At 71.3% G+C, this 56031-nt stretch carries 54 protein-coding genes and 3 tRNA genes (1 of these 57 only partly in view); 28 read left to right on the top strand and 29 right to left on the bottom strand.

Translation table 11 applies throughout. The features are described from left to right. Positions 1–247, bottom strand: part of the annotated coding region (locus JWN97_RS13370) for a helicase HerA-like domain-containing protein (protein WP_297623320.1) (this coding region is incomplete at its 3' end). 972 nt of the annotated region lie to the left of the window's left edge; 247 of its 1219 annotated nt are in view. Positions 248–305: 58 nt separating this feature from the next. Here JWN97_RS13370 and JWN97_RS13365 point away from each other — a divergent pair. Continuing rightward, on the top strand, positions 306–605 hold the full coding sequence (locus JWN97_RS13365; RefSeq protein WP_297623324.1) for a type II toxin-antitoxin system VapB family antitoxin: 300 nt from the start codon (positions 306–308) through the stop codon (positions 603–605). After that, positions 602–1105 (top strand): LytR C-terminal domain-containing protein, encoded by a 504-nt coding sequence (locus JWN97_RS13360; RefSeq protein WP_297623318.1) that lies wholly within the window; start codon positions 602–604, stop codon positions 1103–1105. The genes JWN97_RS13365 and JWN97_RS13360 overlap by 4 nt, the downstream gene beginning before the upstream one ends. 4 nt (positions 1106–1109) lie before the next feature. Here JWN97_RS13360 and JWN97_RS13355 read toward each other — a convergent pair whose 3' ends face one another. Continuing rightward, positions 1110–2627 carry a potassium/proton antiporter gene (locus tag JWN97_RS13355; protein ID WP_297623316.1) on the bottom strand — a complete coding sequence of 506 codons (1518 nt, stop codon included), beginning with the start codon at positions 2625–2627 and terminating at the stop codon, positions 1110–1112. 216 nt (positions 2628–2843) lie between these two features. Here JWN97_RS13355 and JWN97_RS13350 point away from each other — a divergent pair, with 216 nt between their 5' ends. The 3 genes from JWN97_RS13350 to JWN97_RS13340 are packed head-to-tail and all read left to right on the top strand — an operon-like array spanning position 2844 to position 5551. Beyond that, entirely contained in the window at positions 2844–3281 is a 438-nt protein-coding gene (locus JWN97_RS13350; RefSeq protein WP_297623315.1) for a hypothetical protein, read from the top strand. A gap of 1 nt (position 3282) precedes the next feature. After that, entirely contained in the window at positions 3283–4233 is a 951-nt protein-coding gene (locus JWN97_RS13345) for a hypothetical protein (protein WP_297623313.1), read from the top strand. Beyond that, the gene (locus JWN97_RS13340; RefSeq protein ID WP_297623311.1) at positions 4226–5551 is read left to right on the top strand and encodes a hypothetical protein; all 1326 of its coding nucleotides are present in this window, start codon (positions 4226–4228) and stop codon (positions 5549–5551) included. The genes JWN97_RS13345 and JWN97_RS13340 overlap by 8 nt, the downstream gene beginning before the upstream one ends. Positions 5552–5554: 3 nt before the next feature. Here the strand turns inward: JWN97_RS13340 and JWN97_RS13335 are convergent, their stop codons facing one another. The 3 genes from JWN97_RS13335 to JWN97_RS13325 all read right to left on the bottom strand — a co-directional run bounded on the left by JWN97_RS13335 (position 5555) and on the right by JWN97_RS13325 (position 7999). Then, entirely contained in the window at positions 5555–6919 is a 1365-nt protein-coding gene (locus tag JWN97_RS13335; protein WP_297623309.1) for a VWA domain-containing protein, read from the bottom strand. Between the two features lie 3 nt (positions 6920–6922). Further along, on the bottom strand, positions 6923–7795 hold the full coding sequence (locus JWN97_RS13330; protein WP_297623307.1) for a MoxR family ATPase: 873 nt from the start codon (positions 7793–7795) through the stop codon (positions 6923–6925). A 119-nt stretch (positions 7796–7914) separates the two neighbouring features. Next, positions 7915–7999, bottom strand: a tRNA-Ser gene (locus tag JWN97_RS13325). A gap of 103 nt (positions 8000–8102) precedes the next feature. Between JWN97_RS13325 and JWN97_RS13320 the strand changes: the two genes are divergently transcribed. The 3 genes from JWN97_RS13320 to JWN97_RS13310 all read left to right on the top strand — a co-directional run bounded on the left by JWN97_RS13320 (position 8103) and on the right by JWN97_RS13310 (position 9006). Further along, positions 8103–8564 carry a hypothetical protein gene (locus tag JWN97_RS13320; RefSeq protein ID WP_297623305.1) on the top strand — a complete coding sequence of 154 codons (462 nt, stop codon included), beginning with the start codon at positions 8103–8105 and terminating at the stop codon, positions 8562–8564. Positions 8565–8626: 62 nt separating this feature from the next. Then, positions 8627–8717, top strand: a tRNA-Ser gene (locus JWN97_RS13315). Positions 8718–8877: 160 nt separating this feature from the next. Further along, on the top strand, positions 8878–9006 hold the full coding sequence (locus JWN97_RS13310) for a hypothetical protein (protein ID WP_297623303.1): 129 nt from the start codon (positions 8878–8880) through the stop codon (positions 9004–9006). Positions 9007–9178: 172 nt separating this feature from the next. Here the strand turns inward: JWN97_RS13310 and JWN97_RS13305 are convergent, their stop codons facing one another. From JWN97_RS13305 to JWN97_RS13280, 6 genes are all read right to left on the bottom strand, one after another. After that, a complete protein-coding gene (locus JWN97_RS13305) occupies positions 9179–10183 on the bottom strand; it encodes a LuxR family transcriptional regulator (RefSeq protein ID WP_297623301.1) in 1005 nt (334 codons plus the stop codon). A 132-nt stretch (positions 10184–10315) separates the two neighbouring features. Then, positions 10316–12163: a phosphoenolpyruvate carboxykinase (GTP) gene (locus JWN97_RS13300; RefSeq protein ID WP_297623299.1), complete on the bottom strand. Its 1848-nt coding sequence runs from the start codon at positions 12161–12163 to the stop codon at positions 10316–10318. Positions 12164–12342: 179 nt separating this feature from the next. Continuing rightward, positions 12343–12558 (bottom strand): hypothetical protein, encoded by a 216-nt coding sequence (locus JWN97_RS13295; protein ID WP_297623297.1) that lies wholly within the window; start codon positions 12556–12558, stop codon positions 12343–12345. 1 nt (position 12559) lies between these two features. Further along, positions 12560–13825: a glycosyltransferase family 2 protein gene (locus JWN97_RS13290; protein ID WP_297623295.1), complete on the bottom strand. Its 1266-nt coding sequence runs from the start codon at positions 13823–13825 to the stop codon at positions 12560–12562. Positions 13826–14034: 209 nt separating this feature from the next. Next, positions 14035–15519, bottom strand: a complete 1485-nt coding sequence (locus JWN97_RS13285; RefSeq protein WP_297623293.1) for an EAL domain-containing protein — start codon at positions 15517–15519, stop codon at positions 14035–14037. Positions 15520–15623: 104 nt separating this feature from the next. After that, a complete protein-coding gene (locus JWN97_RS13280) occupies positions 15624–17462 on the bottom strand; it encodes a phosphoenolpyruvate carboxykinase (GTP) (protein ID WP_297623291.1) in 1839 nt (612 codons plus the stop codon). A gap of 175 nt (positions 17463–17637) precedes the next feature. Here JWN97_RS13280 and JWN97_RS13275 point away from each other — a divergent pair. From JWN97_RS13275 to JWN97_RS13260, 4 genes are all read left to right on the top strand, one after another. After that, positions 17638–17710, top strand: a tRNA-Arg gene (locus JWN97_RS13275). A gap of 161 nt (positions 17711–17871) precedes the next feature. Then, positions 17872–18120: a helix-turn-helix domain-containing protein gene (locus JWN97_RS13270; RefSeq protein WP_297623289.1), complete on the top strand. Its 249-nt coding sequence runs from the start codon at positions 17872–17874 to the stop codon at positions 18118–18120. Continuing rightward, positions 18117–19355 carry a tyrosine-type recombinase/integrase gene (locus JWN97_RS13265; protein ID WP_297623287.1) on the top strand — a complete coding sequence of 413 codons (1239 nt, stop codon included), beginning with the start codon at positions 18117–18119 and terminating at the stop codon, positions 19353–19355. Before JWN97_RS13270 ends, JWN97_RS13265 begins: the two co-directional genes overlap by 4 nt. Positions 19356–21084: 1729 nt before the next feature. Next, a complete protein-coding gene (locus JWN97_RS13260; RefSeq protein WP_297623285.1) occupies positions 21085–21444 on the top strand; it encodes a DUF308 domain-containing protein in 360 nt (119 codons plus the stop codon). A gap of 126 nt (positions 21445–21570) precedes the next feature. On the opposite strand, the gene JWN97_RS13255 is transcribed toward JWN97_RS13260, so the two are convergent. Next, on the bottom strand, positions 21571–22137 hold the full coding sequence (locus JWN97_RS13255) for a Gfo/Idh/MocA family oxidoreductase (protein ID WP_297623322.1): 567 nt from the start codon (positions 22135–22137) through the stop codon (positions 21571–21573). A 100-nt stretch (positions 22138–22237) separates the two neighbouring features. Here JWN97_RS13255 and JWN97_RS13250 point away from each other — a divergent pair, with 100 nt between their 5' ends. Together JWN97_RS13250 and istB are read left to right on the top strand one after the other, a co-directional pair. Next, positions 22238–23278 carry an IS21 family transposase gene (locus JWN97_RS13250; protein ID WP_297623283.1) on the top strand — a complete coding sequence of 347 codons (1041 nt, stop codon included), beginning with the start codon at positions 22238–22240 and terminating at the stop codon, positions 23276–23278. Positions 23279–23443: 165 nt separating this feature from the next. Beyond that, on the top strand, positions 23444–24067 hold the full coding sequence (gene istB / locus JWN97_RS13245) for an IS21-like element helper ATPase IstB (RefSeq protein WP_297623281.1): 624 nt from the start codon (positions 23444–23446) through the stop codon (positions 24065–24067). Positions 24068–24443: 376 nt separating this feature from the next. Here istB and JWN97_RS13240 read toward each other — a convergent pair whose 3' ends face one another. Together JWN97_RS13240 and JWN97_RS13235 are read right to left on the bottom strand one after the other, a co-directional pair. Further along, positions 24444–26243, bottom strand: a complete 1800-nt coding sequence (locus tag JWN97_RS13240) for a histidine kinase (protein ID WP_297623279.1) — start codon at positions 26241–26243, stop codon at positions 24444–24446. Continuing rightward, the gene (locus tag JWN97_RS13235; RefSeq protein ID WP_297623277.1) at positions 26240–26887 is read right to left on the bottom strand and encodes a response regulator transcription factor; all 648 of its coding nucleotides are present in this window, start codon (positions 26885–26887) and stop codon (positions 26240–26242) included. The genes JWN97_RS13240 and JWN97_RS13235 overlap by 4 nt, the downstream gene beginning before the upstream one ends. A 172-nt stretch (positions 26888–27059) precedes the next feature. Between JWN97_RS13235 and JWN97_RS13230 the strand changes: the two genes are divergently transcribed. Both JWN97_RS13230 and JWN97_RS13225 read left to right on the top strand, forming a co-directional pair. Beyond that, complete coding sequence (locus JWN97_RS13230; protein ID WP_297623275.1) at positions 27060–27446, top strand: hypothetical protein; 387 nt, start codon at positions 27060–27062, stop codon at positions 27444–27446. Then, entirely contained in the window at positions 27443–27757 is a 315-nt protein-coding gene (locus JWN97_RS13225) for a hypothetical protein (protein WP_297623273.1), read from the top strand. Before JWN97_RS13230 ends, JWN97_RS13225 begins: the two co-directional genes overlap by 4 nt. A 463-nt stretch (positions 27758–28220) precedes the next feature. Here JWN97_RS13225 and JWN97_RS13220 read toward each other — a convergent pair whose 3' ends face one another. Together JWN97_RS13220 and JWN97_RS13215 are read right to left on the bottom strand one after the other, a co-directional pair. Then, on the bottom strand, positions 28221–28676 hold the full coding sequence (locus JWN97_RS13220) for a hypothetical protein (protein WP_297623271.1): 456 nt from the start codon (positions 28674–28676) through the stop codon (positions 28221–28223). Between the two features lie 328 nt (positions 28677–29004). Next, positions 29005–30210 (bottom strand): glycoside hydrolase family 16 protein, encoded by a 1206-nt coding sequence (locus tag JWN97_RS13215; protein ID WP_297623269.1) that lies wholly within the window; start codon positions 30208–30210, stop codon positions 29005–29007. A gap of 148 nt (positions 30211–30358) precedes the next feature. Between JWN97_RS13215 and JWN97_RS13210 the strand changes: the two genes are divergently transcribed. Continuing rightward, positions 30359–30898, top strand: coding sequence for a hemerythrin domain-containing protein (locus tag JWN97_RS13210; protein ID WP_297623267.1), 540 nt, complete (start codon positions 30359–30361; stop codon positions 30896–30898). Between the two features lie 84 nt (positions 30899–30982). After that, on the top strand, positions 30983–31282 hold the full coding sequence (locus JWN97_RS13205; protein ID WP_297623265.1) for a helix-turn-helix transcriptional regulator: 300 nt from the start codon (positions 30983–30985) through the stop codon (positions 31280–31282). A gap of 1 nt (position 31283) precedes the next feature. Here JWN97_RS13205 and JWN97_RS13200 read toward each other — a convergent pair whose 3' ends face one another. The 5 genes from JWN97_RS13200 to JWN97_RS13180 all read right to left on the bottom strand — a co-directional run bounded on the left by JWN97_RS13200 (position 31284) and on the right by JWN97_RS13180 (position 35814). Continuing rightward, positions 31284–31886 (bottom strand): ATP-dependent Clp protease proteolytic subunit, encoded by a 603-nt coding sequence (locus tag JWN97_RS13200; protein WP_297623263.1) that lies wholly within the window; start codon positions 31884–31886, stop codon positions 31284–31286. Continuing rightward, complete coding sequence (locus JWN97_RS13195; RefSeq protein WP_297623261.1) at positions 31883–32497, bottom strand: ATP-dependent Clp protease proteolytic subunit; 615 nt, start codon at positions 32495–32497, stop codon at positions 31883–31885. The genes JWN97_RS13200 and JWN97_RS13195 overlap by 4 nt, the downstream gene beginning before the upstream one ends. 76 nt (positions 32498–32573) lie before the next feature. Then, positions 32574–33593, bottom strand: a complete 1020-nt coding sequence (locus tag JWN97_RS13190) for a hypothetical protein (protein WP_297623259.1) — start codon at positions 33591–33593, stop codon at positions 32574–32576. A gap of 163 nt (positions 33594–33756) precedes the next feature. Continuing rightward, positions 33757–34767 (bottom strand): agmatinase, encoded by a 1011-nt coding sequence (gene speB / locus JWN97_RS13185; RefSeq protein WP_297623257.1) that lies wholly within the window; start codon positions 34765–34767, stop codon positions 33757–33759. A 9-nt stretch (positions 34768–34776) separates the two neighbouring features. Next, positions 34777–35814: an aldose epimerase family protein gene (locus JWN97_RS13180; protein WP_297623255.1), complete on the bottom strand. Its 1038-nt coding sequence runs from the start codon at positions 35812–35814 to the stop codon at positions 34777–34779. Between the two features lie 86 nt (positions 35815–35900). Here JWN97_RS13180 and xylB point away from each other — a divergent pair, with 86 nt between their 5' ends. The 3 genes from xylB to JWN97_RS13165 are packed head-to-tail and all read left to right on the top strand — an operon-like array spanning position 35901 to position 39681. After that, entirely contained in the window at positions 35901–37352 is a 1452-nt protein-coding gene (gene xylB / locus JWN97_RS13175; protein WP_297623253.1) for a xylulokinase, read from the top strand. Further along, entirely contained in the window at positions 37349–38515 is a 1167-nt protein-coding gene (gene xylA, locus JWN97_RS13170; protein ID WP_297623251.1) for a xylose isomerase, read from the top strand. The genes xylB and xylA overlap by 4 nt, the downstream gene beginning before the upstream one ends. Positions 38516–38517: 2 nt before the next feature. Further along, the gene (locus JWN97_RS13165; protein WP_297623249.1) at positions 38518–39681 is read left to right on the top strand and encodes an ROK family transcriptional regulator; all 1164 of its coding nucleotides are present in this window, start codon (positions 38518–38520) and stop codon (positions 39679–39681) included. Between the two features lie 18 nt (positions 39682–39699). Here JWN97_RS13165 and JWN97_RS13160 read toward each other — a convergent pair whose 3' ends face one another. The 4 genes from JWN97_RS13160 to JWN97_RS13145 form a co-directional block, all read right to left on the bottom strand. Continuing rightward, positions 39700–40929, bottom strand: a complete 1230-nt coding sequence (locus tag JWN97_RS13160; protein ID WP_297623247.1) for an ROK family protein — start codon at positions 40927–40929, stop codon at positions 39700–39702. A gap of 9 nt (positions 40930–40938) precedes the next feature. Continuing rightward, complete coding sequence (locus JWN97_RS13155) at positions 40939–42225, bottom strand: ABC transporter permease (protein ID WP_297623245.1); 1287 nt, start codon at positions 42223–42225, stop codon at positions 40939–40941. Between the two features lie 20 nt (positions 42226–42245). Then, on the bottom strand, positions 42246–43019 hold the full coding sequence (locus tag JWN97_RS13150) for an ATP-binding cassette domain-containing protein (protein WP_297623243.1): 774 nt from the start codon (positions 43017–43019) through the stop codon (positions 42246–42248). 104 nt (positions 43020–43123) lie between these two features. Further along, positions 43124–44227 (bottom strand): substrate-binding domain-containing protein, encoded by a 1104-nt coding sequence (locus tag JWN97_RS13145; protein ID WP_297623241.1) that lies wholly within the window; start codon positions 44225–44227, stop codon positions 43124–43126. A gap of 357 nt (positions 44228–44584) precedes the next feature. On the opposite strand from JWN97_RS13145, the gene JWN97_RS13140 reads away from it, so the two are divergent. Then, complete coding sequence (locus JWN97_RS13140) at positions 44585–45022, top strand: SRPBCC family protein (RefSeq protein ID WP_297623239.1); 438 nt, start codon at positions 44585–44587, stop codon at positions 45020–45022. 5 nt (positions 45023–45027) lie between these two features. Here the strand turns inward: JWN97_RS13140 and JWN97_RS13135 are convergent, their stop codons facing one another. Then, on the bottom strand, positions 45028–45489 hold the full coding sequence (locus tag JWN97_RS13135) for a DUF6328 family protein (RefSeq protein WP_297623236.1): 462 nt from the start codon (positions 45487–45489) through the stop codon (positions 45028–45030). A gap of 85 nt (positions 45490–45574) precedes the next feature. Here JWN97_RS13135 and JWN97_RS13130 point away from each other — a divergent pair, with 85 nt between their 5' ends. Further along, entirely contained in the window at positions 45575–45853 is a 279-nt protein-coding gene (locus JWN97_RS13130; RefSeq protein WP_297623234.1) for a Rho termination factor N-terminal domain-containing protein, read from the top strand. Positions 45854–45865: 12 nt separating this feature from the next. On the opposite strand, the gene JWN97_RS13125 is transcribed toward JWN97_RS13130, so the two are convergent. Next, the gene (locus JWN97_RS13125; RefSeq protein WP_297623232.1) at positions 45866–46123 is read right to left on the bottom strand and encodes a hypothetical protein; all 258 of its coding nucleotides are present in this window, start codon (positions 46121–46123) and stop codon (positions 45866–45868) included. 62 nt (positions 46124–46185) lie between these two features. Here JWN97_RS13125 and JWN97_RS13120 point away from each other — a divergent pair, with 62 nt between their 5' ends. Continuing rightward, positions 46186–46569 (top strand): hypothetical protein, encoded by a 384-nt coding sequence (locus tag JWN97_RS13120; RefSeq protein WP_297623230.1) that lies wholly within the window; start codon positions 46186–46188, stop codon positions 46567–46569. 110 nt (positions 46570–46679) lie between these two features. Beyond that, positions 46680–46853 carry a CsbD family protein gene (locus JWN97_RS13115; RefSeq protein ID WP_297623228.1) on the top strand — a complete coding sequence of 58 codons (174 nt, stop codon included), beginning with the start codon at positions 46680–46682 and terminating at the stop codon, positions 46851–46853. On the opposite strand, the gene JWN97_RS13110 is transcribed toward JWN97_RS13115, so the two are convergent. Together JWN97_RS13110 and JWN97_RS13105 are read right to left on the bottom strand one after the other, a co-directional pair. Further along, positions 46843–48015: a hypothetical protein gene (locus JWN97_RS13110; RefSeq protein WP_297623226.1), complete on the bottom strand. Its 1173-nt coding sequence runs from the start codon at positions 48013–48015 to the stop codon at positions 46843–46845. The genes JWN97_RS13115 and JWN97_RS13110 overlap by 11 nt on opposite strands. After that, a complete protein-coding gene (locus JWN97_RS13105) occupies positions 48012–48158 on the bottom strand; it encodes a hypothetical protein (protein WP_297623224.1) in 147 nt (48 codons plus the stop codon). The genes JWN97_RS13110 and JWN97_RS13105 overlap by 4 nt, the downstream gene beginning before the upstream one ends. Positions 48159–48170: 12 nt before the next feature. On the opposite strand from JWN97_RS13105, the gene recC reads away from it, so the two are divergent. The 3 genes from recC to JWN97_RS13090 form a co-directional block, all read left to right on the top strand. After that, the gene (gene recC / locus JWN97_RS13100; RefSeq protein WP_297623222.1) at positions 48171–51527 is read left to right on the top strand and encodes an exodeoxyribonuclease V subunit gamma; all 3357 of its coding nucleotides are present in this window, start codon (positions 48171–48173) and stop codon (positions 51525–51527) included. Between the two features lie 2 nt (positions 51528–51529). After that, on the top strand, positions 51530–54913 hold the full coding sequence (locus tag JWN97_RS13095; RefSeq protein WP_297623220.1) for a UvrD-helicase domain-containing protein: 3384 nt from the start codon (positions 51530–51532) through the stop codon (positions 54911–54913). Then, a partial coding sequence (locus JWN97_RS13090; RefSeq protein ID WP_297623218.1) for an AAA family ATPase occupies positions 54910–56031 on the top strand: 1122 nt, incomplete at its 3' end. The genes JWN97_RS13095 and JWN97_RS13090, both read left to right, overlap by 4 nt.

The following is a 56031-nucleotide window of genomic DNA, read 5'->3' as shown; positions in this document are numbered from 1 at the left end:
CGAGACCGTGGCGGTTGAGCATGCCGAGCGGGATCTTGATGTGCACGTCGCTGAGGTCGTCGGCGTCGAGCATGAGGCCGCCGAGCTCGAGGGCGGCACCCTCGAACCGGTAGCCCGGCGCCACCGCCTCGGAGATCGGGTCGCTGGGAGCGGGGGTCTCGGCCGGCGCAGGCGCCTCGGAGGGAGCAGACGCCTCGACGGGGGCGGCCTCGGCTGGCGTCGGCACGGCCTCAGGGGTCTCGGTCATGCCCGCGAGCCTAGTCAGCGCGAGGGGGCACGACGAGGGCGTCGTTATGATCACCGGCGTGATCTTCAAGCGGGTGGGCGTCGGCCGGCCCTACCCCGACCACGGCCTGACCTCGCGCGCCTGGGCCGACCTGCCCCCGCGCCAGGTCCGGCTCGACGAGCTGGTGACCACCAAGGACACCCTCCGCCTCGACACGCTGCTCGACGAGGACTCGACGTTCTACGGCGACCTGTTCGCCCACGTGGTGCAGTGGCGCGGCGACCTCTACCTCGAGGACGGCCTGCACCGGGCGCTGCGCGCGGCCCTGCAGCAGCGCAGCGTCCTGCACGCCCGCGTCCACCAGGCAGCCGACCAGTGAGCGGGGCGCTGAAGTCCGCGCTGACTCTGGCGGTCCTCGGACTGCTCGTCGCCGTCGCCGCGGTCTGGGGCTGGGCGGCGCTGACCGAGCCGTTCCCCGAGGACGCGCCGGTGGCGATCTGCGAGGACGCCGCCGTGAGCGCCGGCACGGAGGTGCGGCGCGACCAGGTCGTGGTCAGCGTCTTCAACGGCAGTGGTCGCAGCGGCCTCGCAGGCTCGACGAGCGCCCAGCTGGCCGAGCGCGGCTTCGTCGCCGGCGACGTCGGCGACTCCCCGCAGCCGGCCGCGACCACCCAGATCTGGGCGTCCGACCCGACCAACCCGGCGGTCGACCTGGTCAAGCAACAGTTCAAGAAGGCCAGGGTCGTCCCCGGCGACGCGATCGGTGTGGGCGTGGTCGTGGTGGTGGGCGAGAGGTTCAAGGCGCTGCGGTCCCAGCAGGTCGAGTCGGTGCTCGCGCAGGCGGACGCGACCTTCTGCAAGGCCACCGGCTCCGAGTGACGCGCTAGTCGCGCTCCCGCTTCGAGGGGTCGCCGAGCCACTGCGCGAGGCGCCCGTTCTCCGACACCTGGCGCAGGCGGACCTCGGTGGCCTCGCGGAGCTTGCGCGGCGTGACCACGAGGAGGTCGTCGCCCGCGCGCAGGACCGTACGCCGCTCCGGCACCAGCGACGAGCCGCCCCGGATCACCAGTGAGACCGACGCCCCCTGGGGCAACCGCAGCTCCCCGACCTCGACGCCGTGCATCTTGGACGTGGGCGCGATGGTCACCTGGAGCAGGTCGGCGGCGACCCGGTCGAGGGGCGCGGCCTCGACGTCGAGCCCGCGCGGCTCGGAACGGCGCGAGACCCCCAGCAGCCGGGCGACCCACGGCAGGGTCGGGCCGGTGAGCAGCGTGTAGACCACGACCATCACGAAGACGATGTCGAAGAGCTCGTCGGCGCCGTCGACCCCTTCGGAGAGAGGGATGGTGGCGAGCACGATCGGCACGGCTCCGCGCAGGCCGGCCCACGAGATGAAGGCCAGCTCGCGCAGTGCCATCGGCTGCACGATGCTGCTGGCCAGCACGGACAGGGGTCGGGCGACGACGGTCAGCACGAGGCCCGTCACCAGGGCCTGGACGACGGTGTGCAGGTCGATCCGGCCGGGTGAGAGCAGCAGGCCGAGCATGACGAACAGCCCGATCTGCGCGAGCCACGCGACGCCCTCCGCGAACGAGCGGGTGGCCACCCGGTGGGGCAGCTCGCTGTTGCCGAGGATGAGCGCGGCGACGTAGATGGCGGCGAACCCCGAGGCGTGGAGCGCCGAGGCGAGACCGTACGCCGTGAACGCCAGGCACAGGACCGCGAGCGGGTAGAGGCCGGAGGACGGCAGGGCCGCCCGGCGCATGATCCACGCCCCCACCACGCCGCAGGCGACGCCCACGAGCCCGCCGGCGATCAGCTCGAAGACGATCGTGCCGGCCACCTCCAGCACGCCGGCGCCGGCGACGGCACCGGTGGAGATGATGCCGACCAGGACGACGGTGGGCGCGTCGTTGAGACCGGACTCGGCCTCGAGCGCACCGGTCAGCCTCTTGGGCAGCGGCACGACCCGCAGCACCGAGAACACCGCCGCCGCGTCCGTGGGTGAGCAGATCGCTCCCAGCAGGATCGCCAGCTCCCACGGCAGGCCCAGCAGGAAGTGGGCACCGAGGGCCACGACGGCCACCGAGACGGCCACCCCGAGCGTCGCCAGTGACAACCCCAGCCTGATGCTGGGTCGCATCTGCCGCCAGTCGGTGGTCAGACCACCCTCGGCCAGGATGATCGCCAGCGCGCCGAAGCCGAGGGCGTGCGCCAGCTGGGCGTCGTCGAAGGGGATCGCGAAGGGGCCGCCCTCGCCGAGCAGGACGCCGATGAGCAGGTAGATCAGCAGCGAGGGGAGGCCCACGCCCGCCGAGACCCGGACGGCCAGGATCGCCGCGAGCGTCACGACCGCACCCACCAGCACGAACAGGTCGAGCTGGTGGACGTCGAAGGTCATGCAGTCCTCATGCTCGTGGCCGGAGCGGGCTGGTCGGGGCACTGATCCTAACGGTCGCCGCGCCCCCGGGAGGGCGTCGTACCAGCCTGCGGGGCGTGCGACACCTGCCCCGGACGGGCCCCCGGCGCACCGGGCTGGTGGGACACTCGGGGGCGGGGAAACGTTTGGGCAACCGGGCCCCCGGGTAGGCGTCCTCCGACGAAAGGGTGTGATCCGATGTACGGCGACACAGCCGCGGGACGCAAGCGCGTCGCCCAGCTCCGCGAGCAGGGCGGCGACATCCGTGCCCTCGCGGCCCGGCTGGTGTCCCAGGCCGAGGCCGCCCCGTGGCACGGCAAGGCCGCCGACGCCATGCGCGAGCGCATCAAGGAGCGCGCCAACCACCTGCGCGCCGCCGCCGCGCACCACGAGACCGCCGCCGACTCGCTGGCCAGGCACCTCGCCGAGGTCGACAGCCTCAAGGAGGCCATCGACACCCGCTCCCACAAGGCCACCTCGCTCGTCGAGGACGCCCGCACCCGCGCGAGCCAGGCCGGTGCCGAGGAGGGCGAGGCCCCGGTCGAGGCCGACGCCACCGAGACAGCGCTGCTCGCCTTCGATCCACCCCCGGCCGGTCACAAGGACTGGCTGACCGTCACCCTCCCGGGCCTCTGACATGGTCACCATCGACCTGACCACCCCGCCCACGCCTCCGGCGAGCTTCCTCGACGGCATGGCCCGGCGGCTCGCGCTGACCCTGCCCGAGCTGCGTGTCGTGGCCGAGCTGGCCGGGGGTGCACCGCTCCCCTTCGACCTCGAGTCGACCGAGGGCGCGCCGTCCGCGTCGGGCTCCCTCTCGGGTCGGCTCGGGCAGAGCCGCGGATCCGTCGAGGACTCCGCCTACACCGATGCCCTCGGCACCCTCCACGACCCCTACGACACCCTCCGCCGCCGCGGACTGGTGGGCGACGACGGTGCCGACGCCGGCCTCGTCGGCGCCGTCGGCCTGCTGGCCACGCCCCGCCTGGCGCTCGACATCGACGTCGCGGCCGGGGCCGCCCAGGTCAAGGCCTGGCACCGCCAGGACGGGGGCGCGGTCGCGAGCCTGTCGACCTGCGACGGCATCGTCTTCGAGCTGGCCTGGTTCCCGGTCGAGCAGTGGACCACCGAGCTGGCCCGGGTCACCGCGGTCCCCGAGGACCTGGCCCTGTCCACGTCCCACGTCCCGGCGCTGCTCGACGTGCCCTACGCCCTCGCCGACGCGGTCGGGGAGGCCCTGCGCTCGGGTCGTTCCGACCTGGTCCCGGTCCTGATGGGCCAGGGCGACGGCGCGGTCCTCGCCGACGGCGAGGAGATCGGCACCGCCGAGGCTGCGGCCGCCCTCTCCGCCGTCCACACCGAGAGCCGGGGACGGCTGCGCATCCTGGCCGCGGAGGTGTCCGAGCGGGCCACCGCCTCGGTCGGCGTGGTGTCGTGGGTGCTGCTCCGGGACGGCTGGCACTCCCTCACCCCGCGTCACGACGACGGAGCCCGTGTCGCGGTCGCCCGCGTCGACCCCGACGACCTCGCGACCGAGCTGGCCCCGGTCCTGGCCCAGGTCAGCCTCAGGGAGACCGCAGATGAGTGACCTCGACATCCCCCGCACCCACGGCGCCGACTCCCCCGAGTCGTCGGCATCCGTGGCCGCCGACAAGTACGACCAGATGCTGGCGCTGGCCGACCTCTTCGACGCCTCCGGCAACGAGATGCGCACCCGCGCGCGCCTCGGTGCCGAGATCCTGGGCGACGACGACGTCGTCGACTCCGGTGAGCTCTCGAAGGCCACCTGGGCCCAGGCCGAGGAGGACATCCGCGCCGCCACGACGGGCAAGCACGGGCTGCTGACGCGATCGGTCGAGCTCGACGCCGACGCCCTCGTCGTACGTGCCACGGTGCTGACCTACCGCTGGATCGACGAGCTCCAGCAGGCGGCCTACAAGACCCTGGGCTCGATCGCCGGCCGCGCCATCGGCTACCTCGCCCCCGAGGTCGCGCTCGGTGGTGCCATCGTCAGCGCCGGCCTGATCGAGACCGACGCCCTGGACCGCGACGGCGTCACCGCCTACCTCAACGAGCTCGCCGAGAACAACCCCGACCTGATGGACCACCTGTCCGGTGGCGGCGGGCTGCTCGACGGCCTGCACATGCGCTCCCTGCTCACCGCCGGCGTCCTCGCCTCCGACCAGGGCGCCCACGCGGCGCGCGGCGGCCTCCGGGCGATCGGCATCGACCCGTTCCCCACCGACGCCGTGTCGGCGTTCCGCGACTCGGCCGGCTCCTTCGTGGAGGTCGACGAGGCCGAGACCACGGCGGAGGCCAGCGCGGGCCAGGCCCCTCGCTCGCTCGAGGAGCTGATGGCCAACCTCGTCGCCGAGGACCGCCGGATCAGCGTCCAGCGGGTCGGCACCGGCCGCTACATCGCCTACCTGCCCGGCACCCTCGGCCCGGACTCCGGTCGGCTCCGGCTCGTCGGCGCCGACCCGACGAGCTATGCCGCCCAGGTCGTCCGCGCGATCGAGAAGGTCGTGACCGAGGACGACGCGCGCGTCATGCTGGTGGGATCGGCGGCCGGCGGCACCGTGGCCGCCGAGATCGCCGCCTCCGCCGGCTCGCCCCGCTTCGTGGTCGACCAGGTGGTCACGGCCGGCGCCCCGGCGGCGCAGGTCCCCCGGATCCCCGACGCCACCCGCGTGCTGTCGCTGGAGGACCGCAGTGACCCGGTGGCCCTGCTCGGCTCGCTGATCAACGCCACGATCGCCAACCGGCTCACCGTGGTCTTCGACAGCAGCACCGCCGACGGCGCCCACATGTACGTCGCGGGGGCCAAGGCCGCCGACACCGCCGAGCACCCCGAGCTGCGGGCGGAGATCACCCGGCTGCAGGACCTCGGCTACCTCGCGGGCTAGCTCCTAGACGATCTCGTGCACGAACTCGCCCAGCTGGGCGAGGTTGCGGCACTCCACCATCGGCACGATCTCGCCGTAGCGGTCCGCGGCGCTGTCGCCGGTGCCCCAGTGGCGCGGGTGCTCGGGGTTGAGCCACCACGCGTGCCGGGCCCGGCCGGCCAGGTCGGTGAGGACGGGCAGGGCGAGGTCGCTGTAGTTGGAGCGACCGTCGCCGAGGACCAGCAGCGACGACTTCGGCCCGATCGCGTCGCCGTGCTCGTCCGCGAAGCGGGTCAGGGCGCGGCCGTAGTTGGTGCGGCCCCACAGCGCGGCCTGCGAGATGCTCGTCGCCAGCGACTCCATCACCTCGACCACGTCGGCGCCCGGTCGGAACCGGTCGCTCACCTCGACCACGTCGTCGACGAACGTGAAGGCCCGGACGCCGCTGAAGGCCTCGCGCAGGGCATAGACGAGCAGCAGCGTGAACTGCGCGAAGTTGGCCACCGACCCGCTCACGTCGCACAGCACGACGAGGTCGCTGCGGTGCGGTCGCTTGGGCCGGTGGTGGGTCGTCAGCGGCACCCCGCCGGTCGAGATCGAGGCGCGCACCGTGCGGCGTACGTCGAGGGGCCCTCGCCGGCGGGCGTGCTGCTCCTTGGTGAGCCGCGCCGCCAGCCTTCGCGCCAGCGGGTAGATCTCGCGCCGCATCTCCTCCAGGTCGCTGCGCCGGGCGGCGGTGAAGTCGAGCCGGTCGATGGTCGGGCGGACCGTCACGTCGGCCACGTGCTGAGGTCCCTTCTCCTCCGCGATCCGGCGCCGCGCGTCGCCCTCGACGAGGCGGGTGAAGTCGCCGATCCGCCGACCCGCCGCGCGCTGCGCCTGCTCGTCGTCGAGCCCCTGACCGAGCAGCCCCTGCACGAGCCGGTCCATCAGCTCCGCGGGTGAGACCCGCTGGAGGGACGTGTACGCCGACCAGCTCGACAGGCCGGGCCCCCGACCGGGCATCGCGCCGAAGCGCGCCACCGCCACGACTGCGAGGTCCTGCAGCGCCTGCTGGTCGCCGGAGGCCAGCGCCTCGGCCAGGGCCTCGCGGAACCGCTCCAGCTCCGGCCCGGTGTCGGGCACGCCGTCGGTGGCCTCGACGTCCTCGCCGGCGACGCCTCCGCCGATGAGGCGCGGGTAGTAGAGGTCGAAGACCGCGTCGAAGGTCACCCGCTGCGGCTGCCGCTTCACCAGCGTGGCGGCGTACGCGGCGCGGACCGTCTCGCGGTCGTGCCAGCGGACCTTCTCCAGCGCGGCGATCGCGTCGAGCCCCTCGGCGAGCGACACCGACAGGCCGGCGGAGCGCAGCGCCTCCACGAAGCCGATGTGGGTGTCGAGAAGGCTCATCGGTCAGCCCACCGCCAGCTTGAGCTCCTTGATCGCGCGGCGCTGGTCCGAGGCGTGCTTGAGCACGACGCCCAGGGTGCGCGCGACGGTGGCCTCGTCGAGGTCGGCGATCTGCAGCGCGATCAGGGTGCGCGCCCAGTCGACGGACTCCGCGATGGAGGGCGCCTTCTTGAGCTCGAGCTCGCGCAGGCGTACGACGACGTCGACGAGCTGGGCGGCGACCTTGTCGTCCAGGCCGGGGACCTGGCTGGTGACGATCGCCCGCTCGCGCTCGGCGTCGGGGTAGTCCAGGTGCAGGAACAGGCAGCGCCGCTTGACCGCCTCCGAGAGCTCGCGGCTGGCGTTGGAGGTGAGCACGACGAACGGGCGCCGCGTGGCACTGACGGTGCCCAGCTCGGGGATGGTCACCTGGAAGTCGCTGAGCACCTCGAGCAGCAGGCCCTCTACCTCCACGTCGGTCTTGTCGACCTCGTCGATCAGCAGGACGGTCGGCTCGTCGCGGCGGATCGCGCTCAGCAGCGGCCGGGTGAGCAGGAACTCCTCGGTGAAGATGTCGTCGTGGGTCTCGCTCCACGAGTCGTCGCCGCCGCTGGCCTGGATCCGGAGCAGCTGCTTCTTGTAGTTCCACTCGTAGAGCGCGCGGGCCTCGTCGAGGCCCTCGTAGCACTGCAGCCGCACCAGCTCGGCGCCCGTCGCGCGCGCCACCGCCTTGGCCAGCTCGGTCTTGCCGACGCCCGCCGGCCCCTCGACCAGCAACGGCTTCTCCAGCGCGCCCGAGAGGTACGCCGTCAGCGCGGTCGCATCGTCGGTGAGGTAGCCGACGTCCCGCAGTCGTGCGGACGCGTCGTCGGGGGACTCGAACCAGGTCGTCGTCACCCGCCGAGCCTAGCGAGGTGGGGTTCCGGTCACTCGTTCAGGTTCACGACGCCTCGTGCTCCGCAGCCGCCTGCCCGGCCACGCCCCCTCAGCGGAGCCCTCGCTCCGCTCGTGCTCTGCAGAGGGGGCGGGATTCGAACCCGCGGTAGGTCTCCCTACGACCGCTTTCAAGGCGGTTCCGATCGGCCGCTCCGGCACCCCTCCTCGTGCCGCGCCGGAGCGCCGCACACCGCGGGACTCTACCCAACCGCTCGGCCCGGGGACCCGAGCGAGGGCCTGGTCGTGCGAGCGTGGTGAAATCTGGAGCGTGACGACCGAGACCCCCAGCGTCCACCGCCTCGCCCCCGCCATCGCGGCGCGACTGGTGGGAGTGCTCCTGTGTGCGGTCGCCGTACTCATCCTGCTCAGCACGCTCGCGATCGCCGTCCTCGACCTGCACACGGTCTTCCTGCTGGTGCCGGTGGCGATCACCGTCGCTCTCCTCGTGGCGGCCTGGTGGACGTGGCGGCGCAAGGGCTGGATCGCGCGGCTGACGACGGAGGGCTACCGGATCCAGTGGGTCCGCGGCGTCGGCGCCGCCTCCGGCCGGTGGAAGGACGTCGAGGACGCCGTGACCACGACGATCCTCGACTCGCCGGTGGTGAGGCTGCGTCTGCGCGACGGCCGCACGACCACGATCCCGGTCGAGATGCTCGCCACCGACCGGGAGGACTTCGTCCGCGACATCCAGGCGCACCTCCAGCGCGGCCGCGGCCTGCGCAAGTTGTGACCTGATTCGGCGCAAGCACGCCCAGCCTTGTACCCTTCTCTGCGCCCGGCTCGGTCGGGCATGGAGGCGTCGCCTAGTCCGGTCTATGGCGCCCGCCTGCTAAGCGGGTTTGGGGCTAAAACCCCATCGAGGGTTCAAATCCCTCCGCCTCCGCAGTGATCGACCCCCTCCTTCGGGAGGGGGTCGAGACACGCATTTGCAGGATCCTGCAATGCACAGACCTGCAGCGACATGTCGCAGACGTGGCCCCGCGCCGTGGGAGAGAATGAACAGGTCATCCCCTGTGACACATGACTATGAGGTGGGAACCACTATGACCCCAGTTCGCCGCATCGCAGCCGCCGCACTCGTGGCCGCTCTGGGCATCGGATTCGTCGGCATCAGCAGCGCACCGGCCAACGCCGACTACACCTGGGGCACCAGGATCAAGGTTCCCCGCTGACCGACGTGCCATGATGTGCACGCAGTGAAAAGCTGAGACACGGACCCCCTCAACCCCCCACGAGTCTGGTCCGCCGGCCTCCCCCACAGGCCCGTCTCGGCACTCGGGGGCAGCAGCTCATGGAGCTGCTGCCCTCGATTCATGTCCGGGAGCGGGGAGGCGAGCCGCCCGCTCAGGAACCGGGCTCGTCGGCCTCGCGACCGGAGATCCCCCGCTTGCCCATCTCGTAGCCGAGCTGGAAGCGCGTCTCGACCTCGAACTCGCTCTTGAGGTCCGCTACGTAGCCGGCGTACGTCCGGGGGCTGACGCCCAGGCGCTTGGCGCCGGCGGGGTCGGCCCGGCCCTCGAGGAGCATCCGGATGGTCATCGCGCGCTGCTCCGCGGCGATGTCCCTCATCAGGGAGGTCTCGCTGCTGGTGAAGGGGCGGGCCCGCTCCCAGTGGCGCTCGAACATGTCGACGAGGTAGCCCACCATCGACCGCTCGCTGATCACCATCGCCGCGTTCAGCCCCTCGTGGCTGGGGATGACCGCGATGAGGCGGTCGACCACGATGAGGCGGTTGAAGAACTCGTCCATGGTCCGCACCTCGGCCCCGGCCGCGGTCACTGCCGCGACGTACTTGCGGGTGTCGGCGCCACGGCGGGCGGCGTGCTGGTAGAGCGTGCGCATCCGCACGCCGCGCTTGAGCAGCGCGATCTCGCGCGCCGTCACCTCCGATAGCTGCTTGACCCCCCGCCGGTCCTGCGGCTGCGCGGTGAGCAGCTCCTCCTCCGCGTCGGCGACCATCGAGTCCAGGAAGGTCCGGATCGTGGTGGCGCCGCGGATCTCGGTGAAGGGACCGCCGACGGCGCTCGGCGAACGACGCCAGGCGTGCGCGAGCGAGCTGAATGCCTGGGCCCAGTGGGCCGACTCGGCGATGAGCTCCGCGCCCTGCTGGCCCAGCGGAGCGACCACGCGCGCCTGGACGGTGGCCGGGTCGACGGCCCGCCACCGGGTGCCGTCGTCGCTCTGGACGACGAGGCCGACCTCCTCGAGGAGGTCGAAGGCCTGCTCCAGCTCGCCGCGGCGGATGATCCGCTTGTCGGTGACGCTGATGCCCCCGGAGGTGACGATCTCCTCGTAGAGCGGAGTCGCCTGCTGCTCGAACAGGTCACGTTCACGTTGCCCCAAGGGCATGGCTCACCTCCACTCTCGCCCCCCGACACCAGTGTGAGGATGGTGCCACACGGCTCCCCACACCTTCGACGAAACCGTCACGACCCGCCCCGGCGGTGCAGCGGGGCGGGTCGTGGGCGGTGCCGGGGCCGGTCAGGCGTCGAGGCGGGCCTTCAGCGTGTCGTACTCGCTCCACAGCACGGACGGGAGGTCGTCGCCGAACTTCTCGAACCACTCCCGGATCTGCGGCAGCTCGGCCTTCCACTCCTCGACGTCGACCGCGAGCGCCTGGGCGAGCTGGTCCTCCGTGAGGTCGAGGCCCTCGATGTCGAGCGAGCCCGGCGCCGGCACGTGGCCGATGGGCGTCTCGACCGCGGCGGCCTGGCCGTCGATGCGCTCGATGACCCACTTGAGCACGCGGCTGTTCTCGCCGAATCCCGGCCACAGGAAGTCACCGTCGTCGTCGCGCCGGAACCAGTTGACGTAGAACATCCTGGGCAGCTTGGCGACGTCGTTGTCCTTGCCGATGCCGACCCAGTGGCTGAAGTAGTCGCCGGCGTTGTAGCCGATGAAGGGCAGCATCGCCATCGGGTCGCGGCGTACGACGCCGACCGCACCGACGGCAGCGGCGGTGGTCTCCGAGGAGAGCGTCGCGCCCATGAAGGTGCCGTGGTTCCAGTCGCGGGCCTCGGTCACCAGCGTGATCGTCTTCTTGCGACGACCACCGAAGAGGATCGCGTCGATCGGCACGCCACGCGGGTCGTCGTACTCGGCGGCGAGGATCGAGCACTGCTTGATCGGGGTGCAGTAGCGGCTGTTGGCGTGGGCCGAGAGCTCGGTGGACGCGGGGGTCCACGGCTCGCCCTTCCAGCTGGTCGCCTCGGCCGGGGTGTCCTCCAGGCCCTCCCACCACACGTTGCCGTCGGGCGTCAGCGCGACGTTGGTGAAGACCGAGTTGCCCTTGCGGATGGTCTCCATCGCGTGCGGGTTGGTGTGCTCGTTGGTGCCGGGCGCCACGCCGAAGAAGCCGAACTCCGGGTTGACCGCCCAGAGGCGGCCGTCCTCACCGATGCGCATCCAGGCGATGTCGTCGCCGATCGCCTCGACCGTCCAGCCCGGGATGGTCGGCTTGAGCATCGCGAGGTTGGTCTTGCCGCACGCGCTCGGGAAGGCGGCGGCGACGTACTTGGTGACGCCCTGGGGCGAGGTGAGCTTGAGGATCAGCATGTGCTCGGCCAGCCAGCCCTCGTCGCGCGCCATCACCGACGCGATGCGCAGGGCGTAGCACTTCTTGCCGAGCAGGGCGTTGCCGCCGTAGCCGGAGCCGAAGCTCCAGATCATCCGCTCCTCGGGGAACTGGACGATGTACTTGGTGTCGTTGCACGGCCACGCGACGTCGTCCTGGCCGGGCTCGAGCGGCATGCCGACCGAGTGCAGCGCGGGGACCCACTGCGGGGCGTGGCCGGCGGCCTCGAGCTCCTCGATCCGGGCGAGGACCTCGGTGCCCATCCGGGCCATCACGCGCATGGAGACGGTGACGTAGGCGGAGTCGGTGACCTCGATGCCGAACATCGGCTTCTCGGCGTCGACGTGGCCCATCACGAACGGGATGACGTACATCGTGCGGCCCCGCATGCAGCCGGCGTAGAGCCCGCGCATGAGCTCCTTCATCTGCGCCGGGTCCATCCAGTTGTTGGTGGGGCCGGCGTCGCGCTCGTCGACCGAGCAGATGTAGGTGCGGTCCTCGACGCGAGCCACGTCGGTGGGGTCGGAGGCCGCGTGGAACGAGTTGGGCATGACCTCGGGGTTGAGGCGGGTGAACGTGCCCGTCGCCTCGAGGGAGCGGGTGAGCTGGTCCCACTCCTCGTCGGAGCCGGTGCACCAGTGGATGCTGTCCGGCTGGGTCAGCTCGGCGATCTCGGCGACCCAGGCGGCGATGCCGGCATGCGTCGTCGGAGCGGTCTGATCGGTGGTCGTCTCGGTGTGGGTCAGTGCGGTCATCCCGGGTTCCTTCAGCGTTCGTCGCGGTTCGCGCGGCCTCGTTGACGGCGACTTGCTTTCGGACGCTAGTGCTTGTGAAAGCACGCACATATTGGATCGGTCTAAGGGCTGTGACCTGGGTCTCGCTACCCCTGCGTACACCGATTGGTCGGGACCTGCGATGCGCGGGTGGGGACGGATCAGATCGGGGCGTCCGGGTCGATGCTGCGAGTCTCGGAGCGCCGGTTTCGGGCGCTGAGCCAGTCGCGCACGTAGACCTTGGGCAGGATCTTGGCCACCGCCAGGGTGACGTAGACGATGGTGTTGATCGCGACGAAGGCCGCCAGCACGGCGATGAACTCGTTGCGCAGGATGCTGTCGGGCAGCAGCACGCCCATCGGGACCAGGGTCGGCACCTCAGCCCTCCACCCGTGCACCGGAGCCGGGCTGGACGATGTGCTTCCACGTCGCCGTCCGGTCCAGGGACAGGTCCACGATGCCCTTCAGGTAGACCACGTTGAGGAACATCGCGTAGAAGAGCTCGGGGAACAGCGAGAGGCCGAGCAACCGGGCCCTCCACCCACCGCGCCACACGGTCACGATGCGCTCCACGATGAAGACCATCCCGATGCCGACCCAGAACGGGAACCACACCCAGGTGGACGTCGCCAGCACCATCACGATGATGAGGACCAGGTAGGCCCCGAGCGCGATGACGCCGTAGCCGATCCCCAGCTGCTGCATCCAGTAGCGGAAGGTCTGGGGGCGCATGCCGTACGCGCCGAGGTTCTCCAGGGCCCCCCGCTGCCAGCGCAGCCGCTGGGCCCAGAGGGCGCTCCATGACGGCATCACCTCGGTGACCACGGTGCACTCGCGCGGCGAGACCATCAGGGCGCCCAGGGTCTTGAGCGCAATGGTCAGCTCGTTGTCCTCGGTCAGGGCGACCGTGTCGTAGACGTCTCCCGGGCTGCCCGGCAGGATCTTGCCTCGCTCCTCGGCCACCGTGCGGAGGGCCCGTGGCCGGAACACCGACGCCGTACCGGTGAGCACGAAGACACGACCGCGGCGGCGGCGCAGGTCGCGCTGGTAGCGGGTGTACTCGTTGCGCTGGAACTGGCCGATCAGGCCGAGGCCGTCCTCGCCGTAGAACAGGCCGCCGACGGCCATCAACGCCCGGTCGTCGGTGAGCCGGCGGGCGGCCCCCTCGAGGAAGCCCGCGTCCAGGGTGGTGTCGGCGTCCATGACCATCACGCAGTCGTTGTCGCCCAGGCCCGGGAGGACCTCGTGCAGGGCCTGGTTGAGGCCACCCGCCTTCTTGTGGGTGTTGCGCACGGTCTCGAAGACGTCCACGCCGGCCTCCCGCGCCAGCCGGACCGTCGCGTCGGTGCAGTTGTCCGCGACGACCACGATCCGGGCCGGGGGCAGCGACTGGGAGCGCAGGGACGCGAGGGTCTCGGAGATGCAGCCCTCCTCGTTGTGGGCCGGGATGAGGACCGTGATCGTCACGGGGCCGGCGTACTCCCCGCGGGTCTGCGCCATCACCAGCTTGGGGGCCAGCGGCATCCGGTTGCCGTCCTCGCTGCGGCGCGCCCGGGTGAGCAGCCGCCGTTCGAGACCGGCCACCCCGGCCGCCAGCAGCAGCGCCACCCCCACGGCCGCGAGCATCACGCGTGGGGCGGGCATCTCGGTGTCGTAGAAGACTCGCCAGATCCCGAACAGCACCCCTTTGCTGGGACTCTGCCCTGCCCGTGGATCACCCGACGCGACCGCCACCCACAGGGCGCATGCTCCGAGAGCAGCCGTCCCGATGATCGCCAGTCCGACTGATCGTTGTAGCCGCCGCATCTTGGTTCCGCGTCTCCTTCGTGGTGCCGGGGGGTCGCCCCCGGTCGTCAATCCTTCGGTGCCGCCCCCAGGGCGCGGGGGACGAACTGGTCGACGAACTCGTCGAAAGGAACCGGCTTGCCGATCAGGTAGCCCTGCGCGAAGTCGACACCCTCGTCGCGGCACACCTCGAGGATCTCCGGCGTGGACACGAACTCGGCCACCGTGCGCTTGCCCAGGTCGCGGGCGATGCCGACGATCGAGCGCATGATCGTGCGATCGACCTGCGACTCGTGGACGTGCGCGACGAACTCACCGTCGATCTTCACGTAGTCGAAGAACAGGTGCTTCAGGTAGTAGAAGGAGCCGAAGCCGGCACCGAAGTCGTCCAGCGCGAAGGCGCAGCCGAGATCGGTCATCCGCCCGGCGAAGTCCCGGGCCAGCCCCACGTCGCCGACGGCCGCGGTCTCGGTGATCTCCAGGATGAGCGCGGCCGGGTCGACGTCGTACGTGGCGAGCGCGTGGACGATCGCCCGCTCGATCTCGGGGTTGCCGATCGAGTGGCCGGACAGGTTGACCTCGAACACGAACTCCGGGTCGTGGTCCCGGCGCAGGCGCGCCAGCAGCTCGAGGCTCTTGTCGATCACCCACGCGTCGACCTGGGGCATCAGACCGACGCGCTCGGCGATGTAGATGAAACGTGCCGGCGGCACCAGCTCGTCGTCGTCCCTCAGGCGCAGCAGCACCTCGGCGGAGCTGATCCGGCCGCTGGCGATGTCCATGATCGGCTGGAGGTGCAGCTCGAACCGGTCCTTCTCCAGGGCCTCCTCGATGCGGCTCTGCCAGTGGAGCCGCGCCGCGGTCCGGGGTCCACGGGCATCACCCTCGTGCAACACCGCCACCTGGTTGCGCCCGGCCTCCTTCGCGTCGTACATGGTCATGTCCGCGAGCGCGAGCACGTCTGCGGCGTGCTCGGAGGCCGCCCGGAAGGTGACTGCCCCGACGCTCGCGGTCACGCGACGCCCGACCCCGTCGAGGGTCGTCGCGTGGTCGCGGACGCGCTCCACCACGAGCTCCGCCATCCGCTCGGCCACGTCCTGGCCACCGTCGGTGAGCAGCACGGCGAACTCGTCGCCGCCGAGCCTGGCCACCACGTCGGTGTCGCGAATGGATCGCCGCAACAGCCCCGCGATGGTGATGAGCAGCTGGTCGCCGGCGTTGTGCCCCAGGGAGTCGTTGACCTGCTTGAAGTTGTCGAGGTCCAGCAGGAGCAGAGCGCCGGCCGGGCCGTGACGCCGGCACCGGTCGAGGTGGCGCTGGAGCTCGTCCTCGAACCGGCGGCGGTTGGCCAGCCCGGTGAGCACGTCGTGGTCGGCGAGGTGGGCGAGCCGGTCGAGGTAGCGACGACGGTCGGAGATGTCGACGATGACGACCGCCGCCAGGCTGAGGACCGCCAGCGCCGCGACCCACCACGGCCACTTGTAGGGCGGCAGGAGCACGGTCAGCAGACCCAGGACCGCCACCGCTCCGAAGGTCAGCGCGAGCGCGGGCATGCCCCGCCCCAGATCGACATAGGAGGAGCCACGTCCCGCGGTCCCCGAGACAAGGCGGCGCACCCGACCACCGTACGGCAGTCGGGCGCGCCCCTCAGCGGTTTTCAGTCCTCCGCGTCGAGGTCGGCGGCCACGCGGCGGTGGGCCTCCCAGATGGCCTCGGGCATGCGCTCGAACTGCGCGAGGTGCTCCTCGCGGAAACCCATCTCCTGCTGCCAGCGGGACTTGTCGATGGTGAGGATCCGCTCGAGGTCCTCGGCCGGGATGTCCATGCCCTCGAGGTTGAGCTCCTCCTCCGTCGGGATGATGCCGACCGCCGTACGACGGCCCTGGACCTCGCCGTTCTTGAGCTGGAGCAGCCACAGCAGCGGGCGCAGGTTGTCGCGGTAGCCGGGCCACAGGAAGTGGCCGTCCTCGGCGTCGCGCTGGAACCAGTTGACGTGGGCGAAGATCGGCTGGTCCGACGCCGCCCCGACGATGTCGAGGTAGTGCTGCGCGTAGTCGCCCTCGCCGTAGGCCATGAAGGGGCGGTTGGACATCGGGTCGTAGCGGAGCACGCCCTCCTTGCACTCGGCCGCGGACGTCGCCTCCGCGCCGAGCGTGAGGCCGTCGTAGACGCCCTCGGCGAGGTCGGTGATCGCGCGGATCAGCGGCTCGCGGTCGCGGGTGCGGCCGCCGAAGATGATCGCGTCGATCGGCACCCCCAGGGGAGCGTCGTAGTCGTCCGCGATGTTGGGGACGTTGGCCAGCGTGGTGGTGAAACGGCTGTTGGGGTGCGCCCACGGAGCCGAGTCGTCCTCCTTGCGGTCCGCGATGGGCGAGCCCATCCAGTCCAGCCACCCGTGGCGGTCCGCCGGCTTCTCCTTGGTGCGCCCCTCCCACCACACCTCACCGGTGGTCGGGTTGTAGGCGACGTTGGTGAAGATGCAGTCGGTGCCCTCGCCGACCGAGGCCAGCGCGTTGGGGTTGGTGGTCTCGTTGGTGTCCTTGGCGACCCCGAACACGCCGTACTCGGGGTTCATGCCGTAGAGCTTGCCGGTCTCCTCCTCGACCCACAGCCACGCGATGTCGTCGCCGTAGAAGGACACGTGATAGCGCTCGCCCAGCGCATCGGGGGCGGCCATCATCGCCAGGTTGGTCTTGCCGGAGGCGCTCGGGAACCCACCACAGATGTGGTAGTCCTTGCCGGTCTCCTTGTCGTGGATGCCGATGAGCATGTACTGCTCGGCCAGGAACTTCTTGCTCGCCCAGCCGTCGTACGCCCCCTGCCGCAGGCCGTGGGCGATCTTGCCGAGCAGCGCGTTGCCGCCGTACGACGAGCCGAAGTGCAGGATCGTGCGCTCGTCGGCGACGGTCACGAAGTAGCGCTTGTCACCGTCGGTGCCCTGGCCGAGGTTCTCCAGGTCGCCGCTGACGTGGACGGCGCGCACGAAGTGGCCGGGGTCCTCGAGGTCGTTGACGAACTGCACGCCGACGCGGGACATCCGGATCATGTGCAGCACGACGGTGCGGGTGTCGGTGATCTCGACGCCGGCCGCCCAGGGCGCCAGGGCGTTGCCCGCGGGCGCCATCAGGTAGGGGACGACGTACATCGTCTTGCCCTCGCTCGCGCCGCGCATCAGGTCGTGCAGCTGGGGCTTCATCTCCGAGGACGGGCGCCAGTTGTTGTAGACGCCCCGGTCCTTCTCGTCGCTCGTCGCGACGATGGTGCGCTCCTCGGAGCGGGCGGTGTCCTTGTAGTAGGAGCGCGAGTAGTAGCGCCCCTCGCCGACCTTCTCCAGCTCGCCGGCCTCGACGGCCTCCTCGAGGAGTCGTGCGTCGTCGGAGGCGTTGACCACCTCGACGCGCTCGGCGCCGGTGAGCTCGGCGTACTCCTTCACGAACTCACGGACCTGGGGGTTCGTCAGTCCGGCTTCGTCCAGGACTGCCTCGAGATCTGCCATCGCGCTACCTCTCATCGTGTGGCGGCCGTGACCGCCGCGTGTGCGGGTGCTAGGCACCCTAGGGGATCGTCCGGCTTGTGGAACCCACGTGTGGGGGTGGTGCGATTTCGCCCGCTCGTCGTGGGTCGGCTATCCTCATCGAGTCCTCGCAGCGTGCAAGCACTGTGAGCGACATGCGCCTGTAGCTCAACGGATAGAGCATCTGACTACGGATCAGAAGGTTTGGGGTTCGAATCCCTACAGGCGCGCAGATCGAGGAAGCCGCAGGTCAGCGAGTTGACCTGCGGTTTCGTCGTTTCCTGTGGACGGTCCATCGGTGGAAGCCCTGCTGACGCAGCGGTTACCTGGTGCAGTAACGGTTGCAACAACTCCGCCCAGCGTCGTTACCTTGCCGCGGCAGGCTGCTCGCATGGGATGGCACCTGAAATTCACCAATAGCCGCTGGGGTCGAACTCGCGGCACAGGGCTGGCCATGTCCGTATCACTGAATCTCCTCACCATCCGCGAGACCGCCGCCGAGCTCCGTGTCAGCGTCGCCACCATCGAGCGCGTGCGCAAGCGGGGAGATCTCCCACGCGTCAAGGTTGGCTACGCGACACGCATCCTGCGCCGTGACATCGAGAACTACATCGAAGCCCACCGCGACGGCGCCGCATGAGCCGCCCACGGCAGGACCCGACCGACGCCACACCGACGCCCTACAAGGGCAAGGACGGGCTCTGGCACGTCTACGTCCCGATGGGTTGGCACCCCGACGGCCGTCCTGACCGCAAGCACCTTCGACGCAAGACCCGCAAGGAGGTCGTCCAGGCGCAGCGACGACTCGAGGAGCAGCGCGACCGCGGCGAGTACATCCACTCTGGCAAGGACACGACGCTCGGCTGGTGGGTCACGCACTGGTTGGACGAACTCCTTCCGTTGGCGGGACGCAAGGCCAAGACGATCGACGGCTACCGGTCGACGCTCAGGGTCCACGTCCTGCCGCATCTCGCGGGCGTGAAGTTGAGCAGCCTGTCAGCCGAGGTGATCCGAGGCCGCCTCGCTGCGATGAAGCACGCCGGGGCCAGCGCACACACGGTCAACGCCACGCACCGATTCCTGCGGTCGTGCCTTTCCACCGCCGTGGAGTCGGGCCGTCTCGCAGTGAACCCCGCGAAGCAGGTCAAGGTGGAGCAACCGCAGGAAATCGAGGTGGAACCGCTCACCGTCGAGGAGGCAACTCGCATCCTGGAGGTCGTTGCTGAGCAGCGGAACGGGGCCCGTTGGAGCGTCGCTCTCGCGCTCGGGCTCCGGCAGGGCGAGGCTCTGGGTTTGACGTGGATCGACGTGGATCTCGAGGCAGAGACCCTGGTGGTACGACGTTCCCTGCGCCGCGAGACCGGTCGCCATGGCTGCGATTCGAACGCGGCAGGCGAGCCCATGTGTGGATACAAGCAGGGAGGCCGTTGCCCAGAGCGGACCCAGGGCGGTCTGGTCGCTCGCATCACGAAGACCGGGAAGTCCCGCACGATTCCGTTGCCGCCAGGTCTGGCGCCTCTTCTTCGGGCGCATAAGGCGGCACAAAGCGCCGAACGGCTTCGGGCAGGATTTCTGTGGCAGGACGACGACTGGATGTTTGCCACGGAGTTTGGGGCGCCAATCGACCCACGCCGCGACTGGGGCGAGTGGAAGAAGGTGCTCGGCCGGGCCGGCGTGCGCGACGCTCGGGTCCACGACGCGCGCCATACGGCTGCCACGCTTCTTCTTGCTGCGGGAGTCGATACGCGGACTCTGATGGACCTCCTGGGGTGGACGGAGCATCGGACCGCACAGCGCTACGCCCACGTCATCGACCCGATGCGGCGAGAGGCGATGGCGCGAATGGGCGCGGTGCTCTTCGGTCAGGCCGAGTGAGTTCGACCCGGCGATCCTCGAGGCCCAGTCAGCCTCACGCGTCAGCTAATCCGAGGACCTAGTCATGACGAGTGATCAGGTGGCGCGCAGGCCTGCACCAGAGTCTGACCTGCGCAAACGTCGCCAGTTGCGTCTCATCCTCGATCACGTTTGGTCACGCCCAGCACTGTGCGTGCGACCTCGATCCCGGGGTTTGTGTTGAGTTTGTGTGGGCCTGACGCCCGCTCAAGCAACTCGTGCTCGCCACTTTCAGGCTTGGGGTCAGTTGTGAAGAGTGGTGACATCTGCGAGTTGAGGCCCGAGACAAACAGCGGATATGGCAGCCGCCACTATTACGGAAAGACCATTGGTTCAACTCTGGCATAGGGGCGCGGATGCCGGCTGGGGACGCCACGGTGGTAGGCGCAGCGCCAGACACCGGGCGCCGGTGGCCGAGCTCGGTGACGACAACGTGGATCGTGGGCCCGGCGTAGGGATCAGCGGACGGGCTGCCGGACTTTATGTCGTGAAGAGTCTCAGCGATGAGATCCCTCAATCGCTGCAGGGCAACGGTTTAAGCGTCACGGCCGTGATGCGCAGGTACGCGAGAGGGGGCCGACATGTCCTGGCTCCACGCACTCACGACCACGATGCGCATCTCCGGCGCGACGTTAGGATGAGCTACCAGCCAACGCGCCACCTCGACGCCGCCCACGCGCGGCATGGTGAGGTCGAGCAGCATACGTCGAAGGACTCGCGGCGCAAGATCTCGACGGCTTCCAGCCCGTCGCGCGCGGATCTGACGAGGTGCCCGGTGTGTTCGATGAGGGAAGTGAACACGTCGACATGTCCTCGCAGTCATCGACGATGAGGAGGCGAAGCTGACGAGCACCTCGGGCTGAAGCTCAGGCATAGCCCCTTCCGTGTCCTGGAGGTCCAGCTCCCGGACGGGATTAGACAAGAGTGGCGAGCCGCGGCTGTAGTGGTTTCCCATATGCTCCTCGATCTGATTCGAACGGGTGAGGCCCACGGCCCGGCAACGACGTAACCTCGCCTGAGTCCCGGCCGTTTCCCCCCGTCGCGGCCGGGGTCTCTTCATGCCCGGCCGTGCGAATCACCGCTTGGGTTTCGGGGTACATCGCGCCAAGACCATCTACAGGGAAATGGTTCAGGCCCCGTCGGTGCACGCCGCCGGCGGGGCCGCCCAGCGCCTACCACCTGTGGAGGCGCTCGATGTTCTTCTTCAGCAACCGACTCGGGTGCGGTGGTTGGCTCTCGGCGTCGATGGTGGTGACAGCAATTCTGCTGCTCACCTTCTTCCGCTAGGCGCCGGCTCCAGCCCTACCCCTCGCCGGGTTCCGCGTCGGCTTCCCACTCGCGGTCGCGCTCCTCGAGCACGGGCCTGCAGAAGGTCACTCCACGCCTCGATGTCGTCCTGGGCTGGCTGCGGCTGGCTCACATATCCCTGGGGCGACGCGCCGCGTGGACGTGCAACCATCGTGGGCGGGGCGGGGCGGTTGCGGTTGGCGCGTGCCGCATGTGCGCCAGAGCTCGTGTCGGAGCAGCGCAACGGGACCGGATTTGGTGCACAATTCAATATTGGGTGCCCGTCGATGTCGCTCGGGGTCTCTCGCGCACGAGTCGTCATCAGCCTTGGGAGGTTGACGAGTCAGGTCGTCGGTTAAGAAGCAGCCGCCGGCCTCCAGAGTGTGAGCCGTGCTCGCGTATCGCGCGGGTCTGCGCGATCTCCGTGGCCACGTTGATCACCTTGCGGTTGGAGTGCGACGAGATCCGCCGCATCGGCTGGCTGCTGCTGTTCCGCGGCACCCTGGCCGTCGCCGGGGCGATCAGCAGCCGCAGGTACCTGCCGTACTGGGGACTGGTGCTGGCGATGGGCATTCTTGAGTCCGTCGTGGCGCTCTACCTGCTGACCCGTCCGGACATCACCCTGATTGCAGCGGTGCTCGCTATCGGATTTGCTTTGATGCTCTACGGCGCCCTGGAGGTCGTCGCAGCGCTCGAGGTGAAGGAGCTGCCGCAACGCTTCGACGAGGTGACCACCACGGTGGCTGCGGGCACGGCCGACAAGTGGCTCGACCCCGTCGGCTAGCACGACGCTCATGGGGGAAAGCGGCGGCGCGCAGGACCACCTGCGCGTCGCCCGTCCGATGCGTTGGGCGAGCGCCATCCCGCGATCGTGGCCCAGCTCCAGGAGCGAGCAGAAAGCGGGACGACCTCATGCCGGTTCGGAAAGGTCCTGTGCACGAGGGACGTCGACGAGGACGTCGTGCCACCTGCCTCCCGCCTCCGCAGATTGCTGAGCGGCATCGACGATGAGCGCGCAGCGCCAAGCGTCGCCGATCGTCGGGCAGGCCACGGCACGGCCTAGGTGGTGGTCGACCACGCGCTTGTGCAGCGACACGAATGCGTCGACGTAGCCCAGGCCGAGACCTGCGACCGGGAAGCGCAGGTCGCCGTCGGGGTCGTCCCGGCCGATGACAACGGTCTGCGGGTGCTGGCCCAGACGGGCGACGTGGAGCTCCTCCGGTCGCCGCCAGGTGAAGCGTAGGCTGCCCTTCGTCCCCAGCACCTCGAAGGCTACGTCGGTGCTCTCCCCGCTGGCCACCCAAGTGACCAGGATCTGTCCGGTGGCGTCGTTGTCGAACTTCATCAGCAGCGCAGTGTGGTCGTCGACCGTCACCTGGGACCGGTGACTCGCACCGCGCACCGTGGGCCGTTCGGCGATGATCGTCCGGCTCAGCGCGGATACCGCCGCGACCTCGCCGACGAGGTAGCGCGCCAGGTCGATGGCCTCACCACCGTCCTACGCGCGGCCGGCGAAGGGGTCGGTGGTCGACGCGGTCGAACCCCAGGTGCGGGGGCTGCTGCGAGCGACACCAACGATGCCGTCCACGGTGATCGCCGAGCGGATCGGGTGGGAGCACGGGCTGACGGTCCTCAAGGACCGGGTCCGGGAGCTGCGGCCGTACTACCTGCCGCCGGCCCCGGCCAGCAGGACCGTCTACGACCCGGGGCATCGGGTCCAGTGCGATCTGTGGTTCCCGCCGGCATCGGTGCCGTTGGGTGCCGGCCAGCACGGGTCGCCGCCGGTGCTGGTGATGACCTCGGGCTACTCGCGGATGCGGTGGGCGGTGATGATCCCCTCACGAACCGCCCCGGACCTGATCGCCGGGCACTGGCAGCTGCTGATGGCGATGGCTGCGGCGCCCCGGCAGCTGGTCTGGGACAACGAGGGCTCTGTCGGTGGTTGGCGACGCGGGAAGCCGACACTGAGCGAGGAGTTCGAGTCCTTCCGCGGCAGCCTGGGCATCGGGGTGCACCTGTGGTGGCCACGTGATCCCGAAGCCAAGGGTCTGACTGAGCGCAACAACGGCTACTTCGAGACCTCCTTCCTGCCGGGCCGGGAGTTCACCAGTCCGGGTGACTTCAATACCCAGCTCACCGAGTGGCTGGCTAGGGCCAACGCCCGGCACTCGCGGCGGATCGGCTGCGCCCCGACCGCCCGCTGGACCGTGGACCGGGACGCGATGCTCCGACTGCCGCCGGCACCACCACCGCTGGGGTGGCGCACTCGGGTCCGGTTGCCGCGCGACCACTACGTCCGGGTGGCGTCCAACGACTACTCCGTCGATCCGTCGGTGGTGGGCAGGTTCGTCGAGGTGGTCGCGGACCTCACGGCCGTGACGATCACCTGCGCCGACACGGTCGTGGGTCGCCACGACCGCTGCTGGGCCAGGCACCAGACCCTGACCGACCCCGCACACCGGGCAAAGGCACTCGAGCTGGCCCACCACGCCAGAACAGTCAAGGAACGGCCGCCCGAGCCGGCCGGGGTGGTGGTCGAAGCCCGTGACCTGTCGGTCTACGACACGTTCTTCGGCACCAGCCCCACCGAGGCTGCTGGCCGGGATGAGGTCGCCTGATGGCCACCAAGACCAGCAGCCGGGACACCGACAGCGAGTTGGCGTTCCTGACCCGGGCGTTGAAGGCCCCCACCCTGCGGGAGTCGATCCCGCGGCTGGCCGAACGGGCGCGTGCGGAGTCCTGGACGCATGAGGAGTTCCTGGTCGCCTGCCTACCAACGCGAGGTGTCCGCACGAGAGTCCCACGGCGGCGAGGGTCGGATCCGCGCCGCCCGGTTCCCGGCCCGCAAGAGCCTGGAGGAATTCGACTTCACCCACGCCCGTGGATTGAAGCGCGACGTGATCGCGCACCTGGGCACCCTGGACTTCATCGCCGACAAGCAGAACGTGGTCTTCCTCGGCCCACCCGGCACCGGCAAGGCCCACCTGGCCACCGGGATCGCGATCCGGGCCTGCCAGGCCGGACACCGAGTCCAGTTCGCCACCGCCGCCCAATGGGTCGACCGGCTCGCCGAGCACCACGCTGCCGGACGGCTGCAAGACGAGCTACGCCGCCTGGCCCGCTACCCACTCCTGGTCATCGACGAGGTCGGCTACATCCCCTTCGAGCACGAGGCCGCCAACCTGTTCTTCCAGCTCGTCTCTTCCCGCTACGAGAGGGCCAGCCTGATCGTCACATCCAACAAGGAGTTCGGCCGCTGGGGTGAGGTCTTCGGCGACGACACCGTCGCCGCCGCAATGATCGACCGACTCGTTCACCACGCCGACGTCATCGCCCTGACGGGCGACTCCTACCGACTCAAGAACCACAACCTCGGCCGCATCCCCACCGCGGTCGAGACCAAGTAATCAACCGCAGAGGGGTCCATTTTCAACCGACGCAAAGGGGTTCGTTTTCGGCCGTAGTTGACACACGTGTCACGAGTACGTCAAAGACTGCTCAACTGATCGCGCCCGGTTGCGGAACTACCTCGGGCGCAACCCTCCCTTCTGCAGTCAGTGCATGTGACCGCCCTCTGCGCCGCGTGCGGGTGTTCGCCTGCACTCTTGGGACGTCCTGGGTTCGGCCGCATGATCCTCGTGGACTTCGGCATGCCAGTGCCTGCCGGTGACCCGCAGCGGAGGTGTGACCGCGTACGCTGGCGGCGCTGTGACGCACTCGCCGCGAGCGCCTGATCGGGGTCGATGACGGGGAGGAGCAGAAGCAGGGTCTTGATGCAGCGGCCTACTCATGAGTGCGCGAACCCAGCCCGAGGCTGGATCTTGTGGCTCGCACGGTCCTAGCAGGGAGGGTGGCGGTGACGACGCCTCCCCGGGAGGTGGAGCGGGCATCGAGGGTGCCGCCGAGGGCGGCAGCACGCTCCCGCATCGAGGCGATGCCGACACCAGCCTTCCAAGGAGTGCGGCGGCCGCCGTCGTCGCACACCTCGATCGAGAGTCCGGCCGAGCAGTGCCGGATGGTGACCGCGGCCGTGGTGCTACCGCTGTGCCGGGCGACGTTGATCAGGGCCTCCACGACGATGCGGTACGTCGCCACCTCCGTGGCCGCCGGGAGCGACGGCAGGCTGTCGGCGAGGACCGACACCTCCAGCCGCCGCCCGGTGGGGGTGTGCAACGCCCCCGCCTGCTGCTCGATCGCCCGGATCAGACCCAGCTCGTCCAGGGCTGGTGGACGCATGGCGTAGACGAGGTCGCGGATCTCGGCGATCGCCCCGACCGTCTCGGTGCGCAGCTGCCGTAGCAGGTCCTCGGCCACAGCGGGGTCCTGGCGCACCGAGTTGAGTGCGGCATCGGACATGAACGCGATCCCCGACAGGAGCGGACCCATCCCGTCGTGAAGGTCCCGCCGCAACCGGCGACGCTCCTCCTCGATAGCAGTGATGGCGTCCTCACGTGAGAGCTGGAGGTCGCGAGCCAGCGCCCGTGCCCGCAAGGTCTGGGCGAGCAACGGGGTGACCAGCGCGAGGACGTGCTCGTCACCCGGCCCCAGCCCCAGGTCACCGGGGCGGAGCCCGACCACGAGCTCACCCACCGGGGTCCGGTCGGGCAGCGCCAAGGTCAAGACCTTGGTGTACGTGGTCTTCGAGCCCGACTCGGCCAGCATCTGGCCGTCTGTGTAGAGCGCGGCGTAGGGCAGCACCAGCGCGTTCCGGATGGTGCGAAGGGCGACTCCGGGATCATCGCCGAGGTGACCTGCCACTGCGCCGGCGGCTCCGAGCGGGTCAGGACGCGAGCCGAAGAGCAGCTCGTCGATCACGCCCCTCAGCACTACTCGGGTGGGCTGGAAGAGCGTCGCCAACAGTGCCCCGGAGATACCCAGGAGCCCAGCGGATGGACGTTGACCACCGAGGATCTCAAGGAAGGCCGCCACACCGGCGAAGGCGGCCAGGTAGGCCACGGCGGCCGTGATGAACACGACCACATGCACCACCAGCCCGCGTACGTCCACCACCTCGGGATGCACGACTCCGAGGTACATGCACGGCCCGACGACACAGAGCAGCGCCAGTGACACGACACCGCCCCAGACGTTGGGGGCGGCAAACGCCACCAGGCCCGCCGTGATCACGCTCCCCCCCAGACCCAGGGCCAACCAGGTGAGCGCCGTCCGGTCACGAGGAGTGGCGTGCTCGAGGCGCCACCAGAGGAGAGCGACAGCCGTCAAGACGACCATGAGCCCCATCGTCTCGACGACGGGCTTGCGCTCAGCAGCGAGCGTGCCAACCGTCCCGGCAGCGCCGACCACCAGGACCGCGACCAGATCGACCGGGGTCCTCCAACTCGCTCGCGGGTAGACGACGACAGCAAGCGGGACCACGAGCAACCCCACAGCGCTGAGCGTCGGGGCGACGGCGCCGGTGCGCCCCCCGGCGTCGAGTGCGCACGCGAGGATCAGACCGAGGCCGCCGGCGATCAGCAGGCCGGCGGCGGCGTGCGCCCTCCGGACACGCAACAGGGCCACGCCGCTCGTCGCGAGGCAGCCGGCCAGCACCACCAGCGCGATCGCTACCGGATAACTGATCATGGGGCGAGACCCAGCCCGTTCTCTCGGGCCCGCACAATGGCTGCCGCCCGGTCAGCCACCTCGAGCTTGGCGAAGATTGTGGTGAGGTGGTTGCTGATGGTCTTGGGGGACAAGAACAGCTGATCGGCTATCGCAGATGTGCGGTGACCCGACGCCAAAAGGTCAAGGACCTGCCGCTCGCGCTGGGTGAGCTGGGGGAACGCTTGGATGCCTGAGGCCAGTGGCGTCTCGAAGAAGTTGAGCACGCGTCCTGCGACACCTGGCCCGAAGATCGTCTGGCCCGCCACCACGGCGTGGATGGCGGCAAGGATCTCGCTTTGCTCGGCACCCTTGAGCAGGTACCCGCGAGCACCTGCCCGCATCGCGGTGAAGACGGTCGCGTCGTCGTCGTACATCGTCAGCACCAGGACGACCGTGCCCGGTACCGCTGCGTGGATGCGCCGCGTGGCCTCGACGCCGTCGAGCAACGGCATCCGGACGTCCATCAGGACCACGTCGGGCTTGAGCAGCTGGACCTCGCTGACTGCAGCCTCGCCGTCTGCGGCCTCACCGACGACCTCGAGACCTGGGAGGGTGCCGATCAGCGCCGTCAACCCGCCTCGCACCACCGGGTGGTCATCGACGATCACGATGCGGAGGGCCATCTCCCCATCATGGCGTGCTGGAGGGCTTCTGCTCCCGGGAACTTCTTCCCGAAGGAACAAGACAGGACAGGAATGAAGCGGGGCACTCCGACCCTGTCTACGGGATGATGGTTCGGCGCACGGTGGACGTCTTCCGCGACCAGCCAGGTCGCATGCGATCGCAGGAGTCCTCATGGACGAACTCTCCACCCGGCAGAAGGTCGGGCTCGTGCTTGCCGGCATCTACGGGGCCGTCAACATCCTCAGTGTCGCCACACCCGCGCCAGCCGGCGGTGAGGGCCCGCCGATGGTGGTGCTCGTGGTCGACTCCGTGCTCGGCGTCGTCGCGCTGGTGGCCGCGATCGTGGCGTGGCGCACCGGGAGCCGCGCGACGGTCCGCGTGGCTGCAGGAGCTCTCGTCATCATCGCCCTCACCGCCCTCCCGGCGTTCTTCGTCGACGTGCCGGCGTGGGTCAAGCTGCTGGTGGCGGTCAGCACGATGGTCACCATCGCCATCGTGGTGCTGCTCCTCTCGCCTGCGCGACGTGCGGCCACCTTCGAGCCGGAGGCGGTCCGATGATCGCCGCAGTCACGATCCTGGCGGCCTTCCCGCTGGGCTACTTCATCAAGTCTTGGTTCGTTGCCAACACTACCTACGCCATCGCCTACCTGTGGGCACTGATCTTCCAAGCGGTCTACCTGCTGCCGCTCTTCCTCGAGGACATGAAGCCCCCAGGCGCCACCGGTGACGCCGTCACCGCGAACTTCCCGTTCTCCTACGGCGCTGTCACCCTTGGCATGTTCTTGCTCGGCTTTCTCCTCGTCCGGCTCGGGCGGTGGGCGCGTCAGCACCGCGCCGCACGCACGGCACCCAACCCGGTCAACGCATGAGCCCAGGCGCTCCGCCCTCCGTCAGCAGAGTCGCCTTGGAAGCACCGCGACTGACAGTCGACAGATACCGGCGGCGGCAGGCCGACAAGACTGCCACCCAGCAGCTGAAGGAGTTGCATGCGCTCGCGTGAAGAGCGGTCAACGGCGTTGGCGCGGGCGACGACGAACCTCGTGCAGCGAACCAGCAGAAGGGTGGGCAATACCCACGGCCGGCACCCGGACCACAGTTCGGGTGCCACGCGCCGATTGCTGGGCGGTTCTTCGTGCACTGTCGTCGGGGAAGACTGCGCCTCATCCGGACGGCGGTCATCGGCCATGTGATGGACGTACGCCGTCGCACGGAGCGATTGCCACGAACTCGCCCGGAGCCGCACAGACGCGCCCCATCGCGGCGAACTGCGCGCCTCTTCAGTACATCGACACCGCCCAGTTTCGGGCGCCCGAGAAAGTGGCCCGCAGCCCGCTATCCGCCCCAAGCAGTTTGCTCGAGCGAGTCGAGAGCTTCGAGCACTTCGGCGATTCCGCGGATGTGGAGCACGTCGATGGGCCGAGCTCCCTCGAGATAGGAGTCGTGCCCCGTGAGCCAGTCATTGATTAGCTCGGGAACGTAGATCAGGGATGCGCGCGCCACGACGTGGTCGAGTTGGACGAGCAGCTTCGCCTGCGCTGGCGTCGGCATCACTTTGCCAGCGCGCCACTTGGTCAGCAACAGACGGGTGACGCCCAAGCACTCGGCCACTCGCGTAGCCGAGCCGAGTGCGGCGACCAGCAGATCGATGCGGGTCGCCACCAGCGACTCAAACGTAGGACTCTTTCGCACCATGACGACATCGTTGCCGGAGGCACCGACACAGCCCTCACCGCGAGCTGCAGGATGCCGCACGACGGCAACGACTGCGGTCGAGATGAGCGCGAACATCCGCTTGAGACCACCACCGTGACCGGTGCAGAAATGGTTGCAGGAACCCGGCCAACCCTCGGGCTCGTAACGATTTTGCTGGAACGCCGCGACCTAGCGCGGCACTGGTCCTGATCCAGGCCCTGACCTGCGGAAACAGTCCAAGTCCGTGATGAACGATGCCGGTTCACGACGGCACCCGATGGGAGTTGCGTCCACCTACGGATCAGAAGGTTGGGGGTTCGAATCCCTGCAGGCGCGCAGATCGGAACGGCCCGGTCATCACGACCGGGCCGTTCCTGCGTTCCCGGGGTGGGGGTCCCGGGGTGCGGATCCCGACAGGAAGGCGTCAGGCCTGCCAGATGCGCAACCAGTCGACCGACATGTGCTGCGGCAGCTGCTTGTCCTTCATGAGGGACAGCTCGTAGTCCGAGGCGAGCAGGCTGAGGATGGGGTACTGCGGCTGCCCCGACACTCCCTTGCGGGTGCGCCAGGTCTCCCGGCCGTCGATGCGGAAGACGTACGTCTTGGGCGTCCACTCGACCGAGAACACATGGTAGTTCTTCGACCAGCCGTCCCGCTTGTTCTGGAGGAAGCTCCTCGGCCGCTTGAGCCAGGAGCCGGTCTTGATGACCTTGTGACGCTTCTTCCAGTGGATGAAGCTGGTGAGGCCACCTCGGGGGTGCTTGTCGCCGAAGTACTCGATGACGTCGATCTCGGCGCCCGCGGTGCGCGGCGTGCCGGCGCGGGACGTCTGGGGCTGGAGCCAGAAGCTGCTGTGCTGGCCGCGACGCTTGTGCATCTTGACGCGGGCGGCCGCGAAGCCGTACTTGAACGCCACGGTGCCCTGGGTCGAGATGTGGCCGTTGAGCCGGTAGGCGTAGCGACCCGACGACTTTCCGCGCTTGGCCGCCTCGCACTTCCCCTTGCGGCTCCGGTCCTTGATCACGCTGAGACGCACCTTGCCGCCGGACACCTTGACCGCCTTCGGGCTGCCCTTGGAGCACTTGCGCTTGCTGGCCTTCTCGTAGGACTGGCCGCGGTGGCTCCACTCGGGGCGCAGCGAGCCGCCCGAGAAGTTCTCCGTGTAGAGGGGTGTCAGCCACCGGCCGGTGCCCTGCGGCCGGCTCGTGACGGGGCGCAGTCCCTTGAACCTGTGCGCCTTCACGCGGTACTTCAGCGGACGGCCGTGGCGCATGGCCCTGGCGGAGAACTCCGCACGGCCCCGGCGGTCCAGCCTGGCCTTCCCGACGTTCTTCCAGTGCTTGCCCCGCTTGACCTGCAGGCGGACCGGACGATGGGCCCGGCGCGGCTTGACCGTGGCGGTGATGGCCACCCGGGCAGCGTCGGGATTGGCGGTGCCGCGGCCCTGCTGGACGATCTGCGGCATCACGTGCAGGCTCGCCCGCGAGCGCCTGGCCTTGAACACCGGGGCCGACGACGCGGCGGAAACGGCGTCCGAGGGACCGGCTGCCGACCCGTTCTCGGTGGCGAGGAGCAGGGACGCGGGCATCAGCAGGGCCAGGGCGCTGACTGCGATCGCGCGTGCAGACATGGCGACAACTCTCTGTTCGGGGCGAGGACCCTCGTCGGTATCGGTCGACCAGAGAGTGGTCCCGGACCTCCGGCCGAGACAAATCCTCGGACATCGAGGGCAACGCATCCCGCTCCTGGCGCACGATCCGCCCCGTAGGCTCTCCGTCGTGCCGCCCATCGACGACTCCACTCGTCCGCGCGTGGCGGGATCGGTCGACCTCACGCCACGGCAGCGCCTGGCCGGCGACCACCTCCGGATGATCCACGACCACTTCCGCGGGCAGCTCGCGCAGCTGACCCACGCCGTCGTCGAGCTGCGCGACGGCACCGGCGACGTCGGCGCCGTGCGCGAGGGCCTGCACCGCCTGGCGCCCGCGCTCACCGAGCAGCAGGTCTCCGGCCTGTGCCGGCAGGTCTGCCGGTTCCTCACGATGCACCACAGCATCGAGGACCAGAGCATGTTCCCGGCCGTGGCGACCCTCGAGGAGTACGCCCCGGTGGCGGCGCGCCTGGCCGAGGAGCACCTCGACATCCACGAGCACCTCGAGCGGGTCGACGACCTGGCGCTGGCGGTGCAGTCCGACCCGTCGCGGGTGCCCGACCTGGTCACCGCGGTCGCGGACCTGCGCCGCGACCTGGAGTCGCACTTCGCCTACGAGGAGACCGAGATGGCCGAGCCGCTCGGCCTGCTGGGCCTCGGCATCTGACGTCCGCGCCGGCCCCCGCGGCGGGTCGTTCTGCTCTGAGCGGAACGGGTGGGCATCGGCTCCGTCGGTGGCTAGGTTCGGCCCATGGGCGAGATCCTGCGGTTCCCCGAGCGAGACCACGAGGGCGCCCCGAGCATCCCCGAGCCGCTGTGGCGCGAGCTGGTGGGCCGGGAGCTGCACCGGGAGCGCACGGAGCGCAGCGAGCGCCTGGTCGACGTGGCCGGGCGCGCCGGCGTCTCGATGCAGTACCTCTCCGAGGTGGAGCGTGGGCTCAAGGACCCCTCGTCGGAGATGCTCCAGGCCATCGCCGGTGCGCTCGACCTGGGGGTCCGCGAGCTCGCGACCCGCGTCGCGCGACCGGACGCGCTGGCCCTCGCGGCCTGACTCACCCCAGCGCCGGCACCTGCTCGCGCAGGACGGTGTCGACGATCCCGTAGTCGACGGCCGCCGAGCCGGGCAGGACGAGCGTACGGTCGGTGTCCTGCCGGATCTGCTCGGGCGTACGACCGGTGTGCTCGGCGAGGATCTCCTCGAGCAGCAGCCGCACCCGGGCGACCTCGTCGGCCTCGAGGATGAGGTCCGGGACGGTGCCGCGGCCCTGGGTGGCCGGCTGGTGCAGCACCACCCGGCCGTGCGACAGGATCGCCCGGCTGCCGGGCGCGCCACCCGCCAGCAGCACCGCGGCCGTCCATGCGGCCTGGCCGACGCACACGGTCTCGACGCGGGGCTTGACGAACTGCATGGCGTCGTAGACCGCGAGCATCGCCGAGATCGAGCCGCCGGGCGAGTTGATGTAGAGGCTGATCGGGAGCTCGGGGCTCTCCGAGGCGAGGTGCAGCATCTGCGCGATCACGGCGTTGGCGACGCCGTCGTCGATCTCGGTGCCGAGGTAGACGATGCGCTCCGAGAGCAGCCGGGAGTAGAGGTCGAGCGTGCGCTCGCCGCGCGGCGTCTGCTGGACGACGTACGGGATCGTGTAGCCGCTCATCGGGCACCCGCTAGGCCGAGGGAGTGCGAGCGCCCGGGGGTGACGTGGTCGATGCTGCTGATGAGCTGGTCGACGAATCCGTAGGCGAGGGCCTGCTCGGCACTGAACCACCGGTCGCGACGGGAGTCACGCTCGACGGTCTCGCGGTCCTGGCCCGTGTGCTCGGCGATGAGGCCGAGGACGGTGTCGCGGGTGTGACGCAGGTCGTCGGCCTGGATCTCGATGTCGACGGCCGTGCCGCCGATCCCGGCCGACCCCTGGTGGAGGAGCACGCGCGCGTGCGTGAGGGCGTACCTCTTGCCGGGCGTGCCCGCGGAGAGGAGGAACTGCCCGGCGCTTGCGGCCATGCCCATCGCGAGGGTGCTGACGTCGTTGGGGATCAGCCGCATCACGTCGTGGATGGCCAGCATCGAGGAGACGGACCCGCCGGGCGAGTTGATCCAGAGGCTGATGTCGGCGCGCGGGTCCTCGGCGGACAGCAGCAGCAGCTGGTGCATCAGCCGGTTGCCGTTGCGCTCTCCGAGCTCCTCGCCCAGCACGATGATGCGCTGGTGCATGAGGCGGCGCACCAGCTCGTCCTCGATGCGGTCGGTGGTGGCGTGTGTGCTCATGTGCCCCAGCGTGTCCCGGTGCACGCCGGAACCACAGGCGTTCCACCGGCGGCAGATCCGCCCCCAGCAGAGCGACTCAGTGCTGGTCGACCCGCAGGATCTTCCCCGCGAACGTGACCACGTAGCCCACTCCGTCGACGAGCTCCAGCGACGTGGGCCGGTCCAGGCGCCTCACCACGGTCCGGAAGGTGCCGTCCGGCTGGACGACGACGATCTCGCCCGTGTACGGAGCAGCCGGAAATCCTTCGTTCTCCTCGGTCGGTTCCAGGTTCCAGTGGCCCTGCAGCAGGCCGTACAGCCGGCCCTGGTCGTGCTCGACGTCGACGATCAGGCCGCGGTTGCCCGTGTAGTCCTTGCCCCACGTGCCGATGACCTTCACCGAGCCGTCGGGTCGCACCCGGTTGATCTTGGAGGTGGACGGGAGGTGGGGGATCGGCCCCGCCGTTGCCAGGAGGACCCTGCCGTCGGCCACCTCGAGCCCGGTGGGCACGCGGTCGGTGCTGCTGAACGCCGTCAGCTCGCTGATCCGTCCGCGCGCATTGACCCGGATCACCCGGGCCAGGTGCGCGTCGGCGACCACGAAGCCCTTGCGCCACACGTCCATCGAGTACTGGACGCCTTGCGCCACGAACCAGTCGGGGTCCTTCGGCGGGTGGTTGGTCGACCACGTGCCGAGATCGGCGAAGACGGAGAACGTGCCGTCCCGCTTCAGGCGGTAGATGCCCATGACATCGTCGGGCCCTCCGACGGCGACCCCCGCCAGGATGACCATCACGTAGGCACGATCGCCGATGAAGGCGACATCCATCGCACCGCCGATGTCGATGAACTTGCGGGGCAGGCCCCGTCCGACCACCTTGGCCGAGCCGGTCGTCGGATCGACCCGGACGAGCGTGCCCTTGGTCCCGTTGGTCACGTAGAGCGCGCCGTCGGGTCCGATCGCGCTGCCCGACCCGAGGCCGCTGAGGGCCGAGTCGTTGAGCACGGTGACGACCGGAGCCGTCCTGGATGGTGCCTGCGCCTGCACGTGGAAGCCCGGCAGCACGAACGCGATCGCCAGAGCTGTGGCGAGCGCGGTGAAGCGACGACGCGTCATGATCCCTCCGCTGTTGTCTCGCGGCCGAGTGGCTGTCGCGCGCCCGGTCGAAATCCCAGATGACCGTCTTTCGATGCTGCTCCCGACCCGTCCCGAGGTCAAACTGGTCTGGAGCGCAGGCCCCGGGAACGCCGGCGCGTGGGGGGCGTCGGGCGTTCCCGCCCTACCGGTCCAGCAGGGGCCGCGAGGGATCCCAGGTCGTGCCGTCGCGCTCGTCCTGCCGCTTGCGGGCGATGGCGGACAGCGCCTCGAGGACCACGCGGTTGGCGAGCGCCGCAGTGATGTCGGCGTGGTCGTAGGGCGGGCTCACCTCGACGACGTCGATGCCGACGACCGGCAGCTCGAGGCAGATCCGGCGTACGGCGTCGAGAAGCTCGCGCGCGGACAGGCCTCCCGGCTCCGGGGTGCCGGTGCCGGGTGCGTGGCCCGGGTCGCAGACGTCGATGTCCACGGAGAGGAACACGCCCTCGCACTCGTCGGTGGCGATGGCGAAGGCCTCGGTGAGGCACGCGGTGAGCCCCTGGTGGACGATCTCGGTCATCTCGTAGGACCGCATCCTCTCCGCGGCCATCCAGTCGAGGGTCTCGGGGCCGGGCCAGTAGCCGCGCAGCCCGACCTGGAGGAAGCGGTCGCCGCGCAGGGCACCCGACTCGATCAGCCGGCGCATCGGCTGGCCGTGCCCCCACAGCGAGCCGAACTCGATGTCGCCGGTGTCGGCGTGCGCGTCGAAGTGGATCATCGAGACGCGACCGTGGCCCAGCACGTTGGCGACGCCCTTGGCGTCGGGGAACGCGATCGAGTGGTCGCCGCCGAGCACGACCGGGATCGCGCCGACCCGGGCGACCTTCTCGACGGCGGCCTCGAGCACGCCGAGCGCCCTCTCGATGTCACCCGGCGGCATCTCGACGTCGCCGGCGTCGACCACGCGCAGGTCCTGCAGCCCGTCGGTGCGCAGCGCCAACGAGGGCCGCGAGCCGTCGTGCGGGAGGTAGTCGGTCATCCGGATCGCCTGCGGCCCGAACCGGGTGCCCGGTCGGTGGGAGGTGCCGCCGTCGAACGGCGCACCGATCACGACCACGTCGGCACCGTCGTACGTCGACGCGTCGTCGAGGTCACAGGGCGGCACCCCGAGGAACGTGATGTCGGGACCGAACTGAGCGCCGTAGCGAGCCATGGACCGACTCTAGGGCCGACCGAACCGCCACTCGAGGACCGAGACGTAGGACGACCCCGGGTGGAGCACCGCCGAGGGCCAGTCGGGACGGTTCGGCGAGTCCGGGAAGAGCTGCGGCTCGAGGGCGATGCCGTCGCCCTGGCGGTAGCACCCGCCGGTGGTGGATCGCCGGGTGCCGTCGAGGACGTTCGCCGTGTAGACCTGCAGTCCGGGCTGGTCGGTCCACAGCTCGAGGCTCGTGCGTGCCTCCTCCGAGACCAGCACCGCGGCCCGGCGCAGGCCCGTCCCCCGCAGCACGAAGTTGTGGTCGATGCCGTGCGCCGCGACGACCTGGGGGTGGTCCGACCGGATGCGGGGACCGATCCGGGTCGGCTCGCGGAGGTCGAAGGGCGTGCCCGCCACCGGTGCGTGGTCGCCCTCCGGGATGCCCGTCGCGTCGACGGGGGTGAACGCGTCGGCCTCGACCTGCAGGAGGTGGTCGTCGACGGTGCCCGTCCCCTCGCCCCCGAGGTGGAGGTAGGCGTGGTGGGTGAGGTTGACGACCGTGGTGGCGTCCGTGGTCGCCTCCATGATGGCGGCCACGGTGTCGCCCTCGACGCGGTAGCGGACGGTCGCGGTCACCGTGCCGGGGAAGCCCTGGTCGCCGTCGGGGCTGGTCATCGTGAGCACCACGTCGTCCGGTCCGTGCTCGACGACGTCCCAGAGGCGTACGTCGAACCCGTCGGGCCCGCCGTGCAGGCTGTTGCCGCGGTCGTGCGTCGCCACCCGGACCTCCCGCCCCTCGAGCGGGAAGCGGCCCCCGGCGATGCGGTTGGCGTAGCGGCCGATCACGCCGCCGACGTAGTCGGTGCTGGCGAGCCGCTCGGCGACGTCGGGGTGGCCGAGCACGACGTTGCGGCGCACGCCGTCGCCACCGGTCACGTGCAGTCGGTGCACCGCGGCGCCGAGGGTCAGCACCTCCACCATCGGGCCGGGGGCCGCGCCGATGGTGAGCAGCCGCACGTCGCGGCCGTCGGGCATGCGTCCGAAGACGTCGGGGTCGATCACTGCCCCATCCTTGCGGACCCGGGCCTTGCAGAGGTGCGGGCCAGACCCGCCTTGACATTAGTTTGAGTCTCGTACTTAATAGTGACGTGGCTCTCGTCCTCGGCATCGACTCCTCCACCCAGTCCACCAAGGCCCTCCTGGTCGACGCGGCCGACGGGCGGGTCGTGGAGACTCGCACCGCACCCCATCCGCCGGGCACCGAGGTCGACCCGCGGGCCTGGCTGGAGGCGGTCGACACCGCGACGGACGGCCTGCTCGAGCGAGCGGACGCCGTCTCCGTCGGGGGTCAGCAGCACGGCATGGTCGCGCTCGACGAGGACGCCGCCCCGGTGCGCGACGCCCTGCTCTGGAACGACACCCGCTCGGCCGGGTCGGCCCGCGACCTCATCGACGAGATGGGCGGGCCGCAGGCCTGTGCCGACGCGATCGGCAGCGTCCTGGTCGCGTCCTTCACCTCGGCCAAGCTGCGCTGGCTGCGCGACCACGAGCCCGAGCACGCCGCGCGGGTCCACCGCGTGCTGCTCCCCCACGACTACGTCTCGCTCCACCTGGCCGCCGACGGGACCGGTCCCTTCACCGACCGCGGAGACGCCTCCGGCACCGGCTACTTCGCCACGGCCGAGAGCCGGTGGCGCCCCGACCTCCTCGAGCAGGCGCTGGGCCGGGCCGCCGAGCTGCCCCGCGTCGTCGCCCCGGGCGCCGTCGGCGCCGAGACCGCGCGGGGTGCCGTCCTCGCCGGCGGCACCGGCGACAACATGGGCGCCGCCCTGGGCATGGCCCTCGAGCCGGGCGACGTGCTGGTGTCGGTCGGCACGTCCGGCGTCGCCTCGGCCGTGAGCACGACGCCGGTGGCCGACGGCACCGGAGTGGTGACCGGCTTCGCCGACGCGAGCGGTGGCTTCCTGCCCATGGTCACCACGATGAACGCGGCCGGAATCCTCGACCTCCAGGCCCGGTGGCTCGGCGTGGACCACGACGGGCTCGCCGCCCTGGCGCTCGAGTCGGCGCCCGGCGCCGGCGGCGTCACCCTCCTCCCCTACTACGGCGGCGAGCGCACCCCCAACCGGCCAGACGCCGTCGGCACCTGGACCGGGCTGCGGCCCGCCACGACCCGCGCGGACCTCGCGCGGGCGGCGTACGAGGCGCTGCTCTGCTCGCTCGCGGACGCCGTCGACCGCCTGGTCGCGGCCACCGGCGTGCAGCCGCACCGCGTGCTGATGGTGGGCGGCGCGACGAAGAGCGCCGCGCTGCGCGCCCTCGCCCCGGCCGTGCTCGGCTGCCCGGTGGTGCTGCCCCCGGCCGGCGAGTACGTCGCCCTCGGCGCGGCGCGGCAGGCCGCCTGGGCGCTGGCCGGGACGGACGCGCCGCCGACCTGGCCCGCCCCCGAGACCACCGTCCTGGAGGCCGAGCCGACGCCCCACGTCCGCGAGGTCTACGCCGACCTGCGCGAGCGCACCGCCCCCTGGACCACGAGCACGACCACGAACACGACCGCGAACACGACCACGAACCTCAGCAACCCGGAAGGCACCTCATGAGCACCGAGATCCCCACCCCCACCCCCGAGGACAAGTTCTCCTTCGGCCTCTGGACCGTCGGCTGGCAGGGCGTCGACCCCTTCGGCGGCCCCACGCGTCCGCACATGGACACCGTGCACGCGCTGGAGAAGCTCGCCGGGCTCGGGGCGTACGGCGTCAACTTCCACGACGACGACGTGATCCCCTTCGGCAGCGACGACGCGACCCGCGACCAGATCATCGCCCGCTTCAAGCAGGGGCTCGACGACACGGGTCTCGTGGTCACCACCGCGACCACCAACCTCTTCAGCCACCCGGTCTTCAAGTCCGGCGGCTTCACCAACAACGACCGCGACATCCGCCGCTTCGCCCTGCGCAAGGTGATGCGCAACATCGACCTCGCCGCCGAGCTCGGCGCCAAGGTCTACGTCGCGTGGGGTGGCCGCGAGGGTGCGGAGTACGGCGCCTCGCAGGACACGCGCGTCGCGCTGGACCGGATGAAGGAGGCCTTCGACGTCCTCGGCGACTACGTCACCGAGCAGGGCTACGACCTGCGCTTCGCGATCGAGCCCAAGCCCAACGAGCCCCGCGGCGACATCCTGCTCCCGACGATCGGCCACGCGCTGGCCTTCATCGAGCAGCTCGAGCGCCCCGAGCTGGTCGGCGTGAACCCGGAGATCGGGCACGAGGAGATGGCCGGCATGAACGCCGCCGCGGGCTACGCCCAGGCGATGTGGGCCGGCAAGCTCTTCCACATCGACCTCAACGGCCAGAACGGGCCGAAGTACGACCAGGACCTGCGCTTCGGTGCCGGCAACGTGCGCGGCGCCTTCTGGGTGGTCGACGCGCTGCTCGCCGGCGGCTACGACGGCCCGGTCCACTTCGACTTCAAGCCGGCCCGCACCGAGGACGAGGACGGCGTGTGGGTCTCGGCCGCGGCCAACATGCGCAACTACCTCGTCCTGCGCGAGAAGGTGAAGGCCTTCCGCGCCGACCCCGAGGTGCAGGCCGCGATGGAGGCCGCGAAGGTCCCCGAGCTCGCCCTCCCCACCGTCGGGGCGGACGAGGGGTGGAAGGGCCTGCTCGAGGCCGAGCTGCCCGACCCCGAGGCGCTGGCCGTCCGCGGCGGCGGCTTCGAGCTGCTCGACCAGCTGGCCCTCGAGCACCTGTACGGCGTCCGCTGACCGTGCAGCGCCCCACCGCGGGCACGGAGGGGCTGCGGCGCGCCAACACCGGCGCCGTGCTCCGCGCCCTGCGCCGGCTCGGCCCGTCGACCCGGGCCGAGCTGGCCAAGCACACCGGCCTGGCCAAGGCCACCGTCGGTGTGATCGTCGCGGACCTCGAGGCGGCGGGAGCGGTCGCCGAGGAGGGGTCGCGGCCGGGCGTCCGCGGCCGGCCGGGACGACCGGTCGTGCTGCGGGGCGAGCGCTTCGTCGCGCTGGGCCTGGAGCTCAACGTCGACTACGTCTCGGCCGTCGTCCTCGACCTGGCCGGCCGGGTCGTCTCGAGCTCCAGCCGCCCGGGCGGCACGAGCGACGACCTCCGGGAGCTGGCACGCACCGCGCTGGCCGACCACGTCGGTGCCGGTTGCACCCTGGTCGGTGCGACGCTGGCGGTGCCGGGGCTGGTGCGCGGCGACAACCGCACCGTGGCCTGGGCGCCCAACCTGCACGTGACCTGGGCGGAGGTGGCCGACGCGCTCGGATCGCTGGTCCCCGACCAGCGCATCGAGGTCAGCAACGACGCCAACTGCGCGGCGTACGCCGAGTCGCACCACGGCGCCGCGACCGGTGCCGCCCACGCGCTCTACCTCACCGGGACCGTCGGCATCGGTGCCGGCATCGTGCAGGACGGCGAGGTGATGCGCGGCGGTGCGGGCTTCGCCGGCGAGGTGGGGCACATGCCGGTGGGCGACTCCACCGCCCTCTGCGGGTGCGGGCGCCGCGGGTGCTGGGAGGCGTCCATCGGCCTCCACCCGATGCTCGCCGCCGTCGGCATGACGGAGCTCGACACCCCGCTGCGGACCGCGGAGGCGGTGGCGGAGCGAGCCCGCACCGACGCCGGCGTCCGGGCCGGTCTCGACCGTGTGGGTCGCGACGTGGGCCTCGGCATCGCGATGCTGAGCAGCGTCCTCGACCCCGAGGTGGTCGTGCTCGGCGGCTACTTCGCGCCGCTCGGCGACCTCGTGCTGGAGCCGGCCCGCCGCACGCTCGACGAGCGCCTCGCGTCGGCCGTGCAGGTGCGTCCGGAGCTGCGGCCCAGCACGCTCGGCATCCAGGCTGCCGCACTCGGCGCCGCGGAGCAGTCCTTCGGCCCGGTGTTCGCCGGCGAGCGCGACCTCACCGCCTGAGCCGGTGCATCCGGCTCCTCAGCCGGCGAGCCGGGCGCGTACGTCGACCAGGGCCGTGCCGAGCGCGGCGACCGGGTCGACGAAGAGCGGCTCCAGCGCGATCTCCGCGGCCCCGAGCAGGGGCGAGTCCGAGCCGAGGCCCGGCAGCGAGAGGGTCACCGACTCCAGGGGCGCGGGCAGCGCGCGGTCGGCCAGTCCGGCGTTCACCTCGGCGCCCACCAGCGTGTAGAGCGAGCGGAAGTAGCCGCCGAGGACGACCACCTGCGGGTTGAAGAGGTTGACGATGCTCGCCAGGCCCTGGCCCAGTGCGGTGCCGGTGGCGCGCAGCGCGGGCGACGGCTTGTCGAAGCCGTCGAGGACCTCGTCGAGCTGGGCCACCTTGTCCGGCGGGCACGCGATCGCCTGCGCGATGGCGTGGGCGCCGACCTCGGTCTCCCAGCAGCCGCGGTTGCCGCAGTGGCAGGGGCGGCCGTCGGGGTTGAAGCGCAGGTGCCCGATCTCGCCGGCGTAGCCACCGGCCCCCTCGAGCCGGTGCCCGCCCGTGATGACCCCGGCGCCGACGCCGACGTTGCCGGAGACGTAGATGAGCTCGTCGACGCCCACCCCCGCCCCGCGGGTGTGCTCGGACAAGGCGCCCAGGTCGGCGTCGTTGGCGAGGGACACGGGCACGTCGAGGCCGAGCGCGGCCAGCACGATGCCGCCGAAGGAGACGTCGTGCCACTCGAGGTTGGGGGCGAGCCGGATCAGGCCGTCGCTGCGGCGCACCAGGCCGGGGACGCTGATCCCGATGCCGACGAGGGGGGCCGCGGGCGGCGCGTCCTCGACGACGGTGCGGATCAGTGCGGCGACGGACGCCCCGACCTGCCAGGCCTCACCCTGGCTGTGCACGGGCGCCTGGGCCCGCTGGAGCACCCGGCCGCCCAGCCCGATGCGGGCCACGACCGCCCGGTCCACGCCGAGGTCGACAGCGATGACGTAGGGCCCGTTGTCCGAGATCCGCACCCCCGCCGAGGGCCGTCCCGCGCCCTGGCGGGACCCCTCGAGCGGCGTGGCGTGCTCCGAGATGCCGAGCGACTCCAGCTCGCCGACGAGCCCCGCGATCGTGCTCCGGTTGAGCCCCATCAGGCTGGTCAGCTCGGCCCGGGAGATCTGGCCGGCCCCGTGGACGTGCCGCAGCAGCGTCCCGAGGTTGTGGCGCCGGATGGCCTCCTGGTTGGTGCCGAGGCCCGAGCGCCGCTGCGGGCTCATGAGCTCGACCTAGACGCCGGCCGAGGAGCGACGGCGACGCGAGATCGCGTCCACGCTCGCGGCGAGCAGCAGCACGCCACCGGTGACGAGGAAGTTGATGTAGCTCGCCTGGTTGAGCAGGCCGAGGCCGTTGGGGATCGTCGCGATCACCAGGCCACCGACCACCGCGTCGATCGCCCGGCCGCGACCGCCGAAGAGGCTGGTGCCGCCGATGACGGCCGCGCCGACGGCGTACAGCAGCTCGTTGCCGCCACCGGAGCCCGGGGAGACCTTGCCGGTGTACGACGCGGCCAGCAGGCCGCTGATCGCCGCCATGCCCGAGCAGATCACGAACGCCATGATCCGGACCCGGCGCACGTTGATGCCGGCGCGGCGCGCGGCCTCGGCGTTGCCGCCGACGGCGTAGAGGTGCCGGCCGAAGCGGGTCTTGGTCAGGATGAAGGTCCAGAAGAGCAGCAGCGCGATGACGACCGGCGCGACCCACGGGATGCCGCTGATGTTGAAGAGGTTGGGGTTGGGCGCGCGGTTGGCGCTCAGCAGCGCCGTCAGGCCGAGCACGATCCCCGCGAGGACGGCGATGCGGATCGCGACGAGGCCGATGGGCTGGTGGACCAGGCCCTTGGCGGAGAGCGAGCGGTAGCGCCAGAGCGAGAGCGCCGCGAAGCCGAGCACGATCAGCACCGCGGCGATCCAGCCGGCGGTGACCGGCACGTTCTTGATCGAGAGCCCGCGCAGCACCGGGTCGTTGAAGCGGAGCGAGCCGCCCGGGCCGATGAGCTTCAGGGGGACCGCCTGCAGGGCGAGGAAGAAGGCGAGGGTGACGACGAACGACGGGATCCCCAGGAAGGAGACCAGCGCGCCGATCGCGAGGCCGATGACCGCACCGACGGCGACGCCGGCGAGCGTGGCGAGCCACCACGTCCAGTCGTAGTCGATGAGCATCAGCGCGATGATCGTCGCGGAGGCACCGCCTGCGACGCCGGCCGACAGGTCGATCTCGCCGAGCAGCAGGACGAAGACGATGCCCATCGCCAGCACGATGATCGAGCCGGCCTGCACGACCAGGTTGGCCATGTTGTACGTCGTGAGGAACCGGTCGTTGAGCGAGGCGAAGACGACGAAGAGGAAGATCAGGCCGAGGATCGCGGGCAGCGAGCCCATGTCGCCGCCGCGCAGGCGGTTGACGTAGTCACGGGCCGAGTCGCCGATGCTGTGGGCCTGGCGGTTGTCGTTGTCGAAGCCGCTCGCGGACGAGGCCGGAGCGGGGCTGGACTGGGTGGCGGGGTCGACAGTCATGGTGAGGTCTCCGGTCCTGGTCAGACGGTCGCGGTCGCGGGGTTCTCGGCGATGCCGAGGTTCCCGGAGCGTCCGGCGGTGATGAGCTCGACGACCTGGCTGTGCGTGACGTCCTTGGCCGGCACGTCGGCGGCCACCCGGCCGAGGTAGAGGGCGGTGATCCGGTCGGCGACCTCGAACACGTCACCCATGTTGTGGGAGATCAGCACGACGCCGAGGCCGCGGTCGGCGAGCCTGCGCACGAGGTCGAGGACCTGCCGCGTCTGCGCGACGCCGAGCGCGGCGGTGGGCTCGTCGAGGAGGACGACCTTGGAGTTCCACAGGACCGCCTTGGCGATGGCCACGGTCTGCCGCTGGCCGCCGGAGAGGCTGGCGACGCTCTGGCGCACGGACTTCACGGTGCGCACCGAGAGGGACGCGAGGGTCTCGCGAGCACGCGTCTCCATGGTGATCTCGTCCAGCCCGAAGCGCGAGGTCTCCTCGCGGCCGAGGAACATGTTCTCGACGATGTCGAGGTTGTCGCACAGCGCGAGGTCCTGGTAGACGACCTCGACGCCGAGCGCGGCGACGTCACGGGGGCCGTGGACGTCGACCTGCTGGCCGTCGAAGTAGAAGTCACCGCTGTCGCGGCCGTAGATGCCGGCGATGATCTTGACGAGCGTCGACTTGCCGGCGCCGTTGTCGCCGACCAGGGCGGTGACCTGCCCGGGGTAGACGGCGAAGTCGACGTCGTGCAGGACGTGCACCACGCCGAAGCTCTTGTTGACCCCGCGAAGCTCGAGCAGCGGTTCCATGTGTCCTACTCCGATCGGCAGAATTTGTTGTGCGAGTCACGGTAACGACGCCCGGGCCGAGGTGTGCGGCCCGGGCGTCGTTCCGCGGTGTGTGCGTCAGGGGATCAGGAGATCCCGGCCTCGGTGCACAGGTCGGCGAACTTGCCGGTGCACACGTCGGCTGCCTTCTGGCCACCGTCGTCGATCACGTCGCCGACGTTGTCCTTGGTGATGGCCTGCGGCTCGAGCAGGATCGAGGGGACCTCGCTGTCGTCCGAGGAGTCGACCGTGGTGCCGGTGACGTCGGCCTCGTCGCCGTTGGCGAGCGCGATGGCCACGTCGGCCAGCGCGCCGGCCTCCTTCGTGGCGGACTTGTAGACCGTCATGCACTGGGTGCCGGCGAGGACGTTCTGCAGGCCCTCGACGGTGGCGTCCTGGCCGGTGACCGGGACCTTGCCGGCCTGGCCGGCGCCCTCGAGGATGCTGATCGCAGCACCGCCGAGACCGTCGTTGGCCGCGAGCACGCCGTCGACCTTGCCGTCAGCAGCGGTGTAGAGCTGCTGGAAGATCGTGGCGGCCTCCTCGTTGTCCCAGTCCGGGACGGCCTGCTCGCCGACGACCTTGTAGTTGCTCATGCCGTCGAGGACGCTGTGCGCACCCTCGGCGAAGAGCGTCGCGTTGTTGTCGGTGGGCGAACCGTTGAGGTAGACGATGTTGGCGTCCTTGTCCCCGAGGCAGTCCGCGAGGCCCTGGCCCTGGAGCTCGCCGACGACGGTGTTGTCGAAGGAGACGTAGTACTCCGCCGAGCCACCGAGGGTGAGGCGGTCGTAGTCGATGGTGGCCACGCCCTGCGACTGGGCCTTCTCCTGGATCGCGGCACCCGACTCGGAGTCGAGGTTGACGATGGCCAGGACGGTGACGCCGTTGCCGATCATGGTGTCGGCGATCTGGGTCATCCGCTCGGCGTCGCCCTCGGCGTTCTGGATGTCGTACTCGACGCCGGCCTCCTTGAAGGCCGCCTCGAGGGCCGGACGGTCCGCGCTCTCCCAGCGCACCGAGGACTCGGTGTCGGGGAGGATGACGCCGACCTTGCCGACCGCCTCGCTGCTGCCGCTGTCGCTGCCGGTGCCGCTGTCGTCCGAGCCGCTGCTGTCGTCACCGCCGCACGCGGTCAGTGCCATCGAAAGGCCGAGCAGGGGGACCAGGACAAAACTGTGCTTCCGCTTCACACGAACCGCCTCCTAGCGATTTCATCGCACGCCGACCAAGGATGCTCCACCAGTCGTCGTGCATATGTTGTTCGGCACAACATATGAAGTGACGGCCATCACGTCCAGCGCCGGGCCGAGCCGTTGCCAGTTTGTTACCGAAAGGTTTCGCCTCAGGCGGGGAACCGGCGTAGAGGTGTCTGGACCAGTGGCGATCCGAGGCGGTCGGCGACGCCTACCAGTCCCCCAGCGCCGCTAACCGCTCTCCGATGAGGGCGTGCGTGGCCGAGTCGGGGTGCAGGTGGTCGGGGAGCGGGAGTCTGGGGGCCGACCCGTTGGGGTGTCCCCGTCCGTGGGGCCTCTGGCTAGCGTGAGGCGATGCCCTCCGTCTCCCGCACCTTCACCACGACCGCCACCCCCGACGCCGCCTACGCCTACCTCGCTGACTTCACCCACGCCGAGGACTGGGACCCGGGCACCCAGGCGTGCGAGCGGACCAGCGGCGACGGCGGGGTCGGCACGACCTACCGCAACGTGTCGAAGTTCCTCGGTCGCGAGACCGAGCTGACCTACACGACCGCCGAGCTCGCCCCGCCGACGCGCGTGCACCTGCGCGGCACCAACGAGCAGTTCGAGGGTCACGACCTCTTCGAGATCCGGGCGTCGGGCCGCGGCTCCGAGGTCACCTACCGGGCCGACATGACCTTCTCCGGGGCCGCGAAGCTGGCCTCGCCCGTGGTCGCCGCCTACCTGCCCGTCCTCGCCCGCAAGACCGTGGAGCAGCTGCGCACCTGCCTGGACCGCCAGCAGGGCTGAGCCGGCTACCGCGGGGCCACCCGGGCGGGCAGCACCACCAGGAGACCGGCCAGGACGACCACCGAGGCGACCGCCGCCCCCACGGCCGCCGCCCGGTCGTAGACCACGTCGACGACCAGGAACGTGATCCCGCCCAGTAGCACGCCGATCATCATCAGCGCGGCCGAGGTGAGGCGGTGCCCGGCCTGGACGAGCTCCTCCTTCACCCCGTCGCGGAACACCCGTCGGTGGATCGCCACCGGGGCGAGGGTCACCCCGACGGTGACGAACGCCAGGCCCAGGAGGCCGACGTACCAGGCGCGCTGGAACGCGTCGAGGTCCGTGAACCGCGACTGGAACGGCAGCGTGGCCAGGAACCCCGCCAGCAGCTGGACGCCCGTCTGGCTGACGCGCAGCTCCTGGAGGAGGTCGTTCCAGTTGCGGTCGGCACGCTCCTCAGGGGTCTCGTCGCGCTCGTCGTCGGCCATCCCACGGACGCTACTCAGCCACCCGGACCGGCGCACCCCCTCCTGGGTGAGCAACCGGGAGGTGCGCGGTGGCACCGTGGCGGGCATGGCTGAGAAGAAGAAGCGCGATCCCGGCCCGTCCGTGAAGGACGCCGAGGTCTACGAGGCCCTGCGGGACGAGGGCGCGAGCAAGGAGAAGGCGGCCCGCATCGCCAACGCCTCGGCCGCCCAGGGTCGCTCGGCCGTCGGCGAGCGGGGCGGCGAGGCCGAGGACTACCCGGATCGCACCGTCGAGGAGCTGCGCCACCGCGCCGCGGAGCTGGACATCGACGGCAGGTCGTCGATGACGAAGGACGAGCTCATCGAGGCCCTGCGCCACCACTGACCGCCGGGGCGCTCACACGGGTGGGTCGAGCCGCGCCAGGGCGCGCAACCACATCTGGTCGACGGCCGGGCGGTGGGTGCTGATCACCGACTCGTAGACCGGGTCGTCGCCCGGTCGCGACGGCACCTCCCACGCCGAGACCACGGCGGCCCGGGTCGCGCTGACGGTCACCACGGTCCACTCGCGGCGCAGGGGCGAGCCCTCGGGGAGCTGGCACCGGGCCGGCAGCGCCGCGACGTCAGCGGGCAGCTCGTCGTCGAAGTCGGCCACGACCGCGGCCCACGACGCCGTCCTGGCGAGCTCGTCCCAGCGTGCCGCGAGCCGGCATAGCGGTGGCCCTCCTGGAAGGTGCCGAGCACGACCGGCCGGTCGGCGCGCGCCAGTGCCTCGTCCTCCACGGCGTACGACGCGGCGGTGAGCGCGCGACGACTCAGCCGGCGGGTCCGCAGCTCGGGGAACTGGCCGGACAGGGCGGCGTGGACGACGCGGGAGGCGGCTGGCGGTGGCGTCGCGTCACGGAGTCGATGGCCGCCTGCAGGCCCGCGCCGATCGGCACCGTGGCGATCATCGTCGCCATCGTCGGATGCTTCGTCATCTGGCGGATGGACGCGACCCGCGCGGAAGAGGTCGAGCACCCGAGCCCGCGGCCCGGACCGCGCCAGCAGCAGCTGCGGGCCGCACCCGTCTCGGACCAGCCCCGCCACCTCGAGTCCTGACCGCCGTCGCGGCCGCACCACCCGCACGGGTGTCCTGTGGGGACCACGGGCGTGGCACGTTCGGTGGTGGACCATCCCGGTCCTGCACCGACCTCACAGGAGGAATGACGATGGGTCTCGACGACAAGATCAGCAACAAGGGCGAGGAGCTCTCGGGCAAGGCCAAGGAGGCCACCGGCAAGGCGACCGGCGACGACGAGCTCGAGGCCGAGGGCAAGGGCGACCAGATGGGCGCCAACCTCAAGCAGGCCGGCGAGAAGGTCAAGGACGTCTTCAAGGACTGACCTGCCCCACCCAGACGTGCCCTCCGTCGCCGGCATCGGCGACGAGGAGCAGCTCATCGCCGGCGACCGCCATCAAGCTGTGGTCGCCGGCGGTCGGCGGTTCGAGGGGTACGCCAACCTGTTGCCATGTGCGGCCGTCGTCGGTCTGCCACAGCTCGTAGTGGTCGCCCGTGCTCACCGTGGCGAGCGCACCCACCGGCGTCGACGCCAGCGAGGCGACGTACGGCGCCCCGCGCCATGACTCCGCGATGGCGCCGAACGTCACGGGGTCGTGCCAGCCGTCCCCGTCCCTGGTCCAGGCCGCGAAGCGGTCCCCGCTCCGGCCCACGGCCAGCAGGCGTCCGTCGTCGAGGACGGCGACCCTGTGCACGTCCTGCGCGCCGTCCGCGGCCGGCATGTCCTCCGGCGACCACCCGAGCCCGTCCTCCGACGTCCAGGCCAGGGGGTCCTGGTCGAGGTGGCGTCCCGACCGGGCGCCGGCGCCGACGACCACCCACTCCTCGCCCGACCAGCCCGCACCCTGCGCGAGCGAGTCGAGGTCGCCGTCGTCGGTGAGCCCCGGCTCCGCCTCGACGCGCGTGAACTCCCGCGGGTCGTCGGTGAACCAGACCCCCGGGCCCGAGGTGCGGTTGCCGGTGATCAGCCAGCCCGTCGGGCCGCCGGCGATCGGCCCGACGTTGGTGGCGGTGACACCGCCGTACTGGATGAACGTGGCCGGCACGTCCGCGAGCGTCTCCCCGTCGAGGCGGAACGACGTGACGCGCGGGTTGCCGTGCGCGCCTCCCGAGCGAGCGCCGACCGCGGCGATCCGGCCTCGGGAGCAGGCGATCGAGTTGAGGATCGCGCGGCGTCCCCAATAGGTGCTGGTCTCGACGGCGACCGACGTCCAGGACTCGCGGTCCGTCGAGAACCACGCCGCGGGCCGGGTGTCGCGGGTCTCGGTCGGCTCGTCGAGGAAGACCGCGCCGACCACCCACCACCCGTCGCCGCACTGGACGGCGTCGCGCACGACGCTGCGCCCGGGTGCGCCATCGGGTGTCGGCAGCGGCCGCTCGGTCCAGGAGACGGTGAGCGGATCGGGCTCGGGCTCGTCGCACGCGCCGAGCAGCCCGGCGGCGAGCGCGGCGAGCGCGGCGAGCGCGACGAGCGACCTCCTCCTCATGACGCCGCGAGCCGGGCGAGGGCGAAGGCGGACAGCCCGACCACCGGCAGCCCCGGTCCCCACCACGCGTAGTCCACGGGGTCGATCCTCACCGACGCGGGCCGCAGGGGCCAGACCGTCCGGGCCTGTCGGTGTGCGCTCATAGGGTGGGCGCCGTGACCCTGCACCTGCACACCGCCGAGCGCACCGACGCGCTGGCCGACGGCCTGGCCGAGCTGCTGGTCACCCCGCTGCCCGATCCGTTCGCCCGCGAGGTCGTGGTCGTGCCCGCCCGCGGCGTCGAGCGCTGGCTCACCCAGCGCCTCTCCCACCGCCTGGGCGTCGGCTCCCGCGGCGGCGACGGGGTGTGCGCCGGCGTCGACTTCGTGACCCCCCACTCGCTGGTGTCCCTGCTGCTCGACCGCGACGCCGAGGACCCGTGGAGCCCCGACCGGCTCGCGTGGCCGCTGCTCACCGTCATCGACGACGTGATGGGTGCGCCGGGCTTCGAGGACCTCACCACCCACCTCGGCGGTGGCCGCCCCGACGACGACCGCTCGGCCCGGCGCTACGCCGTCGCGCGCCGGCTCGCGGGGCTGTTCTCGTCGTACGCCGTCCAGCGGCCCGCCCTCCTCACCGAGTGGCGCGCAGGCCACGCGTCCGACGGCGCCGGCGGCGACCTCGACGCCGACCTGCGCTGGCAGGCCGAGCTCTGGCGGCGCCTGCTCGACGTCGTGGACGTCCCGCCCCCCGACGTACGACACGCGGAGACCGTGGCCCGGCTGCGGGCAGGCGGCGACGACCTCGACCTCCCGACACGGCTCTCGCTCTTCGGGCACACCCGGCTGCCGGAGACCGAGGTCTCGCTCCTGACGGCGCTGGGCGAGCTGCGCGACGTGCACCTGTGGCTGCCGCAGGCCTCGACCGCGCTCTGGACCGCCCTCGCCCCGACCGCGCGGGAGGGTCAGGTGCCGCGCGCGGACGACACGTCCGCCGCCCTCGTCGGCCACCCGCTCCTCAGCTCGCTCGGTCGCGACGCCCGCGAGCTGCGCCGCACGCTCGGCGACCTCCCCACCAGCCCGGCGGCGGCGACTCCCCCCGCCCCCGCGACGCTGCTGGGCTGGCTCCAGCACGACCTCCGCGCCAACCACGCGCCGAGCGTCGACGAGCGCTCCGGGCGCACAGGCGCCGACGAGCGTGACGACTCGGTGCAGGTCCACGCCTGCCACGGCGCGGCCCGGCAGGTCGACGTGCTGCGCGAGGTCCTGGTGGGGCTGCTCCAGGACGACCCGACCCTCGAGCCGCGCGACATCCTGGTGATGTGCCCTGACATCGAGACCTACGCGCCGCTCATCTCCGCGGCCTTCGGCATGGCCGACGTCGCGGGCGAGGGTGCCGGACACCCCGGACACCGGCTCCGCGTGCGGCTGGCCGACCGCTCGCTCGCCGCGACCAACCCCCTGCTCGCACTGGCCGCCCAGCTCGTCGAGCTGGTCCGCGGCCGGATGACCGCGAGCCAGGTGCTCGACGTGGCCGGGGCCGACCCGGTGCGCGCCCGCTTCGGGTTCGCCGACGAGGAGCTCGAGCGGATCGCGCACTGGGTCGACGTCAGCGGGGTGCGCTGGGGCTACGACGCCCGCCACCGCTCCACGTTCGGGCTGGGCGGCCTCGACGCCAACACCTGGGTCACCGGCCTGCGCCGGGTGCTGCTCGGAGCGGCCATGTCGGGGCTCGACCACCGCCAGGTCTCGGGCACCGTCCCGGTCGACGACGTCAGCGACGGCGACCTGGAGCTGGTCGGCCGCTTCGCGGAGTTCATCGAGCGGGTGCACACGTTCGTCGTGAGCGCCGAGGGCGCCACGACCGTCACCGACTGGACGACCGCCGTGGCCGACGCGGTCCACCGCCTGACGTCGACGCCGCTGACCGAGATCTGGCAGGTGGCGCAGTTCGACCGGGAGGTGGCGCGGATCGCCGCCGGCGCCGGCGACGCGGGCACGCTGCTGCGCCAGGCCGACGTACGCGCCCTCCTGCAGCAACGGCTCCGCGGCCGACCCACCCGCGCCAACTTCCGCACCGGCACGCTGACCGTCTGCACGATGGTGCCGATGCGCTCCGTGCCGCACCGGGTGGTCTGCCTGGTCGGGCTCGACGACGGCGTCTTCCCGCGGGTCTCGACGGTCGACGGCGACGACGTGCTGGCGCGGCGCCCCCGCACCGGCGAGCGTGACCTGCGCGCCGAGGACCGGCAGCTGTTCCTCGACGCGATCGCGGCGGCGACCAACAAGCTGGTCATCACCTACACCGGCCGCGGCGAGCACACCGGTGCCGAGCGTCCGCCGGCCGTGCCGCTCGGCGAGCTGCTCGACGCCCTCGACCGTACGACGGCGCAGCCGGTGCGCGAGCACGTCCTGACCCAGCACCCCCTGCAGCCCTTCGACGAGGCCAACTTCGTGGCCGGGCGGCTGCGCGAGGAGGGCGCCTTCACCTTCGACCGGTTCGCCCTGGCCGGCGCGAGTGCGGCCCGCGCCGATCGCGAGCCGGTGGGCGTGCTGGTGCCCGCCCCGCTGCCGGTGGTCGACGCGTCCCCGAAGGACGTCTCGCTGGCCGACCTGCACGACTTCTTCGCCCACCCGGTCCGCGGCTTCTTCCGACGGCTGCGGATCGCCCGCCCCTACGACGCCGGCGAGGTCAAGGACGCCATCCCCATCACCCTCGACGCGCTGGAGAAGTGGGCGGTCGGCGACCGGCTGGCGTCCGAGGTGCTCGGCGGGGCCGACGCGCTCGCGGTCGGAGAGGCCCTCAAGGTCAGCGGGCAGCTGCCGCCGGGTCCGCTCGGCAAGGGGGTCCTCGACGAGATCATCACGGTCGTCCGCCCACTCGTGATCCGCGCCCTCGAGCTGCGCCGCGGTCCCCAGCGCAGTCTCGACGTCGACATCGACCTCGGCGGGGACCGACGACTCTCCGGCACCGTGGGCGACGTCTGGGGCAACAACGCGGTGTCGGTGTCCTTCTCCAACCTCGGCGCCAAGCACCGGCTGGCCGCCTGGATCGACGCGCTCGCCCTGGCCGCCGGCCTCCCCGACGAGAACTGGACCGTGCACACCATCGGCAAGCACCGCTCCGGCGGGCAGGTCCAGCTGATCGGCCCGCTGGCCCAGCACCAGGCCGAGGAGTGGCTGCGCGACCTCGTCGCCCTCTACGACGCCGGCCAGTGCGAGCCGCTCCCGCTGCCGGTGCGGACGTCGCTGGCCTGGGCCGAGGAGCTGCGCCGCGTGCGGGCGGGCAGCGACGGCGACCCCGACGTCAAGGGCCGCGCCGAGTGGGAGACACCGCGCTTCAACGACTCCGGCTTCCCCAAGGAGGACGCCGACGCCTGGCACGTGCGGGCCTTCGGCGAGCACGCCGACTACACCCTCCTGGCCTCGCCGGCGCGTCCCGGCGAGGACGGCCCCCACCGCCTCGGCCACTACGCCTGGCGGCTGTGGAGCCCGCTCATCGACGGCGGCCACGAGCAGATCCGGGGGCTCTGAGCGTGGACACCTTCGACATCGCCGCCGACCTGTCGCCCGGCACCACCCTGCTCGAGGCCAGCGCGGGCACCGGCAAGACCTGGACCATCGCCGCCCTCGTCACCAAGCACGTCGCCCTCGGCGCGGTGAGTCTCGACGAGATGCTGGTCGTCACCTTCACCCGCGCCGCGAGCCAGGAGCTGCGCGAGCGCGTACGCCGCCAGCTCGACGAGGCGGTCCAGCTGTTCGGCGACCCGACGCTCCGCGACCCCGCCAACCGGCTCCACGACTGGCTGCTCGACGCGCCCGCTCCGGAGCGCGGCGAGCGCCTGGCGCGGCTCACCGACGCGCTCGTCTCCTTCGACGCCGCGACCATCGCCACCATCCACCAGTTCTGCCAGCTCGTGCTGCGCAGCCTGGGCGTGGCCGGTGACACCGACGCCTCGGCCACGCTGGTCGAGGACCTCGAGCAGCTGACGTCCGAGACGGTGGACGACCTCTACCTCCGCGACTTCGGGCGCGAGGAGAAGCCGCCGTGGACCCGGGCCGCCGCGCTCGAGCTGGCGCGGTCGGTCATCGGAGACCCGCGGGCCCGCGTCGAGCCGGCCACCGTGCTGGCCGACTCCCCCGACTCGACGGCCGCCATGCGGGTGCGGTTCGCCTGCGACGTGCTCGAGGAGGTGGAGCGGCGCAAGCGGCGCCTGGGCGTGCTGAGCTACGACGACCTGCTCAGCCAGCTCGCCGACGCGCTGGAGGACACCACCGCGGCCGCACGCCGGCGGATGCAGCACCGGTGGAAGTTCGTGCTGATCGACGAGTTCCAGGACACCGACCCCGTGCAGTGGCAAGTGTTCGAGCGGGCGTTCGGCGAGTCGACCACGATGGTGCTGATCGGCGACCCCAAGCAGGCGATCTACGCCTTCCGTGGTGGCGACATCGTCACCTACCTCCAGGCGGCCGACACCGCCACCACGACCCAGACGCTCGGCGTCAACTGGCGCTCCGACCGCCCCCTGCTCCGGTCGGTCCACGCCGTCCTGCAGGGCGCCCAGCTGGGCGAGGAGCGCATCGTCGTGCACCCGGTGGAGGCCCACCTGGAGGAGTCGCGGCTCGTCGGCGCCGGTGCGCCCTTCCGCCTGCGGGTGGTGCGGCGGACCGAGCTCGGCAAGGGGCCACGGTCCAAGCCGCCGGTCGCCCTGTGGCGCGACCACGTCATCACCGACACCGCCCACGACATCAAGCGGCTCATCGAGTCGGCACCGACCTTCGACGGGCGGCCGCTCAAGCCCGGCGACATCGCCGTCCTGGCCGCGCGCCGCAACGAGCTCGAGGCGGTGCAGCTCGCCCTCGCGGACGTCGGCGTGCCCTCGGTGGTCAACGCCGGCGGCTCGGTCTTCCACACACCGGCGGCCGCCGAGTGGCTCACGCTGCTCGAGGCGATGGAGCAGCCGCATCGCGCCGACCGAGTGCGGGCGGCCTCCCTCACCTCGTTCTTCGGCCACACCGCCGCGTCGCTCGACACCGGCGGCGACGAGCTCACCGACGACCTCGCCGGCCGGATCCGCACCCTCGCCGACGTGTTCACCCAGCGCGGGGTGGCGGCGGTGGTCGAGGTGACCGCGGTCGAGGGCCTGACCGCGCGGGTGCTGGCCCGTGTCGGCGGTGAGCGCACGCTCACCGACCTGCGCCACATCGGGGAGTCGCTGCTGCGGGTGTCCACCGAGGAGCGGCTCGGCCTGGTCGGCCTGCTGGCCTGGCTGCGCGAGCAGGTCGCCGACGACAAGCTCGAGGTCGCCTCCGAGCGCACCCGGCGCCTCGACTCCGACGCCGAGGCGGTCCAGCTCGTCACCATCCACGGCAGCAAGGGCCTGCAATACCCCGTCGTCTACCTCCCCACCCTCTGGAACCGCTTCACCGGCCGCGAGCCGGCGGTCCCGCTCTTCCACGACGACGAGGGACGGCGGTGCCGCGACGTCGGCGGGGCGAGCGCGTTCCACCGCGAGGCCGTACGCCGCCACTGGCGCGAGGACGCCGGCGAGTCGCTGCGCCTGCTCTACGTCGCCATGACGCGGGCGCAGTCGCAGGTCGTCGCGTGGTACGCCGCGGCTGAGCGCAACACGCCCGACTCGCCGCTGCACCGGATGCTCTTCGGCCGCCGCCCCGGCATGGCCCCCGTGCCCGACAGCATGCCGGTCGTCGAGGAGGACCGCCTGATGGCCATCCTCGCCGCCTGGGAGGAGGCGGGCGGCCCGAGCGTCGAGCTCGCCACGCTGACCCCGCCCGACCCGACGCCGCTCGAGAGGTCCACCGAGGACCTCCGGGTGCGGGCGTTCACCCGCGAGGTCGACACGAGCTGGCGACGGACGTCGTACTCCTCGCTCTCCGCCGCGAGCGCCGCGCACGCGGCCGGTGCGCTGTCCGAGCCCGAGGTGGTGCCCGACGAGGACTCCGAGGTGAGCGTCGACGACCTCGATATCGACGGCGCCTCGGTCGCCGTCGTCGCCTCCGTGCCGTCCCCGATGGCCACCCTGCCGGTCGGCGCCACCTTCGGGTCGCTGGTCCATGCGGTGCTGGAGCACGCCGACCCGGCGGTCGACGACTTCCGCGCCGAGCTGTTGCGCCTGATCGACGAGCAGCTGGTCTGGTGGCCGGTCGACCTCGACCCCGGCGAGCTCGCCGACGCACTCGTCGCGGTGTGCGACAGCCCGCTCGGGCCGCTCGCCGACAACCGGACGCTGCTCTCGCTCGGCCTGCCCGACCGGCTGCGCGAGCTCGACTTCGAGGTGCCGCTCGCCGGGGGCGACACCGTGGCCGCGCCCGTCGACGTACGCCTCGGCGACCTCGCGCCGCTGCTGCGCCGGCACCTGCCCGAGGGAGACGCGGTCCGGGTCTACGCCGACGCGCTCGACGGCGACCCCGAGCTCGCCGCCCAGTCGCTGCGGGGCTACCTCACCGGGTCGATCGACGTCGTGCTCCGCCTCGACGTCGACGGCGGGCAGCGGTTCCTGACGGTCGACTACAAGACCAACTGGCTGGGGCCGATCGACCAGCCGTTGACCGCCCACGACTACCGGCCCGAGATGCTCGACGAGGCGATGGCCCACTCCGACTATCCGCTGCAGGCGCTCCTCTACACCGTGGTCCTGCACCGCTTCCTGCGCTGGCGGCTGCCGGCGTACGACCCGGCCACCCACCTCGGCGGCGTGCTCTACCTCTACCTCCGTGGCATGTGCGGCCCCGCGACGCCGGTGGTGGACGGGATGCCGTGCGGGGTGTTCTCGTGGCGCCCGCCCGTGTCGCTCGTGCTGGAGCTGTCCGACCTGCTCGACGGGGTGGTGCCCCACGCCCCACGACCTTCTTCTCCCCCGCTCCGCTCCTCCGAACAACGCCGCAGGGACCCCGCATGAGCGAGCTCTTCGAGCCGGTCGACACCCACGACCGCGACCTGGCCCTGTCCGCCGGCGGGCTCCTGGGCCACTTCAACGCCGCCGGCGTGCTGACCTCGGCCGACGTCCATGTCGCGAGCACCCTCGGCCGCCTGGTCGGCGAGGCCGACGAGACTGTCCTGCTGGCGGCGGCGCTCGCCGTCCGGGCCGTGCGCCACGGGTCGGTGTGCCTCGACGTGGCCGCCGTGCCCGGGTCGCTGCCCGACCTCGACCTCCCGTGGCCCGAGCCGCAGGCGTGGACGCGTGCCGTCTCGGCGAGCGCGCTCGTCGCCGCGGGCGTGGTGCACCTCGAGCACGGCCTGGTCTACCTCGACCGCTACCACGAGCAGGAGACCCAGGTCCTCGACGACCTGCGCGAGCGGGGCCGGTCGGTCCATGGCGTCGACGAGTCCCTGCTCCAGGCGTCCCTCACCCGCGTGTTCCCCGACGCCGACTCCTCCGAGCAGCGGGCCGCCTGCCACCGGGCCGCCACCCAGGCCACGACGGTCATCACGGGTGGGCCCGGCACCGGCAAGACGACCGCGGTCGCGGGCCTGCTGGTCGCCCTGCGCGAGCAGGCCGAGGCACGGGGCGAGACCCTGCGCATCGCGCTCGCCGCCCCGACCGGCAAGGCCGCGGCCCGCCTCGAGCAGTCGGTGCGCGGCTCCGCGGCACGCTTCGGCGGTGCCGACAGCGACCGGCTGGCCGACGTCACGGCGATGACGATGCACCGGCTGCTGCGCCAGCACCCCGGCAACAGCACGCGCTTCCGCCACCACCGCGGCAACCGCCTCCCCCACGACCTGGTCGTCGTCGACGAGGCCTCGATGGTGTCGCTCACGATGATGGCCCGGCTCCTCGAGGCGGTGCGCCCCGAGGCGCGCCTGGTGCTGGTGGGCGACCCCGACCAGCTGAGCTCCGTCGATGCGGGAGCGGTGCTGACCGACCTGGTCCGCGGCTACGAGCACCGCGGCGACAGTCCCGTCGCGGCCCTCACGACGGCCCACCGCTACGGCGCCGAGATCGGCGAGCTCGCCGAGGCGCTGCGGCTGGGCGACGCCGACCGCGCGATCGTGGCGCTGCGTGCCGGCGGCGACGCC

This window comes from Nocardioides sp. (assembly GCF_025965415.1).
Taxonomy (GTDB): domain Bacteria; phylum Actinomycetota; class Actinomycetes; order Propionibacteriales; family Nocardioidaceae; genus Nocardioides.
The sequence above is the reverse complement of the archived record's forward strand: the minus strand, read 5'-3'. Positions and strand labels throughout refer to the sequence as shown.

Coding starts and splice junctions, on each gene's coding strand:
- JWN97_RS13355 (WP_297623316.1), bottom strand. CDS start 2,627: ATGACCTTCGACGTCCACCAGCTCGACCTGTTCGTGCTGGTGGGTGCG.
- JWN97_RS13350 (WP_297623315.1), top strand. CDS start 2,844: ATGTACGGCGACACAGCCGCGGGACGCAAGCGCGTCGCCCAGCTCCGC.
- JWN97_RS13345 (WP_297623313.1), top strand. CDS start 3,283: ATGGTCACCATCGACCTGACCACCCCGCCCACGCCTCCGGCGAGCTTC.
- JWN97_RS13340 (WP_297623311.1), top strand. CDS start 4,226: ATGAGTGACCTCGACATCCCCCGCACCCACGGCGCCGACTCCCCCGAG.
- JWN97_RS13335 (WP_297623309.1), bottom strand. CDS start 6,919: ATGAGCCTTCTCGACACCCACATCGGCTTCGTGGAGGCGCTGCGCTCC.
- JWN97_RS13310 (WP_297623303.1), top strand. CDS start 8,878: ATGACCCCAGTTCGCCGCATCGCAGCCGCCGCACTCGTGGCCGCTCTG.
- JWN97_RS13305 (WP_297623301.1), bottom strand. CDS start 10,183: ATGCCCTTGGGGCAACGTGAACGTGACCTGTTCGAGCAGCAGGCGACT.
- JWN97_RS13300 (WP_297623299.1), bottom strand. CDS start 12,163: ATGACCGCACTGACCCACACCGAGACGACCACCGATCAGACCGCTCCG.
- JWN97_RS13290 (WP_297623295.1), bottom strand. CDS start 13,825: ATGCCCGCCCCACGCGTGATGCTCGCGGCCGTGGGGGTGGCGCTGCTG.
- JWN97_RS13285 (WP_297623293.1), bottom strand. CDS start 15,519: ATGCCCGCGCTCGCGCTGACCTTCGGAGCGGTGGCGGTCCTGGGTCTG.
- JWN97_RS13280 (WP_297623291.1), bottom strand. CDS start 17,462: ATGGCAGATCTCGAGGCAGTCCTGGACGAAGCCGGACTGACGAACCCC.
- JWN97_RS13270 (WP_297623289.1), top strand. CDS start 17,872: ATGGGATGGCACCTGAAATTCACCAATAGCCGCTGGGGTCGAACTCGC.
- JWN97_RS13265 (WP_297623287.1), top strand. CDS start 18,117: ATGAGCCGCCCACGGCAGGACCCGACCGACGCCACACCGACGCCCTAC.
- JWN97_RS13250 (WP_297623283.1), top strand. CDS start 22,238: ATGCCGTCCACGGTGATCGCCGAGCGGATCGGGTGGGAGCACGGGCTG.
- JWN97_RS13240 (WP_297623279.1), bottom strand. CDS start 26,243: ATGATCAGTTATCCGGTAGCGATCGCGCTGGTGGTGCTGGCCGGCTGC.
- JWN97_RS13235 (WP_297623277.1), bottom strand. CDS start 26,887: ATGGCCCTCCGCATCGTGATCGTCGATGACCACCCGGTGGTGCGAGGC.
- JWN97_RS13230 (WP_297623275.1), top strand. CDS start 27,060: ATGGACGAACTCTCCACCCGGCAGAAGGTCGGGCTCGTGCTTGCCGGC.
- JWN97_RS13225 (WP_297623273.1), top strand. CDS start 27,443: ATGATCGCCGCAGTCACGATCCTGGCGGCCTTCCCGCTGGGCTACTTC.
- JWN97_RS13220 (WP_297623271.1), bottom strand. CDS start 28,676: ATGTTCGCGCTCATCTCGACCGCAGTCGTTGCCGTCGTGCGGCATCCT.
- JWN97_RS13215 (WP_297623269.1), bottom strand. CDS start 30,210: ATGTCTGCACGCGCGATCGCAGTCAGCGCCCTGGCCCTGCTGATGCCC.
- JWN97_RS13205 (WP_297623265.1), top strand. CDS start 30,983: ATGGGCGAGATCCTGCGGTTCCCCGAGCGAGACCACGAGGGCGCCCCG.
- JWN97_RS13200 (WP_297623263.1), bottom strand. CDS start 31,886: ATGAGCGGCTACACGATCCCGTACGTCGTCCAGCAGACGCCGCGCGGC.
- JWN97_RS13195 (WP_297623261.1), bottom strand. CDS start 32,497: ATGAGCACACACGCCACCACCGACCGCATCGAGGACGAGCTGGTGCGC.
- JWN97_RS13190 (WP_297623259.1), bottom strand. CDS start 33,593: ATGACGCGTCGTCGCTTCACCGCGCTCGCCACAGCTCTGGCGATCGCG.
- speB (WP_297623257.1), bottom strand. CDS start 34,767: ATGGCTCGCTACGGCGCTCAGTTCGGTCCCGACATCACGTTCCTCGGG.
- xylA (WP_297623251.1), top strand. CDS start 37,349: ATGAGCACCGAGATCCCCACCCCCACCCCCGAGGACAAGTTCTCCTTC.
- JWN97_RS13160 (WP_297623247.1), bottom strand. CDS start 40,929: ATGAGCCCGCAGCGGCGCTCGGGCCTCGGCACCAACCAGGAGGCCATC.
- JWN97_RS13155 (WP_297623245.1), bottom strand. CDS start 42,225: ATGACTGTCGACCCCGCCACCCAGTCCAGCCCCGCTCCGGCCTCGTCC.
- JWN97_RS13150 (WP_297623243.1), bottom strand. CDS start 43,019: ATGGAACCGCTGCTCGAGCTTCGCGGGGTCAACAAGAGCTTCGGCGTG.
- JWN97_RS13140 (WP_297623239.1), top strand. CDS start 44,585: ATGCCCTCCGTCTCCCGCACCTTCACCACGACCGCCACCCCCGACGCC.
- JWN97_RS13135 (WP_297623236.1), bottom strand. CDS start 45,489: ATGGCCGACGACGAGCGCGACGAGACCCCTGAGGAGCGTGCCGACCGC.
- JWN97_RS13130 (WP_297623234.1), top strand. CDS start 45,575: ATGGCTGAGAAGAAGAAGCGCGATCCCGGCCCGTCCGTGAAGGACGCC.
- JWN97_RS13115 (WP_297623228.1), top strand. CDS start 46,680: ATGGGTCTCGACGACAAGATCAGCAACAAGGGCGAGGAGCTCTCGGGC.
- JWN97_RS13110 (WP_297623226.1), bottom strand. CDS start 48,015: ATGAGGAGGAGGTCGCTCGTCGCGCTCGCCGCGCTCGCCGCGCTCGCC.
- JWN97_RS13105 (WP_297623224.1), bottom strand. CDS start 48,158: ATGAGCGCACACCGACAGGCCCGGACGGTCTGGCCCCTGCGGCCCGCG.